52 protein-coding genes and 1 other annotated feature (2 of these 53 cut by a window edge) are annotated in these 57,671 nt (G+C 50.7%); of the genes, 7 read left to right on the top strand and 45 right to left on the bottom strand.

The annotated features are described in order from the left end of the window. From JG50_RS0106450 to JG50_RS0106400, 7 genes are all read right to left on the bottom strand, one after another. Positions 1 to 64, bottom strand: the 5' end (the start) of a protein-coding gene (locus JG50_RS0106450; RefSeq protein WP_033100318.1) for an amino acid permease. 1,334 nt of this gene lie to the left of the window's left edge; 64 of the gene's 1,398 nt are visible here — the first part of the coding sequence; the start codon lies at positions 62 to 64; the stop codon falls past the left edge of the window. Between the two features lie 746 nt (positions 65 to 810). Continuing rightward, positions 811 to 1,884, bottom strand: coding sequence for a M42 family metallopeptidase (locus tag JG50_RS0106435; RefSeq protein ID WP_033100279.1), 1,074 nt, complete (start codon positions 1,882 to 1,884; stop codon positions 811 to 813). A 232-nt stretch (positions 1,885 to 2,116) separates the two neighbouring features. After that, positions 2,117 to 3,337 carry an ROK family transcriptional regulator gene (locus JG50_RS0106425; protein WP_033100277.1) on the bottom strand — a complete coding sequence of 407 codons (1,221 nt, stop codon included), beginning with the start codon at positions 3,335 to 3,337 and terminating at the stop codon, positions 2,117 to 2,119. Positions 3,338 to 3,835: 498 nt separating this feature from the next. Beyond that, the gene (locus JG50_RS0106415) at positions 3,836 to 4,507 is read right to left on the bottom strand and encodes an ABC-2 transporter permease (protein ID WP_033100275.1); all 672 of its coding nucleotides are present in this window, start codon (positions 4,505 to 4,507) and stop codon (positions 3,836 to 3,838) included. Then, the gene (locus tag JG50_RS0106410; protein WP_033100274.1) at positions 4,500 to 5,369 is read right to left on the bottom strand and encodes an ABC transporter ATP-binding protein; all 870 of its coding nucleotides are present in this window, start codon (positions 5,367 to 5,369) and stop codon (positions 4,500 to 4,502) included. The genes JG50_RS0106415 and JG50_RS0106410 overlap by 8 nt, the downstream gene beginning before the upstream one ends. Beyond that, a complete protein-coding gene (locus tag JG50_RS0106405) occupies positions 5,366 to 5,746 on the bottom strand; it encodes a GntR family transcriptional regulator (RefSeq protein ID WP_033100273.1) in 381 nt (126 codons plus the stop codon). Before JG50_RS0106405 ends, JG50_RS0106410 begins: the two co-directional genes overlap by 4 nt. 372 nt (positions 5,747 to 6,118) lie before the next feature. Beyond that, the gene (locus JG50_RS0106400) at positions 6,119 to 7,471 is read right to left on the bottom strand and encodes a glucose-6-phosphate isomerase (RefSeq protein ID WP_033100272.1); all 1,353 of its coding nucleotides are present in this window, start codon (positions 7,469 to 7,471) and stop codon (positions 6,119 to 6,121) included. 399 nt (positions 7,472 to 7,870) lie between these two features. Here JG50_RS0106400 and JG50_RS18725 point away from each other — a divergent pair, with 399 nt between their 5' ends. After that, positions 7,871 to 8,713 carry a DUF3153 domain-containing protein gene (locus tag JG50_RS18725; RefSeq protein ID WP_052154069.1) on the top strand — a complete coding sequence of 281 codons (843 nt, stop codon included), beginning with the start codon at positions 7,871 to 7,873 and terminating at the stop codon, positions 8,711 to 8,713. A gap of 49 nt (positions 8,714 to 8,762) precedes the next feature. Here the strand turns inward: JG50_RS18725 and dapF are convergent, their stop codons facing one another. Together dapF and JG50_RS0106385 are read right to left on the bottom strand one after the other, a co-directional pair. Further along, positions 8,763 to 9,602 (bottom strand): diaminopimelate epimerase, encoded by an 840-nt coding sequence (gene dapF / locus JG50_RS0106390; protein WP_033100271.1) that lies wholly within the window; start codon positions 9,600 to 9,602, stop codon positions 8,763 to 8,765. Between the two features lie 18 nt (positions 9,603 to 9,620). Further along, the gene (locus JG50_RS0106385; protein WP_052154068.1) at positions 9,621 to 12,362 is read right to left on the bottom strand and encodes a calcium-translocating P-type ATPase, SERCA-type; all 2,742 of its coding nucleotides are present in this window, start codon (positions 12,360 to 12,362) and stop codon (positions 9,621 to 9,623) included. A gap of 149 nt (positions 12,363 to 12,511) precedes the next feature. Here JG50_RS0106385 and JG50_RS0106380 point away from each other — a divergent pair, with 149 nt between their 5' ends. The 3 genes from JG50_RS0106380 to JG50_RS0106370 all read left to right on the top strand — a co-directional run bounded on the left by JG50_RS0106380 (position 12,512) and on the right by JG50_RS0106370 (position 16,269). Then, entirely contained in the window at positions 12,512 to 13,684 is a 1,173-nt protein-coding gene (locus JG50_RS0106380) for a glycosyl hydrolase family 18 protein (RefSeq protein WP_033100269.1), read from the top strand. Between the two features lie 164 nt (positions 13,685 to 13,848). After that, a complete protein-coding gene (locus JG50_RS0106375) occupies positions 13,849 to 15,567 on the top strand; it encodes an Rqc2 family fibronectin-binding protein (RefSeq protein WP_033100268.1) in 1,719 nt (572 codons plus the stop codon). 201 nt (positions 15,568 to 15,768) lie between these two features. Continuing rightward, entirely contained in the window at positions 15,769 to 16,269 is a 501-nt protein-coding gene (locus tag JG50_RS0106370) for a DinB family protein (protein WP_033100267.1), read from the top strand. 78 nt (positions 16,270 to 16,347) lie between these two features. Here JG50_RS0106370 and JG50_RS0106365 read toward each other — a convergent pair whose 3' ends face one another. The 3 genes from JG50_RS0106365 to JG50_RS0106355 form a co-directional block, all read right to left on the bottom strand. Then, entirely contained in the window at positions 16,348 to 16,569 is a 222-nt protein-coding gene (locus JG50_RS0106365; protein ID WP_033100266.1) for a DUF2553 family protein, read from the bottom strand. A gap of 141 nt (positions 16,570 to 16,710) precedes the next feature. Continuing rightward, complete coding sequence (locus tag JG50_RS0106360; RefSeq protein ID WP_033100265.1) at positions 16,711 to 17,727, bottom strand: cytochrome d ubiquinol oxidase subunit II; 1,017 nt, start codon at positions 17,725 to 17,727, stop codon at positions 16,711 to 16,713. Beyond that, a complete protein-coding gene (locus JG50_RS0106355) occupies positions 17,711 to 19,075 on the bottom strand; it encodes a cytochrome ubiquinol oxidase subunit I (protein WP_033100264.1) in 1,365 nt (454 codons plus the stop codon). Before JG50_RS0106355 ends, JG50_RS0106360 begins: the two co-directional genes overlap by 17 nt. Positions 19,076 to 19,260: 185 nt before the next feature. Between JG50_RS0106355 and splB the strand changes: the two genes are divergently transcribed. After that, complete coding sequence (splB, locus tag JG50_RS0106350; RefSeq protein ID WP_033100263.1) at positions 19,261 to 20,280, top strand: spore photoproduct lyase; 1,020 nt, start codon at positions 19,261 to 19,263, stop codon at positions 20,278 to 20,280. Positions 20,281 to 20,316: 36 nt separating this feature from the next. Then, positions 20,317 to 20,763: a YugN family protein gene (locus JG50_RS0106345; protein ID WP_052154067.1), complete on the top strand. Its 447-nt coding sequence runs from the start codon at positions 20,317 to 20,319 to the stop codon at positions 20,761 to 20,763. A 49-nt stretch (positions 20,764 to 20,812) separates the two neighbouring features. Here the strand turns inward: JG50_RS0106345 and pyrE are convergent, their stop codons facing one another. From pyrE to JG50_RS0106290, 11 genes are all read right to left on the bottom strand, one after another. Next, positions 20,813 to 21,385: an orotate phosphoribosyltransferase gene (pyrE, locus tag JG50_RS0106340; RefSeq protein ID WP_152568500.1), complete on the bottom strand. Its 573-nt coding sequence runs from the start codon at positions 21,383 to 21,385 to the stop codon at positions 20,813 to 20,815. Positions 21,386 to 21,390: 5 nt separating this feature from the next. Beyond that, positions 21,391 to 22,110: an orotidine-5'-phosphate decarboxylase gene (gene pyrF, locus JG50_RS0106335; RefSeq protein ID WP_033100262.1), complete on the bottom strand. Its 720-nt coding sequence runs from the start codon at positions 22,108 to 22,110 to the stop codon at positions 21,391 to 21,393. Positions 22,111 to 22,191: 81 nt separating this feature from the next. Continuing rightward, positions 22,192 to 25,419, bottom strand: coding sequence for a carbamoyl-phosphate synthase large subunit (gene carB, locus JG50_RS0106330; RefSeq protein WP_033100261.1), 3,228 nt, complete (start codon positions 25,417 to 25,419; stop codon positions 22,192 to 22,194). Further along, entirely contained in the window at positions 25,412 to 26,503 is a 1,092-nt protein-coding gene (gene carA / locus JG50_RS0106325; protein WP_033100260.1) for a glutamine-hydrolyzing carbamoyl-phosphate synthase small subunit, read from the bottom strand. The genes carB and carA overlap by 8 nt, the downstream gene beginning before the upstream one ends. Beyond that, entirely contained in the window at positions 26,500 to 27,840 is a 1,341-nt protein-coding gene (locus tag JG50_RS0106320) for a dihydroorotase (protein ID WP_052154065.1), read from the bottom strand. Before JG50_RS0106320 ends, carA begins: the two co-directional genes overlap by 4 nt. Before the next feature lie 3 nt (positions 27,841 to 27,843). Beyond that, positions 27,844 to 28,767 carry an aspartate carbamoyltransferase catalytic subunit gene (locus JG50_RS0106315; RefSeq protein ID WP_232330926.1) on the bottom strand — a complete coding sequence of 308 codons (924 nt, stop codon included), beginning with the start codon at positions 28,765 to 28,767 and terminating at the stop codon, positions 27,844 to 27,846. Positions 28,768 to 28,783: 16 nt separating this feature from the next. Further along, a complete protein-coding gene (gene uraA, locus JG50_RS0106310) occupies positions 28,784 to 30,145 on the bottom strand; it encodes a uracil permease (RefSeq protein WP_033100259.1) in 1,362 nt (453 codons plus the stop codon). Positions 30,146 to 30,288: 143 nt separating this feature from the next. Further along, the gene (pyrR, locus tag JG50_RS0106305) at positions 30,289 to 30,825 is read right to left on the bottom strand and encodes a bifunctional pyr operon transcriptional regulator/uracil phosphoribosyltransferase PyrR (protein WP_033100312.1); all 537 of its coding nucleotides are present in this window, start codon (positions 30,823 to 30,825) and stop codon (positions 30,289 to 30,291) included. Between the two features lie 222 nt (positions 30,826 to 31,047). After that, positions 31,048 to 31,968: an RluA family pseudouridine synthase gene (locus tag JG50_RS0106300; RefSeq protein ID WP_033100311.1), complete on the bottom strand. Its 921-nt coding sequence runs from the start codon at positions 31,966 to 31,968 to the stop codon at positions 31,048 to 31,050. Positions 31,969 to 31,988: 20 nt separating this feature from the next. Then, the gene (lspA, locus tag JG50_RS0106295; protein WP_033100258.1) at positions 31,989 to 32,474 is read right to left on the bottom strand and encodes a signal peptidase II; all 486 of its coding nucleotides are present in this window, start codon (positions 32,472 to 32,474) and stop codon (positions 31,989 to 31,991) included. Between the two features lie 106 nt (positions 32,475 to 32,580). Next, complete coding sequence (locus tag JG50_RS0106290) at positions 32,581 to 33,285, bottom strand: TraR/DksA C4-type zinc finger protein (RefSeq protein WP_033100310.1); 705 nt, start codon at positions 33,283 to 33,285, stop codon at positions 32,581 to 32,583. A 227-nt stretch (positions 33,286 to 33,512) separates the two neighbouring features. Here JG50_RS0106290 and JG50_RS0106285 point away from each other — a divergent pair, with 227 nt between their 5' ends. After that, positions 33,513 to 34,853, top strand: a complete 1,341-nt coding sequence (locus JG50_RS0106285) for an amino acid permease (protein ID WP_033100257.1) — start codon at positions 33,513 to 33,515, stop codon at positions 34,851 to 34,853. 83 nt (positions 34,854 to 34,936) lie between these two features. Here the strand turns inward: JG50_RS0106285 and ileS are convergent, their stop codons facing one another. The 22 genes from ileS to JG50_RS0106175 form a co-directional block, all read right to left on the bottom strand. Continuing rightward, positions 34,937 to 37,711, bottom strand: a complete 2,775-nt coding sequence (ileS, locus tag JG50_RS0106280; protein ID WP_033100309.1) for an isoleucine--tRNA ligase — start codon at positions 37,709 to 37,711, stop codon at positions 34,937 to 34,939. Positions 37,712 to 37,761: 50 nt separating this feature from the next. Next, positions 37,762 to 37,990, bottom strand: a binding site (T-box leader). A 44-nt stretch (positions 37,991 to 38,034) separates the two neighbouring features. After that, positions 38,035 to 38,886 (bottom strand): DivIVA domain-containing protein, encoded by an 852-nt coding sequence (locus JG50_RS18140; RefSeq protein WP_052154063.1) that lies wholly within the window; start codon positions 38,884 to 38,886, stop codon positions 38,035 to 38,037. An 88-nt stretch (positions 38,887 to 38,974) separates the two neighbouring features. After that, on the bottom strand, positions 38,975 to 39,760 hold the full coding sequence (locus JG50_RS0106270; RefSeq protein ID WP_052154062.1) for a YlmH family RNA-binding protein: 786 nt from the start codon (positions 39,758 to 39,760) through the stop codon (positions 38,975 to 38,977). Next, a complete protein-coding gene (locus JG50_RS0106265) occupies positions 39,757 to 40,020 on the bottom strand; it encodes a YggT family protein (protein ID WP_033100255.1) in 264 nt (87 codons plus the stop codon). The genes JG50_RS0106270 and JG50_RS0106265 overlap by 4 nt, the downstream gene beginning before the upstream one ends. 10 nt (positions 40,021 to 40,030) lie before the next feature. Then, positions 40,031 to 40,450, bottom strand: coding sequence for a cell division protein SepF (locus tag JG50_RS0106260; protein ID WP_033100254.1), 420 nt, complete (start codon positions 40,448 to 40,450; stop codon positions 40,031 to 40,033). A 14-nt stretch (positions 40,451 to 40,464) separates the two neighbouring features. Next, entirely contained in the window at positions 40,465 to 41,202 is a 738-nt protein-coding gene (locus JG50_RS0106255; protein ID WP_235281625.1) for a YggS family pyridoxal phosphate-dependent enzyme, read from the bottom strand. After that, the gene (gene pgeF / locus JG50_RS0106250; protein WP_033100253.1) at positions 41,172 to 42,002 is read right to left on the bottom strand and encodes a peptidoglycan editing factor PgeF; all 831 of its coding nucleotides are present in this window, start codon (positions 42,000 to 42,002) and stop codon (positions 41,172 to 41,174) included. Before pgeF ends, JG50_RS0106255 begins: the two co-directional genes overlap by 31 nt. Positions 42,003 to 42,074: 72 nt before the next feature. Further along, positions 42,075 to 42,350, bottom strand: coding sequence for a YlmC/YmxH family sporulation protein (locus tag JG50_RS0106245; RefSeq protein WP_033100252.1), 276 nt, complete (start codon positions 42,348 to 42,350; stop codon positions 42,075 to 42,077). A 131-nt stretch (positions 42,351 to 42,481) separates the two neighbouring features. Beyond that, complete coding sequence (gene sigG, locus JG50_RS0106240; RefSeq protein ID WP_033100251.1) at positions 42,482 to 43,258, bottom strand: RNA polymerase sporulation sigma factor SigG; 777 nt, start codon at positions 43,256 to 43,258, stop codon at positions 42,482 to 42,484. Positions 43,259 to 43,329: 71 nt separating this feature from the next. Beyond that, a complete protein-coding gene (gene sigE / locus JG50_RS0106235; protein ID WP_033100250.1) occupies positions 43,330 to 44,052 on the bottom strand; it encodes an RNA polymerase sporulation sigma factor SigE in 723 nt (240 codons plus the stop codon). Between the two features lie 20 nt (positions 44,053 to 44,072). Continuing rightward, complete coding sequence (gene spoIIGA / locus JG50_RS0106230) at positions 44,073 to 44,984, bottom strand: sigma-E processing peptidase SpoIIGA (RefSeq protein ID WP_235281635.1); 912 nt, start codon at positions 44,982 to 44,984, stop codon at positions 44,073 to 44,075. Positions 44,985 to 45,348: 364 nt separating this feature from the next. After that, a complete protein-coding gene (gene ftsZ / locus JG50_RS0106225; RefSeq protein ID WP_033100248.1) occupies positions 45,349 to 46,506 on the bottom strand; it encodes a cell division protein FtsZ in 1,158 nt (385 codons plus the stop codon). Positions 46,507 to 46,556: 50 nt separating this feature from the next. Continuing rightward, complete coding sequence (ftsA, locus tag JG50_RS0106220) at positions 46,557 to 47,798, bottom strand: cell division protein FtsA (RefSeq protein WP_033100247.1); 1,242 nt, start codon at positions 47,796 to 47,798, stop codon at positions 46,557 to 46,559. Positions 47,799 to 47,983: 185 nt separating this feature from the next. Continuing rightward, positions 47,984 to 48,715 (bottom strand): cell division protein FtsQ/DivIB, encoded by a 732-nt coding sequence (locus JG50_RS0106215; protein WP_033100246.1) that lies wholly within the window; start codon positions 48,713 to 48,715, stop codon positions 47,984 to 47,986. A gap of 138 nt (positions 48,716 to 48,853) precedes the next feature. Further along, positions 48,854 to 50,131 carry a UDP-N-acetylglucosamine 1-carboxyvinyltransferase gene (murA, locus tag JG50_RS0106210; RefSeq protein ID WP_033100245.1) on the bottom strand — a complete coding sequence of 426 codons (1,278 nt, stop codon included), beginning with the start codon at positions 50,129 to 50,131 and terminating at the stop codon, positions 48,854 to 48,856. 13 nt (positions 50,132 to 50,144) lie between these two features. Beyond that, the gene (gene murB / locus JG50_RS0106205) at positions 50,145 to 51,053 is read right to left on the bottom strand and encodes a UDP-N-acetylmuramate dehydrogenase (RefSeq protein WP_033100244.1); all 909 of its coding nucleotides are present in this window, start codon (positions 51,051 to 51,053) and stop codon (positions 50,145 to 50,147) included. A 110-nt stretch (positions 51,054 to 51,163) separates the two neighbouring features. Then, positions 51,164 to 52,276: an undecaprenyldiphospho-muramoylpentapeptide beta-N-acetylglucosaminyltransferase gene (gene murG / locus JG50_RS0106200; protein ID WP_033100243.1), complete on the bottom strand. Its 1,113-nt coding sequence runs from the start codon at positions 52,274 to 52,276 to the stop codon at positions 51,164 to 51,166. 24 nt (positions 52,277 to 52,300) lie between these two features. After that, on the bottom strand, positions 52,301 to 53,401 hold the full coding sequence (spoVE, locus tag JG50_RS0106195) for a stage V sporulation protein E (RefSeq protein WP_033100242.1): 1,101 nt from the start codon (positions 53,399 to 53,401) through the stop codon (positions 52,301 to 52,303). 37 nt (positions 53,402 to 53,438) lie between these two features. Further along, the gene (gene murD, locus JG50_RS0106190; protein WP_374057981.1) at positions 53,439 to 54,800 is read right to left on the bottom strand and encodes a UDP-N-acetylmuramoyl-L-alanine--D-glutamate ligase; all 1,362 of its coding nucleotides are present in this window, start codon (positions 54,798 to 54,800) and stop codon (positions 53,439 to 53,441) included. Positions 54,801 to 54,805: 5 nt separating this feature from the next. Next, the gene (gene mraY, locus JG50_RS0106185) at positions 54,806 to 55,831 is read right to left on the bottom strand and encodes a phospho-N-acetylmuramoyl-pentapeptide-transferase (RefSeq protein WP_033100240.1); all 1,026 of its coding nucleotides are present in this window, start codon (positions 55,829 to 55,831) and stop codon (positions 54,806 to 54,808) included. Between the two features lie 10 nt (positions 55,832 to 55,841). Then, positions 55,842 to 57,233 (bottom strand): UDP-N-acetylmuramoyl-tripeptide--D-alanyl-D-alanine ligase, encoded by a 1,392-nt coding sequence (locus tag JG50_RS0106180; protein WP_033100239.1) that lies wholly within the window; start codon positions 57,231 to 57,233, stop codon positions 55,842 to 55,844. Then, positions 57,230 to 57,671, bottom strand: partial view of a UDP-N-acetylmuramoyl-L-alanyl-D-glutamate--2,6-diaminopimelate ligase gene (locus JG50_RS0106175; RefSeq protein ID WP_033100238.1) — the end only. 1,061 nt of this gene lie beyond the right edge of the window; the window shows 442 of its 1,503 coding nt (coding positions 1,062–1,503); its start codon lies beyond the right edge, outside the window; the stop codon is at positions 57,230 to 57,232. The genes JG50_RS0106180 and JG50_RS0106175 overlap by 4 nt, the downstream gene beginning before the upstream one ends.

The raw sequence follows: 57,671 nt of genomic DNA, 5'->3' as shown, positions 1-57,671 counted from the left end.
GCTTGCTCTTTCCCTGTGCCATGTCCAACATCGACTTGACATTTTTTTTACGAAATAAATTCATCTTCCTCAGCTTCCCCCAACCAAAATTATTTTTAGCAAAATAAGCCAATCTGAATCGGCATTTGCTAATCAATTGAAAAAATTCAGTCTGATACAAGGGACGACCCCTAGGAGCAGCATCGACAGACAGCCTCTCTGCTTTTGCTAAAAATCACCCAGTGTCGATTAGAAAGTTTAGAAAATTAAGCCACGCTATAGGAATTTATTAAAAAAATCTATATCAATATTAAAAAAAATAAACAGATTTTTCAACAATATATTTTTGGAAATGTTTCCCTGTGATTCCGGGCGATTAAATATGGAAAAATATGTCCAAGGCCGGCTCTGTATGCCTTCTTTTGATTCCCTCTTATTTTTTTCAACAGAGATGATTTCCATTCACTTCTCCCACAGAGTATTGTTTAACCAAATACTGGATCCGGCAAAGGATGATTAAAATCGGGCAGACTTTGTCTTTGCTGCAAAACAAAAATTCCAAACAGTGGAAAATCGCGGATCTGATTGAAGTTTGACCGCAAGAAGTCTCTCCCTTCCCGGAGATCGGGGGATGAAGCCTGTGGGTTTTCACCGGAGCCCGGCACTCAAAAACTTCCCCCTACACACCTGTCTTCTCCCCAGTATATGGAAAATAAAAAACACGCCCTCCGCAAGAGAGCGTGTTCTCTGAAACATTTTATGTCCCGGGGCACTGCCCTGAAGAAGGCTTGGGCAAATCGCAGGGAAAGCCCGCCTCGATGTAAAGCAAGACTAACCGCACAGCTTTTCCATTTGCTTGTGGTCCAGCTTTTTGACCACTGCCGTCACCAGCCGCACGGCCTGTTCAAAGTCTGTTCTCGACATCAGCGCATTATGGCTGTGAATATACCGCGTCGGAAATCCGAGAGCAACTGTCGGGCAGCCGCCCCCGTTTAGATGGAAACGGCCTCCATCGGTTCCTCCTCTGAGAAGCGCATCATATTGCAAGGGAATCTCCAGCTCTTCCGCAGTCTCAATGATCAAATTTCGCAATCCGCCGTGCCCGATCATGGTAAAATCCATCAAGTATATAAGGGGGCCTTTGCCGAGAGCCGCTTCACCCGGGTACGATTCAAAACCAGGTGTATCATAAGCAATGCCGACATCCAGGGCAAAAGCGATGTCCGGTTTGATCAGGTGGGCAAGCGTGGAAGCTCCCCTCATTCCCACTTCCTCCTGTACCGTCGCTCCTGCGAAGACAACATTGGGATGATCCTCATCCTGAAGGTTTTTCAGCACTTCGACAGCCATGGCACAGCCAGCCCGGTTGTCCAGTGCCTTTCCACCCCATAACTCACCGTTTTTCAAAGTAAAAAAGTCAGAAACGGGAACAACCGGATCTCCCGGGCGGATTCCCATTTCCTCCACTTCTTCCCGGCTGCCGGCTCCCACATCGATAAACATATCCTTTAAATCGAGCACTTTTCTTCTCTCTTCCGGTGTCAAAACATGCGGCGCCTTTGAACCGACCACGCCAATGTAGTCTCCGCGGCGCGATTGAACCGTAACACGGTGGGCCAACACGTTGTGCGGCCACCATCCACCCAGTGGCTGAAAACGCAGAAATCCGCGCTCAGTGATCCGGGTGACCATAAATCCAACCTCATCCAGATGCCCGGCCAATAAAACGCGGGGGCCTTTGGGATCCCCTGTTTTTTTTCCGACGACACCGCCGAGCCGATCCTTGAGAATTTCTTCTGAAAGCGGTTTCAAATATTGCTCCATCTTTTGCCGGACCGTTCCTTCAAATCCGGCCACTCCGTTGGCTTCCGTCAGTTCCTTCATCATCAGCGTTAAACGATCCATTTTGTTCCTCCTCGGTTTCGACTTGTTTGTTTTGCCAATTGGATCGCTTTCCGAAAATAAAAATCAAGATTATGTAAAAAAAAGAAAAAAAACTCGTTTAAACGCAATTTACCCAAAACTAAAAAGCGATCAGTCTCATTATTATGACATGAATCAATTATTTTATCAATCTTTCCTCTTTTGGGAATGGTCTGTCGGCGTGAAGGGGAGCCTCTTGCCATTGAGGCTCTTTTTAATCCGTTTCCGCTGCCCCGGCAGGAGCAAAAATCTTTTTGAGCACGAGAGTAAACGCTCCGATCAGCGTCGCCTTTTTGCCCAGCTCCGACACCACAATGGAAACTTGTTCTGCCGGCCGCTCCAGAGCACGCGACCTTACCGTTTCCAAAAGAGGATCGATGATAAATCTCCCGGCGCGCGTTACACCCCCGTGAAGGATGATTCGTGAAGGGTTGAAGGTGTTGATGAGATTGGCCAAACCCACCCCCAAAAATCTTCCCGTATCCGCCAGCACGTCAATCGCCAGCAAATCCCCGTCGAGAGCTGCTTCATAAATGGCTTCACCCGTCAGCCCGTCAGCATTTCCCTCAAGCTTTTCGCACAGTATGCTTTTTCGCCCCCGCTCGATCTCCCTTTTCGCCCGTTCCACCATCGCCGGTCCTGATGCCAATGCTTCAAGGCAGCCGTAATTCCCGCAACTGCACTTGGGACCATCGATGTCGATCGTGGTATGGCCGATCTCCCCGGCAGAATAGGAATCCCCCTGATAAAGTTCGTGATCCAGGATAATCCCCGCTCCGATTCCCGAACTGATATTCACCGTGATAAAATTGGCCAGGTCGCGCCCCTGTCCAAACCAGCTCTCCGCCAACGCCAAAGAGCGTACATCGTTTTCCATTTCCACCAGCACGTTCAACTCGGTTTCCAGATATTTTTTGACCGGGACGCGTTTCAGATGAAGATGGGGGGCATAAATCGACTCCCCTTGCAGCGGATCAACCAAGCCATGCATGCCGATACCGATTCCGAGCGCTTGCTGCCCCTCGCGCCGGACAAACGCCAATGCCTTTTCCGACAAACGTTTCAATTCCAGCAAAAAAGCCGTCTCATCCGGGTTGTCCGGCAAAAAACAGGAGCACTCATAGACGATCTTGCCATCCAGGTTGGCCACGGCCGCATCCAGTTTTTTCGCCCGAGCATAAATGCCGATGACGTAAAACCCGGATGAATTGATCTTTAGCATGATCGGTTTGCGCCCGCCGGTTGAAATGCCCAGATTGCTTTCCACAATCAACCGGTCCTGCAATAATTCACTGACGATATTGGTTACGGTCGGCGGGGTTAATCTGGTCATTTTCGCAATTTCGGCACGGGAAATCGGGCCGTGGAGACGAATAATGTTTAAAATGGTTGATTTATTCAGCGATTTCATCCAGCGAAAACTGCCTGTTTGCATCCCGTCCCCCCCTTTCCTTTCCGTCTGACCTGCTTCTTTTGCCTCTCCTATTATAATACAGGACGTTTTTTGGAAATCACATCAATACTGCTTTTATATTTAAATTAATTAATTTTGTTTTCCATTTCATCTTAACCGTTGGGCTGCCCTTTTGTAAATATTTAACTATGAAGAGTGAACTGACCCAATATCAAAAGATTGCAGCCAGTGGTTCTTCCATAATCGAGGGAATGAATGGGTTCAAAAAATAAAACCGGCTGCCCCTCAGCGTCAGGAATGCCGGCCGGTTTGTGAAAAAATATCTGATCGTACGTTTTACCCGAAATGATATGGTGGTCCCTTCCGGGATGAAAGAGAAAGTATCATGCATTTGCCGAGAATTGCCAAATTGTGCGATGATGGGTGCTATTTTTGCAGCGGCCTTTGTGACGGAAGCAGCCGGCAACAAAGAATGGCCCCCATCCCTAAATCGGCTGATCAAGCCAACTCCCTTTCTAGCTAAAATTCACGTTTGTTATAGATCACACAAGAAAGGAAACAGGAGAGACATCCCAAGAGCAGAACCAGCAACAATCCCTCCGTTTCCAGCATCCAGGCGGGTTGTCCCCTGAAAAAGTCAATCGCTTTTTTGAGAATGCTTTGCGGAATCACCCGTTCAAGGCTGCCGATAATCACCGGGATGAAGAAGACAGAGAAAAAGATGGCAACATTGAATACCCTCGATTTTTGATATCCCCATTTAAAATAGAGGGGAAGGTAGAGTATGCTGGTCAGCCAAAAACTGATTGCTCCCATCAGCATACTTTGCTGTGCTGACATCATTAACGGTTGGAAAAGGCCGGGATGTACTGCCTGACTGACCCCTCCGATGAGGAGGGAAAGAAAGGTGCCGATCAGGACAAACATGAACAGGCTGAGGTAGCGGGCCATCACAATCCGGCTTCTTTTTATGGGCAGACTGTTAAAAAGGATGTCGCTGTTATTTTTGTCATCATAGGAAATGGCTGAACTGAAAAGGGCATAGGAAATGACAAATATTTCCATCGCATAGAAAAACGTTGTTTGCGTTGAATTGGCAAAGACAAAAATAATCAGCAACGCTGTGCACAGGAGAAGAAAAAGCCAATTCCTTGTGGTTAAAATCAAGTCCTTTAACAGAAGATTACGCATACTGTTCACCTCTTGCCATATGCACCATGATTTGTTCCAAACTGGGCTTATCCATGATAACCTGGCCCTTAAACCGGTCGTTGACCGCTGCAACATCCGCCGTCAGCGCCTCAAAGCCAAACTGGTTGTTGATAACCCCCGTCAAGAGCCCCTCTTCCTGCAACGGCTCCAAAAGATCAGGTCCGCCTTTGACGATGCGGTAGGTATCCAGCAAGTCATCCTTGCTCTCACTGAAAATCAGATTTCCGTTATGGATGAACGTGATATAATCAGCGACCCGTTCCAGATCAGAAGTGATATGGGAAGAGAAGAAGATCGCTTTCTCCTCATCCTGAATGATCTCCAGCAACAAATCGAGCAATTCGCTGCGAAAAATCGGGTCAAGCCCTGAAGTCGGTTCATCCATGATGATCAGTCTGGCATGGTGGGACAAGGCCACGGCCAGGGAAAATTTCATTTTCATCCCCTTGGAAAACTCTTTGATCTTTTTTCGCACCGGCAGGTTAAACCGGTCGATATACTGCGAAAACAAGGAATTATCCCAATATTCGTAAAATCCGGCAATCACTTTCTTCATTTCCCCGATCGTAAACTCGTCATAAAAATGGTTCTGGTCATAAACAAATCCGATCTGCTGTTTGATTGCCTGCATTTCTTTAGCCTGATCTTTGCCAAAAATGCGGATGGAACCCCCGTTCGGCCGGATCAAGCCGAGAATCGCTTTGATGGTGGTGCTTTTGCCGGAACCGTTTGGGCCGATCAAACCCATGATATAGCCCGGTTCCAGCTGAAACGACAAAGGGCCCAGGGAAAATCCCTTATATTCTTTACGCAAATCCTTTACATCCAAGATGTAACTCATGGTGCTTCCTCCCGAAAGATAGTTTCGACCAGGGCCGTCACTTCCTGCAGGGATAACCCGATTTCCTTCGCTTCTCTGATGGCGGGGCCCAACTTTTCTTTCAGTTCTTCCACTCTCTTTTCATGCAGGAAAAACTGGTCATGGGCCGTGACAAAGGTTCCCTTTCCCGCAACGGTCCGAATAAGCGCTTCTTTTTCCAATTCTTCATACGCTCGTTTGGTTGTGATGACACTCACTTTCAGTTCTTTGGCCAATTTGCGGATCGAGGGCAGGGCATCGCCGCTCTGCAAAATCCCGTTGAAAATCTGATGTTTGATTTGCACCGCGATCTGGGCATAAATCGGTTGGTCTCCGGTTTGCGAAATGATGATTTTCATCTTCAACCCATCCAAGTGTATATATCGTATATGTACAGTATAAACAGATTGACCGGCCAATGCAAGCAACAATAAAAATATTCACGTTGAAGTTTTAAAATCGAGTGGAAACAGAGCACGACTGACCGACCATAAGAACGCAGATCTCCCGCTTTTTGGCGAGGCAATCCAATTGAATAAAAAAACCATGCCCGGTTGGACATGGCTCACTTGTTAAGTCTAAAAACCCATATAGAATCCCGTCAGGGATCCCGGTGCTTCTCTTGGCCCGGCCCGTCGTGGAACAAGCCGCCGCAGAAAAGCACCAATCCCCTTCTGCAAAAGGTTGTGGACATCACTTCATGCCCGGTTGGACATGAATTCTCATTCGCTTTACTTGTTCAGGCGTTTCAGCAGTTCATCCCGCTGCGCTTCAAATCCCGGTTTCCCGAGCAGGGCGAACATGTTTTTCTTATACGCCTCAACCCCCGGCTGATCAAAGGGATTTACCCCCAATAAATACCCGCTGATGCCGCAAGCCTTCTCAAAGAAATAGACGAGCGCCCCAAAGGTGTACGGACTGATTTCCTCCACTTTGACCGCCAGGTTGGGAACTCCGCCATCCGCATGGGCCAGCATGGTTCCTTCAAAGGCCTTGCTGTTCACGAAATCAAGATCTTTCCCGGCCAAATAGTTCAGGCCGTCCAAATCGCTCTCATCCTTTGTCAGGAGCAACGACTCGCGCGATTTTCCGACAAAGACGACGGTTTCAAAGATGTTGCGCAGCCCCTCCTGGATGTATTGACCCATGGAGTGCAGATCGGTCGTAAAGTTGACGGACGCCGGGAAAATCCCTTTCTGGTCCTTCCCTTCACTTTCACCAAACAGCTGTTTCCACCACTCACTGAAATACTGCAGCGCCGGGTCGTAGTTAACCAGGATCTCCGTCGTTTTTCCTTTGCGGTATAAAATGTTGCGCACAGCTGCATATTGATAGCTCGGGTTTGCTTCGAGATCCAGTGTTTGGTATGCTTCCACCCCTGCTTGCGCACCGGCCATCATTTCATCGATATCGATCCCGGCGACAGCAATCGGCAGAAGTCCGACCGCCGTCAAAACAGAGTACCGGCCGCCCACATCATCGGGAATCACAAACGTTTCGTATCCCTCTTCATCGGCCAACTTCTTCAAGGCTCCTTTGGCCTTGTCCGTTGTGGCATAAATACGGCGGCGCGCCTCTTCTTTTCCGTAGCGCTTCTCCATATATTCACGGATAATGCGGAAGGCGATGGCCGGTTCGGTCGTCGTTCCCGACTTGGAAATCACATTCACACTTACCTCTTTGCCTTCCAAATGTTCGAGAAGGTGAGCCAAATAAGTGGAAGAAATATGGTTTCCGGCAAAATAAATTTGCGGTGTGCGACGTTTATCTTTCGGCAATTCGTTATAGAAGGTATGAGAAAGCATTTCAATCGCGGCACGCGCACCCAGATAGGAACCGCCGATTCCGATTACGACCAGCGCGTCCGAATCAGACTGAATTTTGGCGGCTGCTTTTTTAATCCGGGCATATTCTTCCTTGTCGTATTGAAAAGGAAGATTTACCCAACCGAGAAAGTCCGATCCGGCGCCTGTCCCGTTATTTAGCAAATCGTGGGCCATCCGGATGGCTGGCTGCATTTGCTTCAGTTCATGCTCGTTCATAAAGGCAGTGGCACTGGAATAATCAAACTGAATTTTATTCATGTTAACCTCCGGATAATTTTTTTCTCAAAATCACTCCCATTTTAACTTAACCAAAATCCATTTTCAAAAAACAGCACAAGTCATAAAAACGCTTTCATTTCTAAAAAATGGACGATTCCCCTGCAAAATGGACAATCTCCCCGCTTGCCGGGGATATACCCATAGAATTGATTCTTCAGTCGTCCCTGTTCTGATCAAACCGACTTTTTCCCATACGCGAATGGATGAAAGATTCCATTTCCGGCTTTCACGCCCTCCCCGCTTTGACACCCATTTTCAACTTCATTACAATGATAGAAATTGCATTCCATTGCGCAATAAGCAATAAATTTTCCATTATTCCAACCCATTCTCGGCCGCCCCCCTGAGTAAACCGAAATCAAAAAGGAGAGGCAGCAAATGAAGAAAAAGTGGACAAAGATCATGGGATTTTTGCTCATCCTCACCGTCTTTCTCACCGGATGCATCGATGCCGATCTGCATGTCACGATCAACCGGGACGGGTCGGGCCAATATGAACTTAAAGTGTTAACCAACCCCCTGATCCTCCCGCAATTCAATGACTTGAAAAACCGCCTGGCGAATCACGGCTACCAGATCCGTCCCTTGGACGAAGGCGATAAACAGGGATGGGTTGCCGTCAAAGAGGTGGACAGCGTCATCGATGATCCGCCGGGAAAAGAGCTGAAAGAGCAGGCCAATTCCGCTTTTCACTTCTTCGGCAAGCAAAGCGCTTCGCTCCCGCAGGATCAACATCCGCTGACCGCCGGGACGTTCCCAACGGTAAGAGGGCCGGGAAAAGATTTTGAAATAAAAAACGGTTTGTTCACCACTACACTGGTGTACAACACCCATGTCGACCTGACCCATTTAAAACCGGATGGCGCCTACGGACTCGATCAATTGTTTTTTAATCAGATGAATCTGCGCTTTATCCTGACTCTCCCGGTTAAGGCGGACCAAAGCAACGCCACGCAGGTTAGTCCGGATGGGAAAACGCTCACTTGGAAAATCCATCCCGGAGAAGACAACCCGATCTATATGTCGGTTAAAATCCCCAACCCGATCACTTGGGGTATTCTGATTCTCCTGATCATGCTGCTCCTGATCATTGCCCTGGCCGTTTGGTTGCGACGCCGCAATCGAAACCGCCAAGGCCCGCCGGGAAACGGCCTTGCAACTGTCCCAACCTCTCCCCCGGAGGATGAAGCGGATTCACCCGATTCGTTCCGCTGGGGATGAAGAAAAAGCCAGAATCCATCATTTGCTTTGGATTCTGGCTTCATTCCTTTTAAGCCGGCAACCAAACTCCGTCATAGACGAAAGCAGCAGGCCCGCTCATATAAACCCGGTTATCCGCTTCGCTCCACTCGATCTCCAGATCGCCTCCAAGCAGATGAATCACCGCCCGGCGCGCCAATTTTCCGAGAAGAACACCGGCGACCAGCGTTGCACATGCTCCCGAACCGCAAGCCATTGTTTGTCCGACCCCGCGTTCCCAGACCCGCATGGTCACCTCGGACGGGGAATGAAAAGTGACGAATTCCACATTGGATTTATTGGGAAACAGCCGGTGCGTTTCCAGGATCGGACCCCATTTTTCCACAGGAAACCGGGAAGCATCGTCTACCTCGATGACAGCATGCGGGTTCCCCATCGACACGCCGGTAAAGTAAAACTGTGCACCTCCGGCCTCGACCGGTTGGTTGATCACCCGCCGGCCGGTTGCAACGACCGGGATTCGCGAAGGCTCCAAAACCGGCTCTCCCATATCGACACGAATCTTCTCCGCTTTTCCCAGGCTTCCGTCCACCCATACCGTCTGCAAACCCACCTTCGTTTCCAGCGTAAACTCGTCTTTTAATGCCGAAAGGCGTTCGTAGCAGTATTTGGCGACACAGCGCATGGCATTGCCGCATTGTTCCGTCAACGAGCCATCGGCATTGAAAATGCGCATCGCTGCATCGGCGTTCTCCGACGGGTACACCACCACCAGTCCGTCTGCTCCGATCCCGGTGTGGCGGTGGCACATTTGTACCGCCAGACGGGAAAATTCCTCCAGATTCGGCGTGTGGTTTTGATACACAATAATAAAATCATTTCCAAGACCGTGCATTTTTGTGAATTTCATGGTCTCTCTCCTTCTGTCTTAACTGTTGGCGATTCGCTTGAGATGCCAGTTGCGCGGTCTCATGACATCGAACAAACCGGCGACGATGACGGGAAGTGTGGATGTTACCGTCACCAGAATCCATTCCCTCAGCCCCAACGGTACTGTATGGAAGACCGGTCCCAGGGGCCGATAGTAGATAACTGCCAGCAGCAAGGCGACAGATGAAAGAACCGCCAGCACCAGCGCCGGATTGTCAAACGGATTTCGCTGAAAAATCGTGCCCTGTGAGCGGCAATCGAAAACATAGATCAGCTGGGACAGAACGAGCGTGGCAAAGGCGACGGTTTGCGCCTTGACCAGATCATCGGGGAACTCGGCATAAGTAACCCAGAATGCCGCCAGTGAGCAAAAGCCGATCAGCAACCCCCTGGTGACAATCTTCCATCCAACCCCCCGTGCAAACACACTCTCCCTGCTGTTTCGCGGTGCCCGTTCCATGGTATTGTCTTCCGCGGGGTCGACTCCCAGGGCCATTGCCGGCAGTCCGTCTGTCACGAGATTAACCCATAAAATCTGGATCGGAACCAGAGGCAACGGAAAACCGAACAACATCGCCAAGAACATAATCAAAATTTCCCCGACATTGCTGGCCAGCAAATAGCTGATGAATTTGCGAATATTATCGTAAATATTCCTTCCTTCTTCAACAGCCGAGACGATGGTGGCAAAATTGTCATCCGCAAGGATCAGGGAAGAGGCCTCTTTTGACACATCCGTTCCCGTCACGCCCATGGCAATCCCGATATCCGCCGCTTTGATGGCGGGCGCATCATTTACTCCATCGCCCGTCATCGCCACGACATGTCCGTGTTTTTGCAGCGCCTTGACGATGCGCAGCTTATGCTCGGGCGATACGCGCGCGTAAACATCCACCTCATTTGCCACACGCAAAAACTCTTCATCGCTCATATTGTAAAGATCTTGTCCGCTCAGTGTCAAACCTTCGGGCCGCTTGATGCCCAGTTCGCTGGCAATGGCCACCGCTGTCGTCTGATGGTCTCCGGTTATCATCACCGTTTTGATCCCCGCCCGACGGCAAACCTCAATCGCTTCTTTGACCTCTCCCCGCGGCGGGTCGATCATGCCAGCCAAACCGACGAAAACGAGATTCTGTTCTATCTGCCAATCTTTATTGAGATTGGTGGTCTGCGGAACTTCGCGGTATGCAAATGCCAGATTCCGCAAGGCCATCGCCGCCAATTGTTCATTCATTTTGAGAATGGTTTGCTTATGCTCCCGCGTAAGTGGCACCACTTTTCCCTTCGAATAAATATGAGTACATCGTCCGATCAAAATCTCGGGAGCGCCTTTGGCATAGAGACGCTGCTTCCCATTTTTGTTTCTCACCAAAACAGACATCATTTTCCGTTCAGAGTCAAAGGGGTACTCTTTGACCCGCACCCATTCTTTTTTCAGCGTTTCACCAGTAATGCCCGCTTTGCCCGCAGTTACGATGAGCGCTCCGTCAGTGGGATCACCGTCAATTTTCCAAACCGTCCGCTTTTTGATTACCCCTGCCCCCTTTTCCTTAATCAGGGAGGCGTTGTTGCAGAGGGCGGAAATCTCCAGTAACTGTTTTAAAGCAGGCTCTTTGGCCGCATCGATCTCTTGTTTTCCCAACTTGAATTTACCAACAGGTTCATAGCCGCTTCCGGTCACCTGAATCAATTTTTGATCGGTCCAAATATGGGTGACGAACATTTTATTTTGCGTCAGCGTACCGGTTTTATCCGAACAAATCACAGTCGCACACCCCAGCGTCTCGACAGACGGGAGTTTGCGCACAATGGCCCGGCGTTTGATCATGCGCTGCACCCCGAGAGCCAGGGCAATCGTGACAATCGCCGGCAATCCTTCGGGAATGGCGGCAACTGCCAGCGAAACTCCGGCCAGAAACATCCTATATGCATCTTGGCCGTGCAAAATCCCGGTAACCACGACAAGCGCCGTCAACAGCAGCGCCACGATGATCAAAATCTTCCCCAGTTGCTCCAGCCGCCGTTTTAACGGGGTGTCCATTGTCTCCGTCGTTTCGATCAGATGGGCAATCCGTCCCATTTCCGTCTCCATGCCCGTATGTACCACAATACCCGTTCCGTTTCCCCGGACAACCATCGTTCCCATATAGCCCATGTTTTTCCGGTCTCCCAGGGAAACATCGGCATGGGGGAGAGGGGCGCTGTTTTTCTCCACGGGAACCGATTCCCCGGTGAGCGCCGACTCTTCAATATAAAGGCTTTCCGCTTTGATCAGACGAAGATCAGCCGGAATCCGGTCCCCGCTTTCCAGCGCCACCACATCGCCCGGAACCAGCAGGGAAGCATCGATGCGGGTCCATTTTCCCTGCCTGAGCACCTTGGCTGTCGGCGCGGATAATTTTTTCAAGGCGGACAGTGATTTCTCCGCACGCACTTCCTGTATGAATCCGAGAAAAGCGTTTAACAGTACAATGGCGATGATCGCGATCGCATCCGTATATTCTCCGAGCAAACCGGAAATCAGTGTCGCCACCAGAAGGACCAGTACCATAAAGTCCTTGAACTGGTCGATGAACAGTCCGAACAGCGAGCTTTTCTCCCCTTCCGCCAACCGGTTGTAACCCGCCCGCTTGAGCCGTTCCTTCGCTTCATCCCCGTTCAGGCCAACAGAGGGATTCACCCCAAAATAAGCTGCAACCCGTTCTGGATCCCAATCAATCCATCGTGCTTGTTCCGCCAACTTTCTTCCTCCTTTGTCCCATCTGTCTATTTTCCAATCTATTCAGACGAGCTTTCAAACATGCCTTGCACAGCGATTCAGTCCCGGTGCATAAAAAAAAGCAGTTCAAGAAGACTAAAGGATAAAATTATGAAAAACAGGTGAGACAAATGAAACGTATTCTTTTATTATTTACTGTCCTAACCCTTATTTTCACAGGATGCTCGGCCCCGACTAAAAAGGAAAGCGGGGGAAAACGCCCCCAGGCGACCGCATATCGGACGAATCATACAGAACCGATGAACACCCGTGGCAGAACGGTCCCTGTCAAACCCCGGGAAAAAACAAAACCGCCGGCGGCCAAACCCCATATTGATACCATCGGTTTTTTGGAAGTCGACGATCCCAAAACAGCGGTGGCAGCAGTCAACCAAGCGGCACCCAATCTGACTTATATCAGCTTTTTCAGCTACCGCGTCCGGTCGGACGGAAGTCTGATTCCTCTCAATGATACGGCTCCGTTAATAACCACGCGCAAAAACGGAGCCGTTCCGATGCTGGTCATTACCAATTTTGCCAACGGCAATTTTCAGTCGGACATTGCCCACCGGATCTTCACAAACAAAGCAGCTTCACGAAAATTGATCGCCAATGTGATCCGCGTGATGAAACAAAAAGGATATCGGGCACTCAACGTCGATTTTGAACATCTTCACCCTCAGGACCGCCATTTGTACAACAGTTTTCTGACCACCCTGGTTCCATTGGCGAAACGGGAAGGATTTATCGTTTCCACTGCACTTGCCCCCAAGCAGAGCGACCATGATCGCGGACCCTGGCACGGGGCGCACGACTATGCTTTTCACGGAAAAATCGCCGATTTTGTCATTCTGATGACCTACGAATGGGGCTGGACCGGCGGGCCTCCGATGGCGGTATCCCCCGCACCGCAAATTCGCAAAGTGATTGAATATGCCAAAACCAAAATCCCCGCCCGAAAAATTATCATGGGCGCTCCGTTGTACGGGTACGATTGGACCCTTCCCTATAAAAAAGGCGGCCCTCCGGCCAAACGGATATCCCCGAAAGAAGCGGATACCCTCGCCCATCAAAAGGGAATCAAAGTCCGGTACAGCAAACGGGATGAAGCTCCTTGGTTCCGTTACACGGACAGAGCCGGCAAACGGCATGAAGTTTGGTTTGAAGATGCACAAAGCATACAAGCCAAGTTCAATCTGGTGAAGCAGTACAGACTGCACGGGATCAGTTACTGGGTATTGGGCGAAAGCTTTCCCGAAAACTGGACCATGCTGCGGGATAATTTCCATATCAACAAATTTTGATGCCAACGAATCGAACCCGAGTTTCTGCGAAACAAAACCCGGGTTCGTTTTTTTACACTTTGTAGTAAAATGAATAGAGCCATCTTCGTGTCATGCAGGGCAGCACCGCCTGGCTTGCAACACGTTTTCACAGAAGACTCTTTCAGAGAAAAGGATGAATCCTGATGTCGTTTGACGGAATTGTTACCCGCGCTGTTGTTCATGAGTTAAACCAGGTATTAAGCGGCGGGCGCATCACGAAAATTTACCAGCCGGCTGACCTGGAACTCATCTTGCATATACGTTCCCAAGGAAAAAATCATCAGTTGCTGCTATCGGCTCATCCTGCTTTTGCCCGTGTTCAGCTCACAAAGGCAAAAGCAGATAACCCTTCGGAACCTCCGATGTTTTGCATGCTCCTGCGCAAACACGCCGAGGGGGGAATTATTGAATCGATTCATCAGGTTGGAATGGAGCGCATCATTCAAATCGATTTTCGCACCCGCGACGAACTTGGAGATGTGGTAAAACGGCGCCTGGTGATGGAAATCATGGGGCGCCACAGCAACATTATTTTGCTCGACCCGGAGAAAAATGTCGTTTTTGACGGGATCCGCCGCGTCAGTCACGCCATCAGCAAGTATCGGCAGATCTATCCCGGTGTCCCTTATCTCGAGCCGCCGTCACAAGGAAAGCGAAATCCGCTGACGGCAGATAAAAATACATTTATCTCAGGCTTTGATTACAACGGCGGGCGGCTGGACAAACAGATCGTCGCGCGTTTCACCGGAATCAGCCCCCTTCTGGCAAAAGAAATCGTGGAGCAAACCGGCCCCGGCAGCCGGGATCAACTTTGGGAAACGTTCAGCTCCTATATGGAACGCGCCAGGGAGCACGATTTTCGCCCTGTCATCATAAAGGCAAAGCAAAAAAGTCATTTTTATGTGTGGCCGCTTTCTCACCTTGACGGAGAGATCCAATCCTTCCCCTCGATCAGCGAATGCCTGGAACACTTTTATTACGGAAAAGCCCAGCGAGACCGCATCCGCCAGCAAACCCATGATTTGATGCGCAAATTAAAAAATGAAATCGAGAAAAACACCAAGAAAATCGAGATTTTGCAAAATGAGATCAATCAGGCGGACAAAGCGGATCAATACCGGATGTTCGGCGAATTGGTCACCGCCTCGCTTTATCAGATTAAACGCGGCGATACCGAAGTCAAAACGATCAACTACTTCGATCCGGAAACACCCGAGGTGACGATTCCCCTCGATCCGACTTTATCTCCCCCGGAAAACGCGCAGCGCTACTTCAAGAAGTACAATAAATTAAAAGCGGCCAAAAAATGGAACACAGAGCAAATTGAAAAAGCAAAAGAAGAAAACCTCTATTTGGAATCGGTGCTTGTCCAGCTGGAAAACTGCAGTTTGCGTGAAGTGGAGCAGATCAGGGATGAACTGGCTGAGCAGGGCTGGTTGAAAAGGCAGTCAAACAAGCGGGAGCGAAAGCGCAAGGATGTCCCTGCCCCGTTGAAGGTAATAAGCGGGGATGGAACCGTGATTCTGGTCGGAAAAAACAACAAACAAAACGATTATCTGACCCACCAGCTCGCCTCCTCGACAGACACCTGGCTTCATACCAAAGAGATTCCCGGTTCTCATGTGGTGATCCGCTCCAAACAGGTAACCGATCAAACGCTTCTCGAAGCAGCGATGCTGGCCGCTTATTTCAGCAAAGGGCGGGAGTCGAGCCGGGTTCCTGTCGACTATACCCTGATCAAGCATGTGAAAAAACCATCCGGTGCCCGTCCGGGTTTTGTCACGTATGAGAATCAAAAAACGCTTTATGTCACGCCTGAAGAAGAACAGATTAAAAAAATCCTCGAACGCCAGCCAGAATAAAAATCCCCTTCCCTCTGCCCCCTGCTTCCAGCCCGAAGCGGGGGCTTTTTGCTGCCCGAAAAAAGATCATCACGACCGTTGTCTATTGTATTTAAAATGTTTTATATTAAAATCATTTTGTTTTCTTTTGCTAACAAGAGGTTAAGCAGGAATGAAGTTCCATGTCGCCGAATTATAAATGTCAAGAGAGGAGGAAACGTCATGTTGGGGTTGGACGAAGTACGAAACGAATTGTTGAACGAGATCGATTTGATCAGTGATGAGGATGCGAACCGCAAACCGTTTGAGGATGGATGGTCCATCGCGCAGGTAATCGAACACATCCATCTGGTGGAACGGGCGATCGCATCCCAGTTAAAGCACGGATTATTTGAAGAAAGCGAAACCCCTTTCCCCACAAAGCCGCTTGATCCGTTATTGGATCGGACCAAAAAAGTGAAGGTCTTCTTATCCCACCTGGAACCAAAAGAAGAATTTCAAACACTCGATTCCCTGAAAAAAAAACTGGGCAAATCGCGGGAGCAACTACGGGAGGCATACGAACAGCTGGACCCTCATGTGCTGACGCACAAAGCCGCCGTCTACCCCCCTTTGGGCCTTCTTCCCCTGTCCCAATGGATCGAGGTGGCGGCCGCTCATGAGAAAAGGCATATTGAACAGATAAGAGAAATTAAAAAAACCCTGTTTAAACGGGAAAATTAAAGCCTGATCTTATCTGTCCTCATGATGGTCCCGGTTTGAACCCGGGCTCTTCTTTTTCCAAAAAATAAGCGATGCGGCTCAGCACCATCCGGCATCGCAATTTTCCGTATAGTGATCCTTCAGTTTGGTATTTTTTTCACTGGCCAGAATGAGATTATTTTTCATATCATAACCATCATTCATTTGAATCTCTTTGGTTCCGAGATCCATTGATCCGATGGGCTCATGGTTGTGGTAAAAAACCAATCTGCCTCCTTCAAACTTCGCTGACACTTTCTCTGTAATATCCTTCATTCCCATCAAACAAAATCCCCCTCATTCATCAAAATCAGCCAGGGGCCAATGTATGGCCATCTGACACCCTTAGAATATGTTTTTTTCCATGGGAGCATACGGCTTTCACACAACCCCTGTTCACTGACGAAAGCGAAACGGCGGGATTCAACTTTTTTGCAAATACCGCTTATCCTTCAGAAAAAATCTCCAAAAAACAAGGAATCCGGGCAACAGGAGAGCGAGACCGACTGCAAAGACTTTCAACAGCGAATAAAACGTGTCAATATTGGTAAACGCTTCATTGACGGTCATGAACGGGTAAACGATATACGGAAGATGTGCGACGCCGTAAGCGAAGGTGGCCAATGCATATTGGATGGCCACAAACACCACTGCCACCCTTGGCCTGCCATCCTTCCACCACAAGGAAACATAAGCGATCAAAAAGGCGATGATCGAAAGGGCAAACCACTCTTTTTGCCTGCTTAAACCCAATAATAGCCACTGCGCTTCCGGCTTGGAAAAATAAAGAGTCAGCACTGCCACAAGGATGGTGACCGGACCGAAGATCAACGCGATTTTCCGGTAGAGGCGGTAAGCCTCATCGTCCGACGATTCCCGGGAATAATCGGCCAAAAACAGAGAGGACAAAAATAACTCCGATGTCAGACCGAACAACATGTATAAATAGACAGAAGGACTGGACAGCCATTTATCGAACAGCAGGATTTCCCTGTCCGCCAATCTCCTGACAAAACCTCCTTCAGTCACGGGAAGGGCGCTGATCAGAAGTGCCGGGACAAAAAGCCCCGTCAATCCGGAAATAATGCGCAGCGCTTTTTGATACCCCTCCACCGAATAGGCAAAAACCATAAACGCGCTGCGAATGGCGATGAGGAGCAAAATGATGCTGACCGGAACCAGCAACACCGTACCGAGAATATACGCCGCTTTGGGAAAAAAGCCGACGAAGGCGACAACCAGCAACACGAGAACGGTGTTGGTCACTTCCCAGGTGGGTGACAAAAAACGATTGGCAATCCGCCCGGCCCGTGTATTTTTATCCGCGTAAACCATCGCCCAAAAGCTGGCCCCAAAATCAACCGATCCGGCGATACTGTAAATATACAACAGCAACCATACCAGCAAGATTGCAATTGAGGGTTCAATGGGTTGAACCATGTGGTTTCACTCCTACATGTTTAAGTAGATCCAGATCTTTTCTGAGCGGATTGCGCTTAAAATAGGAAATCAACACCACTGCCACCATCACGCTTAACATGAGATAAACCAGGGAAAACAGGATGTACAAACCCCCCAGGTTTCCCGCCTTGGTCGCCGCTTCGGTCGTTCGTTGAAACCCGTAAATCGTCCACGGCTGCCGTCCGCTGCAACTGAAGATCCAGCCCACTTCAATTCCCAGCATGGAAACCGGACCGCTGTAAGCCAATCCCCACAATAACCAGCGCGGAAACGGCTTTCCGGCCCGAGCCTTTTTCCACCAGTAATAAAGGCTGTACGCTGTGACCACAAACAACAGAATCCCGATTCCAACCATCACGTTGAACAAAGTATGGACATAAGCAGGCGGCCATGTATCCCGTGGAAATTCGTTCAAGCCTTTCACTTCCGTATCAAAACGGTTTCCGGCGAGGAAGCTGAGAAAATACGGAATTTCAATCCCGTATTTAACCGTTTGTTCCTTTTGATCGACAAAACCGCCGATGACAATCGGGGCATACTTTGTCGTTTCAAACAGGCCCTCTGCCGCCGCCAGTTTTTCCGGTGTATACCGATGCAGGTTTTGGGCGGAGTCATGGCCGGTAAAAATGGTGAAGAACGAAGTGATAAACGCTGTTACCAATCCCAAAATGAGAGCTTTGCGATGGATGGCTTCTTCTTCGCGGCCGCTTTTCAACAGACGGTAAGCGGCGGCCGATACCACGGCAAAAGCCCCTGTCATCAAAGCGCTGATCACCACATGATAGGCTGTGTCCACAAAGCTGGGGTTAAAGAAAGCCTTCCACGGATTTACATGATAAATCGTTCCATCCGGTTTCATGTCAAAACCTGCCGGGGTATTCATCCACGTGTTGGCGGATGTGATGAGAACAGCTGATGCCGTCGCACCCACAGCCACCAAAAAGACGGCAATGACACGCATATAAGGAGAAAGGCGGTCAGCGGCATAAACATAGATGGATAAAGCTAATGCTTCGAGGAAAAAGGCAAAGATTTCAATCTCAAACGGAACCGATATGACTTGACCGACGATTTTCATAAAACCCGGCCATAACAAAGACAACTGTATGGCCACGATCGTTCCGCTGGGAATGGCCACTCCAAGCAAAATCCCCATCGACTTTGTCCAGCGTTTGGCCATCAGTGCATAATCCCTGTCTTTTCTCCAGTTGTGCAGAAGCTCACTCAAAAATACCATGAAAGAGAGCCCGATGCCCAAAGTCGCATAAATAATATGAAAAGCGAGCGATGTTCCGAAAAAAGCCCGTGCCAAGACAACTTGATCCAATCATTTGCACTCCTTCGCTTCTGATCCTAAAATCCAGTTTACCCATGAGATTGGAAAATCTATACAAGCAATTTTCTTTTCAACATAAAAATGCCCAAAACCACCCTTTCCTCCGTCACGGTCCCCTTTCCCTTCTGAACATAGGAAGCGCCTCGACTGGAAAAACTAAAGTCGAGGTGGATGACATGAAATTATTTCAGCCCGATTTGATTTATTTTGAACCCCAGGCGCTTGAGTATCCATTGGGACAAGAACTGTATAACCGTTTCAAAAACTCAAATATTCCGGTACGGATGACTACTTCGCACAACCGCATTACCAACTTGCCCGGAAAAAATGACCTGGAGAAGTATCGGATCGCGAAAAAAACGCTGGTTGTCGGGGTGCGCAAAACACTGAAGTTCGAACCATCCAAGCCATCTGCGGAATATGCCATCCCATTGGCTACCGGTTGTATGGGGCATTGTCACTACTGTTATCTGCAAACAACGCTGGGGAATCGTCCCTATATCCGGGTTTACGTTAATCTGGAAGAAATTTTCGAGGCGGCAGCCAAATATATACAGGAACGATCCCCTGAAATTACACGGTTTGAAGCAGCATGTACCTCTGACCCGGTCGGGATTGAACATCTAACCGGATCGCTGAAAAAAACGATTGAGTTTATGGGAAAACAGGAACTGGGAAGGCTCCGTTTTGTCACCAAATTCGCAAACGTGGACAGTTTGCTGGATGCAACCCACAACGGGCATACCCGGTTTCGGTTCAGCGTCAATGCCGATTATGTCATTCGCCAATTCGAGCCGGCCACCGCTTCCTTTGACGAACGGGTGGAAGCTGCCGGAAAAGTGGCACGGGCCGGTTATCCGCTCGGATTTATCATCGCCCCATTGATTCTTTATGACGGATGGAAAGAAGGATACACGCAATTGTTAAAAAGGCTGAGCCAGGAACTTCCCGAAACAAACGGGCTCACATTTGAACTGATTTCCCACCGGTTTACACAAACCGCAAAGAAAATAATCTTACAGCGGTATCCCAAATCCAAACTGGAGATGGAGGAAGAAAAAAGAAAAAAGAAATGGGGACGCTATGGCAGAGTGAAGTATGTTTACCAGGAAACGCAGATGAAAGAATTGGAAGAGCACATGAGGGAACAAATCGCACGGTATTTTCCAAATGCTTGCGTGGAATATTTCACCTGAGTAAATCCGTTTTTGTCTTGCAAAGGAGTCAACATTATGCTCACGATTGATTCAAGCAAAATTGAAGGATTTCAGACCAGCTTCGGGACGATGACCGATTTGCTTTATCCGGAAGGGTTCGTTCTGGGAGGCGGTTGGACCTACGAGCACGGTTATTTCGACCATCCTCTTGATTGGGAAAATGAACAGGGTTACCGCTACTATTTGCGCATTCCCGTATATGTTGTAAAAGGCGAAATGCAGGAAAAGGATGCCATCGTTCGGCTGGGCAAACCGTTCGTCATCAAGCATGAATTTCGTACCAAAAACGACCCGTCTGCTGATATTGGAGTTGTCAGTTCTCTCGTTAACCAGTTCAGCGAACCTTTGCCCACAGACGACGCGAAAATCGGGGAGGAATGGAGTTCCAGAGCCAGGCAGATTGTCGCCAAAATCGAGAACAAAATCGAAACGCACCTTTTGGAATCATCATCTCCCAAATAAAAACAGCCGGGACCGTATTTCGATCCTGGCTGTCCCCTGACTCCCTTCCTCATTTCGCAGTGCGGCTGCCCGGCTTGTGCACAGGCAACCCTTGCTGACAAAGAGGGCAGTTTTCCGGTTCATAGCTTTCAATGTGAATCTTCGTCAGCGCGCGGAACGGGTAAGCAAAGGGATTTTTCCCTCCGGTGCGATCAACGATGGCGCCCACTCCTGCGATCACGGCACCAAGGGGAAGCAGCAACTCAATCACTTCCTTGACCGAGCCGCCGGTGGTCACGACATCTTCCACCACCAACACCCTTTCACCCGGCTGAATGGCAAAACCGCGCCGCAGCTCCATTTTCCCGTCTTTCCGTTCGGCAAACAGACAGCGAACGTTCAAAGCCCTTGCCACTTCATGGGCGATGATCACGCCCCCGAGCGCCGGCCCGACCACGACATCGATCTTCTCTCCCTTGAACAGAGAGGCAATCGCTTCTCCGGCCTTCCCGGCATCCTGCGGATACTGAAGCAGGGCGGCGCATTGCATATATTTCCCGCTGTGGCGCCCGGATGACAACAGAAAGTGCCCTTCCTTTAAAACCCCTGTCCGTTCAATCGCTTCTTCCACCAGACATGCCATCTCTATCACTCCTCCAACACTTCTTTTATCTCTTTGACTATCGCTTCAAACGCGGCAATCGGATCAGTTGCCCGGGTAATCGGACGGCCGATGACGAGATAATCGGCTCCCGACTGAATCGCTTCACCCGGAGTCAACACTCTTTTTTGATCTTGAGCCTCAGCGTGAGCAGGCCTGATTCCGGGGGTTACTGCGAGAAAATCATTCGAAGTGGCCTGTTTGACCATTCCGCTTTCCCGCCCCGAACAGATGACACCGTCAACCCCTGCCCGGTAAGCCAATTGGGCATAGCGGATCACACTCGATTCAACGCTGCCCGGAATGCCCAGTTCCTCATTCAACATTTTCCGGTCGGTGCTGGTCAGTTGCGTCACCACCAACAACCGGGTTCCGGCCCCCGCTTTCTCACAAGCCTCCTTCGCCGCTTCCAGCATGGCGCGCCCGCCGCAAGCATGAATCGTCAATAAATCAACTCCGAAACGGCTGAGAGATTCGATCCCTTTCGCAACCGTATTCGGGATATCATGCAATTTCAAATCGAGAAAGACGGGAAATCCTTCCTGTTTTCGTTTCACAACCCATTCCGGCCCGACAGCGTAAAAAAGCTGATAACCCACTTTGATAAACGGTTTGTTTTGTGAAAAAGCCCAGGCTTGCAACAATTGTTCGGCTTCGTTCGCACCCGGATAATCCAGTGCGATGATCACCCGCTCTTCTGCCCGCACGCTGCTCCCTCCTTGAAAAATTCAGATGAAAAGCGGGTTCGCAGTCGTCCGCACAGGCGCAACCCTCTTTTCTCCATCGGTTTAAACCATCAGTGCCTCTGCCGCTTTTTTTCCGGGTACTTGCGGCGCACCGATCGGTTCTGCATTGAGATGGATTGACTCCAGCGTCGTGAGGAGCGCATCCACTGTATCCAAAGAAGTGAGACAGGCGATGCCGTGTTCGACCGCCTCACGGCGAATGCGGAACCCGTCGCGCTCCGGTGTTCGCCCGCGCGTCCAGGTGTTTACCACCAGGTCCGCTTTTCCGTTGCGAATCAGATCGAGAATGTTCGGAGAGCCTTCTTTCAATTTGTGCACGCGTTCGACCGGCAATCCCGCTTTTTCCAGCATGTCTGCCGTACCGCTGGTGGAGACGATTTTATACCCCAATTGATGGAAGCGGAGCATGAGCGGAATCGCTTCCTCCTTCTCTTTGTCCCCGATCGTGGCTACGACTGTGCCAAAGCGCGGCAAGGCGATTCCCGCTGCCAGGAGCCCCTTGTAGACCGCCCGGGCATAATCGCGGTCGCGCCCCATCACTTCTCCTGTGGACTTCATTTCCGGGCCCAGCGTGATATCGACGCGGCGCAATTTGGCGAAGGAGAAAACCGGCACTTTGACAGCCACCTCCGGACTCTCCTGCCACAGGCCACTGCTGTATCCCTGTTCTTTAAGCGATTGACCCAACGCGATTTTGGTGGCCACTTGTGCCATCGGGATGCAGGTCACTTTGCTCAAAAAAGGTACCGTCCGGGAAGCGCGCGGATTTACTTCCAGCACATAGATCTCCCCTTTGTACAGGACGAATTGGATATTGATCAGCCCTTTGATGTTTAATGCTTTGGCAATCTGAGCCGTGATGGTGACCAGCTGTTCCCTCTGTTCTTGCGTAATCGATTGCGGAGGGTATACGGCGATGGAATCCCCGGAATGGACACCGGCTCGCTCGATGTGCTCCATGATGCCTGGAATCAGGACATCGATGCCATCACTGATGGCGTCCACTTCCAGTTCCTTGCCGAGCAGATAGCGGTCGATCAGGACAGGATGCTCCGGATTTACCTTGACCGCCAGCTTCATGTAACTGCGCAGTTCCGATTCATTGTAGACAATTTCCATTGCCCGTCCGCCCAGTACGTACGAGGGACGCACCAGCACCGGATAGCCCAGGTGTGCGGCAGTCTCCACCGCAGCTTCGACCGAGGTGACGGCCGATCCCGGCGGTTGCGCGATATTGTTTTTGCTCAAAAGCTGTTCAAATTTCTTGCGGTCTTCGGCACGATCGATTTCTTCCAGGGAAGTGCCCAGGATGTTGATCCCCTCATCGCGCAGATCCCGCGCCAGATTGAGCGCTGTTTGTCCGCCGAACTGTACGACCACTCCATAGGGTTTCTCTTTTTCAATGATGTTGAGCACATCTTCTTTATAAAGCGGTTCAAAGTAAAGGCGGTCAGACGTATTGAAATCGGTGGACACTGTTTCCGGGTTATTATTGATAATAACCGCTTCATACCCGGCATTGCGGATCGCCCAGACGGCATGGACGGTGGCATAGTCAAATTCCACACCCTGTCCGATGCGGATCGGGCCGGAACCGAGGACGATGACGCTTTTCTTGCCGGCGGAAACCACTTCATCTTCCTGTTCATAACTGGAATAGTAGTAGGGCGTTTCCGCTTCAAACTCGGCCGCACAGGTATCCACCACTTTATAGACTGGCTGAATCCCCCATTGCTTGCGCAACTGACGCACTTCATTTTCCGGCATCCCGCGCAACTGACCGATCGTCCGGTCAGCGAAACCCGTTTTCTTGGCGGCAAGCAGCAGCTCCGGCGTCAGTTCCTCCGCTTGCTGCAAGGTTTCTTCCAACTCGATGATCCGCTTCACTTTATGGAGGAAAAAGCGGTCAATTTTGGAAAGCTCGTGAGCTTCCTCCAGGCTTCCTCCGCGCCGGAACCATTCGGCCACGAGGAAAAGCCATTCATCATCCGCGGTCACCAAACGCTCTCTCAGCTTTTCGTCAGGAATTTTCCCGCTGTCCGGCACCTGTATATGATGCAGACCTATTTCCAGCGAACGCACGGCTTTCAGAAGTGATTCTTCCAGAGTGCGCCCGATGGCCATCACTTCTCCGGTCGCTTTCATCTGCGTTCCCAGCTTGCGGTTGGCGGAAACAAATTTATCAAAGGGCCAGCGCGGAATTTTGCTGACAACATAATCGAGCGTCGGCTCAAAGCAAGCATACGTTTGGCCCGTTACCGGATTTTTCAGTTCATCCAGCGTATAACCGACGGCGATTTTGGCCGCGATCCGGGCGATCGGATACCCCGTCGCTTTGGAAGCGAGTGCGCTGGAACGGCTCACCCGTGGATTCACTTCAATCACATAGTATTGGAAACTGTGCGGGTCGAGGGCAAACTGGATGTTGCAACCGCCCTGAATGTTGAGCGCCCGTATGATTTTGAGCGCTGAGGTGCGAAGCATATGATACTCGCGATCGGACAAGGTTTGGCTCGGGGCAAACACTATGCTGTCACCGGTGTGAACGCCCACGGGGTCGAAGTTTTCCATGTTGCACACGACGATACAGTTATCGGCGGCATCGCGCATCACTTCATATTCAATCTCTTTATATCCGGCGATGCTCTTCTCGATCAGGCATTGGGTGATCGGACTGTAGCGCAGCCCGTTTTCAACAATCTCTTGCAATTCATTTTTGTCCCTGGCGATTCCGCCCCCCGTACCGCCCAGCGTGTAAGCAGGGCGCACGATGACCGGATAACCGGCTTCATCGGCAAACGCTGACGCCTCCTCGACCGTGTGAACAATTGCGCTCTCCGGCACCGGTTCATCCAGTTCCTTCATCAGTTTACGGAACAAATCCCGGTCCTCCGCACAGGTGATGGCATGGAGATCCGTTCCCAGCAGTCGTACTCCTTCCCGTTCAAGAACCCCTTGTTTCGCCAGTTCCACCGCCAGGTTTAAGCCCGTTTGCCCGCCAAGGGTGGGAAGCAGTCCGTCCGGGCGTTCCTTGCGAATCACCTGCGTAATAAATTCGGCGGTCAGCGGTTCAATATAGACGCGGTCTGCCATGTTGGTGTCGGTCATGATCGTGGCCGGGTTGCTGTTGACCAGAACCACTTCAAGTCCTTCCTCTTTCAGAGCCTGGCAGGCTTGTGTGCCCGCATAATCAAATTCGGCCGCCTGCCCGATTACAATCGGCCCGGAACCGATCACCAAAATTTTCTTCAATGTCGAATCTTTAGGCATTCATCGTCTCTCCCTTCCGTGCAAAAGACTCCATCATCTCAAGGAAGCGATCGAACAGGTAACCCGAATCGAGCGGGCCCGGGGCCGATTCCGGATGATACTGGACGGTGATGACCGGCAGCGTTTTGTGCCGGAGCCCTTCCACCGTGCCATCGTTCAAGGCAATATGCGTAATCTCCAGCTCAGTATTTTTAACGGAGTCTGCTGTCACGGCAAACCCGTGGTTTTGCGCGGTGATCACCGTACGGCCGGTTGAGAGTTCTTTCACCGGGTGGTTTCCGCCGCGATGCCCGAACTTCATTTTCTCCGTATCCGCTCCGGCGGCGAGGGCGACCAGCTGATGCCCCAGGCAAATTCCAAAAAGAGGAACTTTTCCCATCAGTTTTTGAATCGTGCGAATTCCCTCAGGCACATCCTTCGGATTTCCAGGGCCATTGGACAGCATCACCCCATCCGGACGGAAGCGCAGGATTTCCTCGGCTGTGATATTGTAAGGCACTGTGATCACTTCGCAATTTCGCTCCACCAATTCCCGCACAATATTGTGTTTGGCTCCAAAATCGATCAGCACCACCCGTTTGCCGACATTGGGAGCGATATGAATGCTTTTCGTACTGACGCGTGCCACCTGATCCCGCATCATCGGCGAAGACAGAGCCTCCTTCAGCTCTTCCGGCGATTCGTTCCCGGTGGTGATCACGCCTTTCATCGTTCCGCGGAGGCGAATTTTCCGGGTCAGCATCCGTGTGTCGATGCCGGCGATCCCGATCAATCCGTATTCTTTTAAAAATGTGCCCAGAGACAATTCGTTGCGCCAGTTGCTGGCATACTCAGCGTATTCGCGCACGAGCAAACCATGGGCGTACGGGCGCAGTGATTCATTATCGTCACGTGAAATCCCGTAATTCCCGATCAGGGGATAGGTCATCGTGATAATCTGCCCACAGTAAGAAGGATCAGTCAAAATCTCCTGATAACCGGTCATGCTGGTGTTAAACACAATTTCACCGACCCTCTTTCCCTCCGCACCAAATGAGGTTCCCGTGAAAAGCGTTCCATCTTCCAAGAGCAACCTTGCCTTCATCGCTGATCCTCCTTCTGTTCCGTCCATTTTCCCGGTCCGGTCAAGGATTCCGGTTTTGCATCTTCCCATGTGATCCGGCCGTCCATGATCGTCAAAACCGGCCATCCTTTCACATTCCACCCTCCAAATGGTGTGTTTTTCCCTTTGGAGAGAAAGGTTTCCGGCTCAATCGTCCGTTCCGTCTCCAGATCAATTACCGTCAGGTCGGCCGCTTTCCCTTCAGCGATCTCACCGTAAGGAAGACCGAACACTTTCGCTGGTTTGCGGGTCATTTTATCAATCAATTCCTCCAGGGTGAGAATGCCATCCTTCAGCACCAGGTGGGTGTAAAGCAGGGGAAAAGCTGTTTCCAGGCCGACGATGCCGAAAGGGGCTTTTTCCATGCCCAGCGCTTTTTCTTCGCTGGTGTGCGGGGCATGATCCGTGGCAATGATGTCGATGGTGCCGTCTTTCAATCCGGCAATCAGCGCTTCCCTGTCCCGTCGCGAGCGAAGCGGGGGATTCATTTTCCAGCGCCCGTCCGGTGCCGGAATATCCTCATCGCACAAGAGAAGATGGTGGGGAGTCACTTCCGCCGTCACACGCTGCCCCCGCGCTTTGGCTTCGCGCACCAGACGAACGGATTGTTCGGCACTGATGTGGCACACATGGTAATGAACGCCGATCTCCTCAGCCAGCAAAATGTCCCGCGCCACATGAACCGACTCCGCCTCGGAAGGAATCCCTTTTAATCCGAACCGTTTGGCTGCTTCACCGTCGTGCATCACCCCGCCTTTGGCCAGGCTGTCATCTTCGCAGTGGGCAACGACCGGCAGTCCCAGTTCATGGGCAAGCAGCATCGCCTCTTTCATCATCCCGGCCGACTGGATCCCGACACCGTCATCGGTTACCCCGATCACTCCCGCTTGCTTCAGGCTTTTCATATCGGTCAGCTGTTGCCCGCATTCTCTCACTGTAATCGCACCGTAAGGCAAAACGCGTACCAGACCGACTTCGCGGGCGCGGTTGATCACTTTCTGCACGATTTCGGACGAATCGGTCACCGGCCGGGTGTTCGGCATCGGAGCAATCGTCGTAAAGCCGCCTTTCGCCGCAGCCTTCGCTCCCGTTTCGATCGTCTCTTTTTGTTCAAATCCCGGTTCCCGCAAGTGGACATGCATATCGATGAGGCCCGGAACCACCCGTTTGCCGCCGACATCAATCACCCGCGCCCCCTCTTCTTCGGGTGCGTTGTCAACCATTTGCACAATCCAGTTTCCTTCGATCACGATATCCTGTTTGCTCCATCCCTCGGAAACGGACCGGAACACCAGGCCATTTTTCAATATCGTTTTCATTCCCTACCATTCCCCCAATGCTCGTTCCAAGATCGCCATCCGAATCCAAACGCCGTTTTTCATCTGTTCAAATATTTTCGAGCGGGGATGCTCCACCAGCTCATCGGCAATTTCCACACCCCGGTTAACCGGAGCCGGATGCATGATGATCGCTTCCGGTTTCATGATCTTGAGCCGCTCGGCGGAAAGCCCGTAACGGCGGTGATACTCTTCCCGCGAGGAAAAAAGCTTCCCTTGATGCCTCTCCAGCTGAACCCGGAGCAACATCACGACATCCGCCGTTCTCAATGCTTCTTCAAACGAAACATACGGGGCGATCCGCTCCACCTCGGGATCGCGCATTTCCTCCGGCCCGCTCACAATCATCTCCGCACCGAATTGCTTCAGGGTCCAGAGATTGGAACGCACCACACGGCTGTGGGCAATATCGCCGATCACTGCCACTCTTTTGCCGGTAAGATCCCCGAAATGCTTGACCAGAGTGTAAAGATCGAGCAAGGACTGGCTGGGATGTGCAAAACTGCCTGCCCCTGCATTGATAATCGCACAGCCGGGGTTCTGTTTGATCAGAAAGAGCAATTCCTGCTCGTCCGTCAGGCGAATCACGGCTACTTCCACTCCGATCGAAACCAGGGTTTTCACCGTGTCAAACAGGGACTCTCCTTTGGTGCTGCTTGAAACATCCGGGGTGAAGTTGACTACTTGCATCCCCAATCTCTTTTCCGCTACTTCAAAGGAAAAGCGGGTGCGGGTACTCGGTTCAAAGAACAGGTTGGCAGCAAATCTGCCCGTGAAAGGAGCCAATCCGCTGGCCTGATGTTCCTCCCAAAAATGGGCCCGCTCCAGAATCCGTCTGATCTCCTCTTTTGTCAGTTCGCTCGTATCCATCAAATGACGAAACGGTGAACGGGTCATCGGTGCTCTCATTGTTTATCCTCCATTGTCAGGCGGCTTCCGCCACAGTCTTCTCTTCCTTTGCCCGCTTGGGCAAAACCAGATTCAACAGGATGCCGATCACGGTGGACAAAGCCATTCCTTCCAATTCCAGATGGATGCCGCTGAAGCGGAGCAAGGCTCCACCCACGCCGATCACCATGATGACAGCGGCGATCACCAGATTGCGCCGGTCGCTGAAATCAATTTTGTGTTCGATCAGCATGCGCAAACCGGCCGAAGCGATAATCCCGAACAGAAGGATGGAGACACCGCCCATGACCGGAGTCGGAATCGTTTGGATCAGGGCCGCAAATTTGCCGATGAATCCGAAGCTGATCGCCAGCACCGCTGCCCCTCCGATCACCCACACGCTGAAAATGCGCGTGATGGCCATGACCCCGATATTTTCCCCGTACGTGGTCGCCGGCGGTCCGCCGATCAGGGATGCGATGCAGGTCGCCAGGCCATCTCCCAGAAGGGAACGATACAACCCGGGGTTTTTTGTCAAATCCCTTCCCATCAACTCTCCCTGCACCAGCAGATGTCCGATGTGCTCTGCCAGGACAACCAGTGTGACCGGCAGCATAACCAGGGCCGCATGCCAGGAGAACGAGGGGGAGACGACATGGGGAAGCTGAAACCATTTGGCCTCATGAACCGGTGAAAAATCGACCATGCCCGCTGCCAGCGCCACCAGGTACCCCCCGCAAATTCCGATCAGAATGGGGATGATGCTGAAAAATCCGCGGAAAAACAGGCTGGCGATTATGGCGATGGCCAGTGTGGCCAAGGCGACAGAAAAGTTTTTCAGCGAGTACACATGCACCGTTACCGTACCTTTTGCCGAATCGATGCTTTTAATCGTTCCGTCCAAGTGTTGCCACCCGGCTGCTGTATGCGGCAGGGCTTCGACCACATCTTTTTTGCCGGCCATATCGACGGCTGTTCCGGCCAACGCCAGCCCGATCACGATTACGACTGACCCGATCACGACCGGCGGCAAAAGCGAATCCAGCCATTTCACCCCGAACCGGTAAACAATCAGCGCCACCACACCGTACATCAACCCGACAACAAAACACCCGAACAGGGCATTGCCCAGATATTTTCCTCCTTGTGACACAGAGATAATGGGAACAATAAAGGCGAAGGAGGATCCGAGATATGCCGGAATTCTGCCTTTGGTGACGATCAGATAAGCCAAGGTCCCGATTCCGCTGGACATCAGGGCCACGGACGGGCTTAATCCGGTCAGGATCGGAACCAGCACCGTGGAGCCGAACATGGCAAACAAGTGTTGGAAACTGAGGAACAGCCAGCGATGCCATTTCGGCCTTTCATGCACATCCATTTCAATCAAACGATTCATTCACATTCACCCCTTTTTTTGATATAAAAAAAGTCTCTTTACCCGTATGGCAAAGAGACGCAGGATAGATACACCGTTCATGCGCAGCACGATTCCGCGTTCCCTTTGCCGGCCTCACGGGACCGCCTTAAAAGGGAAAACTCTTATTTTGTTTGCAGGCTGACGCGATCTTCTCCTTCATCGACCTCAGTAAGAAAAACCGATACCATTTCGCTTTTGGAAGTGGGGACGTTTTTTCCCACATAATCCGGACGAATCGGCAGCTCGCGATGCCCTCTGTCGATCAGAACAGCCAACTGAATCATCTGCGGCCGTCCCAGGTCGACCAGAGCATCCATTGCCGCCCGTACCGTTCGGCCTGTATAGAGAACATCATCAACCAAAATCACTTTTTTTCCTTTAATATCCGGAACATCGGTTTTCTTCACTTCCGGATGTTCATACTTCTCCGTCAGGTCATCCCGGTAAAGGGTAATATCCAGATCCCCGATCGGAACTTTTTTTCCTTCGATGCTGTAAATGCGTTCCCTCAGCCGCTTGGCCAGAAAGACGCCTCTGGTTTTGATCCCGACCAGGAGGCAATCATCGACGCCTTTGTTTCGCTCCAAAATTTCGTGAGCGATCCGGGTCAACGCCCGGCGAATCGCTGCCTCATCCAAAATGATTTTCTCTTTGCTCATCGGATGCCCTGCTCCTCCCTTTTCCCATCTTTTTACGGCCATAAAAAAACTTCTTGTCCAAGGGCAGACAAGAAGCGTAACCAACCCGCGGGCATACTCCTCCCGCGGACATGCAAATCCTATATCACTTCCGTGCCCTTGCCAGCCTCTCTGGACTGGATTTAAAGGTCCAATATGCTCAAGGAGTATTATGCATCAGCAGATGGAAATTGTCAATGCTTATTACGATTTTGCGGCCAGGCGCTCGAGCAGTTTTTGCATATCCTCGGGCAACTCCGCTTCCAAACGAATGCGTTCGCCGGTGCGAGGGTGGGTAAAACCGATGATTTGCGCGTGCAAAGCCTGCCCGCTGATGGCATAGGAATTTTTCTTCAGGCCGTAGACCGGATCGCCGATCAGCGGATAGCCGATATACTTCATATGAACCCGAATCTGATGGGTTCTTCCCGTTTCCAGACGGCATTCGACCACACTGGCATCGCGAAATCGCCGGCGTACGGTAAAATGGGTAACCGCATGTTTGCTGTTTTGGTGGACAACCGCCATCCGTTGCCGGTTCGCCGGATCTCTGCCGATCGGGGCATCAATCGTTCCGTGATCATGCGGGATCACCCCGTGAACAATCGCCGTATAAGCCCGTTCCACCGAATGCTCCTTCAACTGGGCTACCAATGACTGATGCGCAAGATCGGTTTTGGCGACCATAATCAGACCGGAAGTATCTTTATCAATGCGGTGCACTATTCCCGGTCTCGCCACGCCTCCGATGCCGGACAACTCTCCCTTACAATGGTAAAGCAGGGCATTGACCAGTGTGCCTGCAGTATTTCCCGCACCGGGATGCACCACCATTCCCCGTGGCTTATTAACGACGATCACGTCCTGATCTTCGTAGCGAATATCGAGCGGGATCGCTTCCGGTGCGACTTCCAGTTCTGCCACCGGCGGGACATCCAATTCCACTCTGTCCCCCGCCTTAAGCCGGTAATTTCCCTTGCGGGTTCGATTATTGACCCGTACCCGTCCTTCCTCAATCCATCCCTGTACCCTGGTTCGTGTCCATTCTTCATTCAAAGATGAAATCCATTTATCCAGACGCTCACCTGCTTCTTCATCCGGAAGGTTCCATTCATAATGTTCCATTTGCCCGCTTTGTTCCGTCATCATGAGTCCCCCGCCTTGGTCAACTCATTGTTGTTCTGGGCCGCGGGACTGATCAAGGTGATAATCACTAGTACAATCACACCCACCACAATAGCCGAATCGGCACAGTTAAAAATGGGAAACTGATAAGACCCGAACTGGAAATGCAAAAAATCGACGACTTCCCCGTTTTCCACCCGATCGATCAGGTTGCCAAACGCTCCGCCCAAGATGAGGGAAAAGGCATAGGACATCATCGGACGGTCATGTTTCAGCTGCCAGAGATAGTAGAGAACAAACGCAATCACGACGACCGTAATCAGAATAAACAACCACTGCTTGTTCTGAAGAATCCCAAATGCCGCGCCGCGATTGCGATGGGAAGTAATATAGAAGAAATTGTTAATCACCGGGATCGATTCATATAAAGACATGTTGTGAACGACCAACCATTTCGTCCACTGATCCAATAACAAAATGGAAAATGCCGTTATCAAATATCTCAAATGCCTTCCTCCTGTCTCCCACCGTAGAGCATCTCCACATTATTTCTCTCCGATTGTAGCACAGTCAAGCCTGGTCAAACAAGGCAACGCGAAGCCTCGCATCCGGTCATCCGGTAAAGTCTGCATCTCTTTCCTCCAAGGATTCTTCCTTGTCCTTCTGCTCATAAGACTGATTGTGGGTAATCTCGGTGATGCCGCTGTCATTGCCGGACTGATCCGTAATTGAAAAGCCTTCCAACAGATCGATATATCCCCTCTGTTCATCGTGATCCACTGTCAATTCGTTGTAATTTCGGCCGCTGGCAAAAAAATCCGGGGGATTGGACGTTCCGTATTGCTCCACTTCCTGCCAAGCATCTTCCCCATCATAAAAGTTGGATTCGCTGTGATCGTTGTTCATCTGAATCCGGTTAAGAACTTTCTCTTCAACCGGCCTGCGCATCGAGGAATGTTGCTGCGGATTGTGCTCCACACAATATTCCGTGACCGGAACCGCCTCCAGGCGCTCAAACGGAATCTCCCTGCCGCATTTCTTGCAAATGCCGTATTGGCCCGTTTCCATCCGTTCCAGCGCAGCCTCAATATCCTGCAAATGGCGTTCATCCGCTTCATTCAGCGCAAGGTCCTTTCCGCGCTCAAACATTTCTGTCCCCAGGTCGGCCGGATGGTTATCATAGCCCGACAATTCCCCGACGGAATTGTTCATCGACACTTCCATGCCATAATTGTCATTCCGGCTCAACCGCCGGACAATTTCTTCCTTCTCTTTGATCAACTGGCTTTTAAGCTGTTGCAGCTGGCTTTCATTCATGCCCGTTTCCTCCAAACTTCCTCTGGATTTCAACAAAACCTCTTTATTTTCCTAGGCTGTCCTCTTTCCCGCATTTCATGTGCAAAAGCAGGTAAAAGTAAATGGGAACAGGCATTAAAATCGTTAATTATATTATTGCGAATTCATTTGCTTTTTTTGTTCATCTTCCAAAAATACTTCAGCGCTGTTATGCTTTTGGGTAATAAAGAAAAAAGTGGGGGGAAAAAATGAGCGACCATTTACAAAAACAGCTGCTCCCGCGCCACGTACAAATGATGGCCTTGGGAGGCGCGATCGGAGCAGGAATCTTTCAGGGAAGTGCAGAAACCATTTCTGCCGCCGGGCCCGGGGTGATCTTTTCTTATGCGCTCGCCGGTATCCTGCTCTATATCGTCATGAGCGCCATGGCCGAAATGGCATTGGGATTTGCCGGAACAGATTTGCGCGGTCTTGTTCATAAAGCGTTTGGCACTCGTGTTTCCTTTATTTTGGGCTGGCTTTATTTTATTCAATGGGTGTTGGTGATGGCCGTCGAGATCGTTACGGCCGGAACCTTTTTGCAATATTGGTTTTCCGTCCCGGTCTGGCTGCTCAGTCTGATCGTGACGCTGGTGATCATCGCGATCAACCTTTTCAGCGTCCGCTTGTTTGGCGAAATCGAATACTGGCTGACCAGCGTGAAAATCGTTACCTTAATCGTATTTGTCATCCTCGGGGCGCTTTTGCTGTTTGGCATCATCCCGTCGGCCCAGGCGCCCGGACTGACCAACTACCGTGTGCATGGCGGCTTTTTCCCATTGGGTTGGCAAGGAGTGCTTTCCTCATTGCTGATCGTCATTTTCTCCTATGGCGGAACGGAAATGATCGGCTTGACCATCACCGAAATGAAGGACGCAAAAAAAACGCTCCCCCGCGTGATTAAAGGAGTGATTTTGCGCATCTGTCTCTTTTACGTGCTTCCCCTTCTGATCATTACGGGCCTCATCCCCTGGGATCAGGTAAAGAGCAGCGGAAGCCCGTTTGTCGAAGTATTGTCCGCCGTCGGCTTAAAAGGAGTAGCCAACATCATGAACTTCATTTTGCTGACCGCGGTCATATCCGCTGCCAATTCCGGGATGTATGCGACGACCCGCATGTTGTATTCACTGGCCGGCGAAAAAGAAGCACCCGCCTTTTTTACCCGTTTGGGAAAAAGAGGTGTTCCCATCTACGCCCTGGCGGCAAGCTCGGTCTGTCTCTTTTTGGGATCGCTGGTGGCCTTCATCGCTCCCGAAAGCGTCTTTCAGTATCTGATGGGGATTCCCGGATACACTGTGATACTCACTTGGATTCTCATCTGTCTTTCCCATTTGAAACTGCGGGGAAAATATGAACGAACGCCGGATTTTCGGCTCTCTTTCTTCCCTTTTACCACCGGCATCACCCTAATCGTCCTGGCAGCCATTATGATTTTTGTCCTGCTGTCTCCCAAAAATCTGATCAACACCATTGTTTACCTGGCCATTATTCTCGTTCTTACCATCGCCTCGCAATGGCTGAAACCAAATCAACGCATTTTGACCGAATAGAAACATCGCCGCGGAAATACGGTTGGGCGGCGATCCCATAAAAAAAGCCTGGCGTTTTTGATTCGCCAGGCCTTTTGTTTTGTTTAATTGATCTCGACATCAAAATGGGCTTCTCGCAGAATTGAGGCGCAGCGGTTACACAAGGTCGGATGGTCTTCGTTCTTGCCGACGCTCGGGGAAACCACCCAACAGCGTTCGCATTTTTCCCCTTCCGCCACACGGACAATCACGTGCACTTTCTGCTCTTCCGTCACCTCATGCGACGGAGGATTCAATTTTACGTCGGAAACGATGAACACCTGTTCCAGCTCATCGACACTGGAAAGAAATTGATACGTTTTTTCCGACGGAGTCAGTTCCACCGACGCCCCGAGGGAGTTGCCGATCAATTTGGCTGCACGCGCTTCTTCGAGCGATTTGAGGACGACATCGCGAACATGCAGCAATTGATCCCACTTTTGTTCCAGTTCATCATCGAAAACAGAAACTTCCACTTCAGGGAAATCCGTTAACTGAACGCTGATTTCCTCAACGCCCGGAGTATGTCGCCAAACTTCCTCGGAAGTGTGGGGAATGATCGGATTCAGCATTTTGTTCAAGGTAACCAGCATTTCATACAGGACGGTTTGCGCCGACCGACGAACAGGAGAATCAGGCAGCAGAACATATAGCCGGTCTTTTAGGACATCCAGATAGAATTGGCTTAAAAAGACGTTGCAGAAATGATGGATGTCATAATAAACCTGGTGAAAATCGTAATCGTCGTACGCTTGATTGATACGGCCGACCAAACGGTTCAATTTGATCAGGGCAAACCGATCCAATTCAGTCAACTCCGCCAGCGGCACACGATCTTTTGCCGGATCAAACCCATTCAGGTTTCCGAGCAGGAAGCGGAAGGTATTCCGCAGTTTGCGATAAACCTCGGCGATTTGCTTTAAAATCCCATCAGACAAACGCTGATCCGCCTGATAATCGGAGGAAGCAACCCAAAGGCGCAGGATATCCGCCCCGTATTGATTAATCACCTTGGCCGGTTCGATCACATTACCAAGGGATTTGGACATTTTGCGCCCTTCGCCGTCCATCGTAAACCCGTGGCTCAAAACGCCTTTATACGGAGCCTGCCCTTTCGTGGCAACCGAGGTGGAGAGGGATGAGTTAAACCAGCCGCGGTATTGGTCAGACCCTTCAAGATACAGATCAGCCGGCCAGGCCAGTTCCTCCCTTTGCTCCAGTACGGCGATATGGCTGCTGCCGGAGTCAAACCAAACATCCATCGTATCTGTCTCTTTGCGGAAACGGTTGCTCCCGCATTCGGAACAGCTTTGGTTTGCCGGCATCAACTCGTGCACTTCTTTGGCATACCATGCGGACGAGCCTTCCTTGGCAAAAAGGTCGGCAATAAAATCGATCGTCTCGCCGTTGATGTGCGGATGCCCGCATTCTTCGCAATAAAAGATCGGCAGCGGCACTCCCCAGATGCGCTGACGCGAAATACACCAGTCTCCCCGGTCGGCAATCATGTTGTGAATCCGTATTTCACCCCATGACGGCGTCCATTTTACGTTTTTGATTTCTTCCAGCATCTCATCGCGGAAGCCGTCAATCGAAGCGAACCATTGCTCTGTGGCCCGGAAAATGACCGGTTTTTTCGTGCGCCAGTCATGCGGATATTGGTGCGTGATAAAGGTGAGCTTGAGCAGACACCCGACTTCTTCCAGTTTTTTCGTCACTTCCTTGTTGGCATCTTCGTAAAACAGTCCTTCAAACCCGGGAGCTCCGGCAGTCATTTTACCCTTGCCGTCGACCGGGCAGAGGACACACAACTGATACTTTTGCCCGAGATAGAAGTCCTCTTCCCCATGGCCTGGTGCCGTATGCACACATCCTGTCCCGGCATCGAGGGTGACATGGTCACCGAAGATGATCGGGCTTTTCCGGTCATAGAACGGATGGCGGCAAATCACTCCGTTCAGGTCCTTTCCTTTGTAGGTGGCAATCGTTTCATAACTGTCGATCTCCGCCGTCTTCATAACCGAATCGACCAGCTCTTTGGCCATGAGCAGCTTGCGCTCACCAGCCTGGACAAGGCTGTAATCGAAATCTTCATTGAGCGCGATTGCCAGATTGGCCGGAATCGTCCAAGGTGTTGTGGTCCAGATCACCACATAGGTATCTTGTTCCGGTAAAACTCCATTGCCGTTTTCCACCGGGAAAGTGACATAAATCGATGCAGAGCACTTGTCGTAATATTCGATTTCCGCCTCTGCCAGAGCAGTTTCCGACGAAGGGGACCAATAAACGGATTTCATCCCACGGTAAATATGCCCCTTCTCCACCATTTTTCCAAATACGCGAATCTGCGCTGCTTCATACTCGGGAAGCAGGGTGATATATGGATGATCCCAATCCCCGCGCACACCGAGCCGCTTGAATTGCGCTTTTTGCTTTTCTATAAACGAAAGCGCATAATCTTTACACATCTCGCGGAATTGCACCGGGTCTACATTTTTCCGGTCCACTTTCTTTTTCGACACAATGGCGTGCTCAATCGGCAGACCGTGGGTATCCCATCCTGGAACATAAGGGGCGAAATAACCCTTCAGCGATTTGTAGCGAACGATGAAATCTTTCAATGTTTTATTCAGCGCGTGTCCGATGTGAATGTCGCCATTGGCGTAAGGAGGGCCATCATGCAGGATAAATTTTGGATTTCCCTTTCTCTTGGCCAGAACCTGGCCGTAGATGTCGATTTCTTCCCACCATTTTTGCACTTCCGGCTCTCTTTTCGGCAAATTTCCCCGCATGGGAAAATCTGTTTTGGGAAGGTTTAATGTTTTGCTGTAATCAGCCATCTTCAACTTCACTCCTTTATTGGGAAAAATAAAAAAACCTTCTGCATCCACTTAGGGACGAGAAGGTTTCCCGCGGTACCACCCTACTGGTTTATGCCGCCGCAAAAAGGACAGCAAAACCTCTTAACCATCCGTAACGTAGATGACGCGGTCGACCTTACTCCAATTTCAGGTGACAGTTCCAGGGTGATTTTCGATAGAACTCGGATTAGGCTTACACCATCCCTAATTCGCTGTACTCGAGTTTCCCTATCTACTCTTCCCTTTCCTTACCATTACCAGACTCAATTTTGAAACTATGTTTCAGAACGATCGGGGGCCCGTCAGAACATCGCTTTTTTCTTAAATTTACGGGAAGTTCTGCGCAATTCGCGACGCGGTTCCTCTTCATCCTCATAATAGGAAGAAGTCGCAGCAACCTCGTCCATCATGGCCGTGTCATCCATCGCGTTATTGAGCGCATCGCTGAAATCTTGATATTCCTGAGTCGACTGATCCATCAGCAAGTCGTTGGGCTGGGTATGTTCAGCATATTGCTCCAATTGCTTTCCTTGCTCTTCCAAGCCGTTCTCCAATTCTTCCAAGGACTCCCAATCGGAGTTTTCCAGTATGTCCAGATGAGATTGCACCAAGGTGCGGAAACGTGCCCGATAAACGGTCGCTTTTTGCTTGAGATCAAGCAGCTCGCTGTGGATCGCACGCGCTTTCTGCAATGCTTCGTTGATGATGCGATCGGCATTCTTCTCGGCTTCCTGCACGATGAGCTCGGCTTCTTTTTTCGCGTTCAAGCGCACTTCTTCGGCCACTTCCTGCGCAACGCGAATCGACTTGTGAATGCTCTGCTCCATCGATGTGAGAGCAGCCGTGGACGGTTGCAACTGCGGCATCGGTTCCGGATATCGTTGCACCGGTTGCGGTTGCGGTGGGGCCGGAGGTGGTGTCTGCTGTTGTTGCGCTTGCTGCGGTCCGGTTTGGAACATCGATTCGCCTTCCATCAACCGTTCGATCTCCGCCTGCAACTCCTCTACCTGTTGCTCCAGTTCCAATTTTTCGCGGGTCAAGAGTTCAAAGTCTTTAATAATTTGATCAAGAAAATCATTTACTTCATCTACATCATAACCGCGGAAAGATCTTTTAAACTCTTTATTGTGTATATCGTAAGGTGTAAGCGGCATCGTCCGCACCTCCTAGATAAATTGCATTCTTTCCTATTCGACAATATTACCAGATATCCTGCCAGATTGCCATAAGCTTGGATATCGTTCAAATAAAAGATACGATTTTAATCCAAAATCTTCCTTTTTTGCTTGTTCCGTCAATACTTTCTACACGTATGCGTCCAATTCCTCTTACTGACAGGAGATCGCCTGCTTCCACAGGATAATCAGGTTGATCCACCAACTTCCAATTTACCTTACATTTTCCATTCTTCACCAATAGCGATGCCTTCGTTCTGGAGATCCGGCAACTTTCCGCAACGACCGCGTCGACTCGCAAAGAAGCGACCGAAATGGAACGAACCGCGTACGCTTGTTCGGGCGGAGTCAATTCTTCGCGAGAAATCTTTATTATGTTAACACGTTCCCGCCCTACCTGTCCAACATGCATCCGGACATACTCCTCCATTTCTTCCGCCACCACAATATCCGCTCCATCCGCGTGCGGATAAATATCTCCCGTTTTTTCCCGTTTGATTCCCAGACCGAGAAGGGCTCCCAAAACATCCGGGTGCTCCAGGCGTTTGCCGCTGGCAGATTCCAGCCGAAAAAACGCCAGGCCACTCATATGCTCATCCGGGGCATAATAATCCGGAGCGATCACCGCGCGACGTCGCTCGCTGTCTGCTGCCCCTCCATCCGCAAAGAAAACCAGATCGGGGTGGCGCCGCACGATCGTCTCAAGAATCGTCTGCTCACGCGGATCCAAAAACGGCGTCAACACCATCTGGTTTCTGTTTGAAGCCCGCTCGGCCCAATCGAGGCAGCGCAGGACAAACGGGCGCTCATCCGGGCGGAAATGCATCAGGATGTTCTCATGTGCCTGTTTCAAATGAGACCCACCCATCCCAAAATCGCATAAATCCCCATTTGGACAAAATGCAAAGCAAATAAGGCCACGATCGGTGAAATATCAATCATGCCGATCGGCGGAATAAACCGGCGAAATACCGACAGATAGGGCTCCACAATCCGCTGGAGCAAGATCCCTACCGGTGACCCTTGCAGGTTTGGCACCCAAGACAGGAACACGTAGATAATAATCAGGATGTAATAGATCTCAAATGCCCAATTTAAAATTGAAAGTATCATGTGTACACGGTCACCTCAAATCTTTTGCCTCGTCTTCTCTTAAGAAATCCGTGATCGTTCCTTGAATGTCAACATTGGCCGGGGTGCATATAAAAATATTATTGCCCAATTTTTGGATATTCCCCCCCAGCGCATAAACAGTTCCGCTCAGAAAATCGATAATGCGGATCCCTTGATCCCGCCGTACCAGCTGGAGATTGACAACGACCGGGCGATGGCTTTTCAGGTGATCGGCGATTTCCGGAGACTCTTCGTATGTCTTCGGTTCAAACAGAACCAGGCGAATATTCTTTTGTGTATGCAAGGAAACGATGTTGCTCCGTCCCTTTTGCACGGAAGGAGCTGATTCGTCTTGCTCCTTCGTCTCCTCTTCATACAGATCCTCGTCGGTCACACCAAAAAAACCCATAATCCGATCCATGAAAGTCATGGGAGATCGCCTCCTTAAGGCTTCCATCCCCGTTTGCCTCTTCCAACTAACACGGATCCCAACCGAATCCATGTCGCCCCTTCTTCAATGGCAATATCAAAATCTTGAGACATGCCCATAGACAAATGTGGAATCTGTAAACGGGGCTGGTTCAACCGTTGTATTTTTTCTTGCAAACGTTTCAGCTCGCGAAAAACAGGACGCACTTCTTCCGGATGTTCCGCGATCGGCGCCATCGTCATCAGCCCGACCACATCGATAGTAGAATAATTCGCCACGTGGAGCGCAAATTCTTCTAATTCCTGTGGTGAAATTCCCGATTTTGATGTTTCGCCGGAAACATTCACTTGAATGAAGCAACGGAGCGGTTCGCACTGGCGCGAACGGATGCGGCGGTCAAGCTCTTCGGCCAGTGAAGGCCGGTCAAGGGAATGCAAATAACGAAACCGTCCGATCACGTCTTTGACCTTGTTGCGTTGCAGGCGGCCGATGAAATGCCAAACGCCCCTGTCTCCGATGGCCTCCATTTTCGGCAACGAATCCTGAACCTTGTTCTCTCCGATGTGCGATAATCCCAAATCAAGGGCACGCTTTGTTGTCTCAAGATCCACATATTTGGTCACTGCCACGACGTTTATTTCCTTCGGGTTCCGGCCGACTCGGTGGCAAGCCTGCTGTATCCTTTTCTGCACATTTTCCCAACGATTAGCAAATTCGTCCATCAGGATCTCCTTTCCTTCTTTCCAATCCATGCCACCATTCTTCCCGTTTTTCCACGGTCGCGTCGGTGAGAGTAAAAATAATCTCTGTCACAGCTTGTACACCATTTGGTCACAGAAATATGCTCCGGTTTCACTCCGGCTTGTTTCAGCAACTCCGCATTGGCTTTGCGCAAATCAAGCTGCCACTTGCCGGGGATGTGGCTCACGGCAACCCGTTTCAGGGCGAGGGGATCGGCGATCGCCCGCTCGAGTGGCTCATAAACACGGTCATCCACTTCATAGCAGCAAGGACCGATCGAAGGACCGATAGCCACGCGAATGTTGCCGCGGTCCGCCCCCGCTTGGGCAAGCAGATCGATCACTTTTGTCCCGATCTTCCCGACCGTTCCCTTCCATCCCGCGTGGGCAACCCCCACCATGTCCAATTCCGGGCTGTAGAAATAAAGAGGAACGCAATCGGCAAAAAAAGCGGTAAGCAGCACGTCTGTTTCCTTCGTCAGCATTCCGTCTGTATTTTCAAAAGCAGATTCGCGCGTGGTGTTGCCTTTGCCGCGATCTTCTCCCGTCACATGAACCACTTCCACCCCGTGCACCTGCTCCGCGCAAGTCCACGCGGCAAAGGGCATTCCCAGCATTTCGGCCAATTGGCGACGATTTTGCACCGTCAGCTCCGGACGCTCCCCGACATGGAGTGCATAATTGCGACAGTCCGGATCTTCCCCTTTTCTCCTGGCACTGAATCCAACCACGAGATGCGGAAACTCTTTTTCCCACTCTTCCAGTGTAAAACAAGGGATCGCGGCAAAATCCTGGTATTTGAATGGTTCCATACACTCCCTCCTTCGTATCATATTATCATATCTTTGCATATGGACAAATACTTCCTCTTCAGTCCCGCTCCTTCAGCTTTCCTGCGGCAGTTGGGCGTAATAGGGATCGCGTTCCCGGCCATCCAGCCGCACCAATATCACATCGGAGCCGATCTTGACGATCTGTCTCCAAGGTATCACCCATTCCTGTCCGCTGCTGACAAAGCCAAACCATTTGCTTTCACCCGGTACAACCAGCGCACGAATGGTTCCCTGCCGCAAATCCAGTTCCAAATCATAAATTTGCCCCAGTTTTCTTCCGTCTGCGATATTCACCACATCTTTCGCCTGCAACTCCGAGATTTTCATATAGCCGCCCCCGTTTACTCAGATTGTTTATCTTATGTATATGACGAAGTCCGACAAAATGTACAGCCCGAAAAAAGCCAAAAAATAAAACCCAATCGCCGTCGGATTGGGCCTCATATCATTTGTTCACATTAATTGATAAATTTGTTCATCTGATGGATTGCCGCTTTTTCCAGACGGGAGACCTGGGCTTGGGAGATCCCGATCTCCTCGGCCACCTCCATCTGTGTCTTTCCTTCGAAAAAGCGCATGGACAAAATCATTTTTTCCCGGTTATTCAGTTTTGCCATCGCTTCTTTCAGCGCAATCTCTTCGAGCCATTGGACGTCTTTGGTTTTATCGTCACTTAATTGATCCATCACAAAAATCGGATCGCCTCCATCCTGATAAACAGGTTCAAACAGCGAGACAGGGTCCTGAATGGCATCCAGGGCAAACACGACATCTTCTTTTTGCACGTTGAGAGCTTCGGAGATCTCCAGGATCGTAGGTTCCCGGGAATAGCGGTTTGTCAATTGGTCCCTGACTTGCAGTGCTTTATAAGCGATGTCCCGCAGTGAACGGGATACGCGAATGGGGTTGTTATCCCTCAGATACCGCCGTATTTCCCCTATAATCATCGGCACGGCATAAGTAGAAAATTTCACGTTTTGACTGAGGTCAAAGTTGTCAATCGCTTTCATCAATCCGATGCAGCCCACTTGAAAAAGATCATCCACGCATTCTCCGCGATTATTAAAACGCTGGATCACACTGAGAACCAGTCGCAAATTTCCATTCACGAGTTTTTCACGAGCGGTCAAATCCCCCGCCTGAAGCTCCCCAAACAGCACTCGCATCTCCTGGTTTTTGAGAACAGGGAGTTTCGAAGTGTCTACGCCGCATATTTCCACTTTGTTTCGTGCCATGACTTCCCCTCCTCAGGATGGAACTAAAAGACAGTATGTCCTGAGGAGGGAAATTTATAATGACATGGAAATTAAACCATTTTATTGAATTCTTTACGCAATCTCTTAATAATTCTTTTCTCAAGGCGGGAAATATAGGATTGAGAAATTCCCAAAAGGTCTGCCACATCCTTTTGCGTTTTCTCTTCGCCCCCATCCAAACCAAACCGCAGCACCATAATTTTGCGTTCCCTGTCTGATAGATTGGAAAGGGCCGTTCGCAAAATTTTCCGGTCCACTTCGTCTTCAATGTCCCGGTAGATGGTGTCATCGTCCGTCCCCAAAACATCGGACAACAGCAGTTCATTGCCATCCCAATCCATATTGAGCGGCTCGTCAAAAGAAACCTCCGACCGCACTTTGTTGTTGCGGCGCAAAAACATGAGGATTTCATTTTCGATGCATCTGGAGGCGTAGGTCGCCAGTTTGATTTTTTTCGTCGGGTCAAATGTGTTTACCGCTTTGATCAAGCCGATCGTTCCAATGGAAACGAGATCCTCAATGTGAATCCCCGTATTTTCAAACTTTCTGGCAATATAAACGACCAGCCGCAAGTTTCGCTCGATCAGGATGGCACGTACGGCTGCATCGCCTCCGGGCAGTTTTGCCAGCAGATGTTCTTCTTCTTCACGCGTCAGCGGTGGCGGAAGTGCTTCACTGCCACCGATATAATAGATTTCCTCCCCTTTTGACCCGATATACAGCAAAAGCCGATACCAAAGCAGCTGTAAAATAATTTTCCACTTGACCAGCATGTATCTGCCCCCTCATTCATTTAGGAATGAACAGCCCGAATACAAGACGGATGAATAATCGCCTGGTATGTTCCATCGGACGACAGACGCCCGACATCTAAACCTATGAGAATTTTCTCCATTTTATTCCACCCGTTTTCCTGCCGCACTTGGACATGATCCGGCTTGATCGCCACCATCATGCCATTTTCCTTGCCTGCTGCCCGAAACGGGATTACCCGGATGCGTGTCGCCCACTCCGGAGGGAGTTCACTCCATGCCAAAGCAAAATCGTCCTGTTTCATCAACCGCTTGAATTCCGGAGGAAGCCGCTCTTCCAGCTGAGCGAACTCAATTAACATGACAGGCACGCGTGTAATCGGGTCCCGCAGCTGATTTCCCGTATCAATCAGTCCCGTGCAGGCGATTTCGTGTTCTCCCAACCGGATTTTGACCTCGGTCAAATAGCGATGCAAGGCTTGCCTCTCTTCCAGCGAACCGAGAGAGACCTTGGTGTAAATCCAGACAAGCGGAAACCCGAACAGGATCAGCCCCCACGAAACCGGGGAACCCCAACCGTACTCCGACTCGGTGAAAAAAATGCCACCAGCCACTTTGCTGTCCCCTGTTACGATGTAATGAAGCGCGATGAGCGCTCCCCCGGCGATAAAACAGGCCAAATAAAAGACACCAAGTGTACGCAGATAGGCAAGCGGATGGCGAAAGCCAAAGGCAATCCAAATCATCAGCAACGAGACGATGATTTTGACCGGAAAAAAATAGGCAAGCGAGAAAGCCGACCACAAATAAAGGGTTGAATACAGCCCGCCCAGCAGCGCGGCAACAATCAACCGCCAGTACGGTGTACGTTGTTTGCGAATTCCCGACGTCAGCCACAGGAGGAGAAAATCCATACAGCTGTTAAGGAGGAAAACAACATCAGCATAAACCACCAAATCCGTTTCCCTCCTCCCCAAGTTTGAGTGAAACTAGTATATCTCAATCTATATTTCAAAGTCTGTCTAAACTTGCCAGGAAGAATTGGCTTTTTTCGTCGAACAAACAAAAAAAGGGAGCGGTGGCCCCCTTCCCTCCCCGCCATTCAGATGGCCGAGTCAGTCAGGGGTGCCCCGCTCCTAAAACTGCGGTGCACGTCATGCAAAAAAAGAGAGAGCAGTTTGTTGACAAAGTCTCAAACCAAAAGCCTGTCGGGTCCGGGTGCTTTTCTTTGCAGAAAAACAACCCTCTCCTCCTGTCGAAGCTTCTCAACAGCTTTAGATGTCTGTTGCGGAAACATCAGTTTTTGTTCGCTTGGGTTTATTTATTATTTTTAGTCCGGTTGCGCAAGAAGGTGGGTACCTCCAAATGCCCGTATGGATCGATAAAGTTTCCGTCCGTCGGTTTGGATTCTTTTTCCACGCGGCTGAACGGCGGAAAAACGGGTTCCTCTTTATGCCCAAAGTACGGTTTCCCATGCGTTTTGCCCCGTTCTTGCGGCTGTGATGATTGCTTCGTTTGCTGCTCGCCATCAAATCCGGTTGCAATCACGGTAACCAAGATTTCATCTTTCAAATCTTCATTGATCACCGCACCGAAGATCATGTTCACCTCTGCATGGGAAGCCTGGGTTACAATATCGGCTGCTTCATAAACTTCGTACAGACTGAGATTGGTTCCGCCCGTAATATTCATCAGCACCCCGCGGGCACCATCGATCGAAGTTTCCAGAAGAGGGCTGCAGATCGCCTTTTTGGCCGCTTCGGCGGCGCGGTTCTCCCCGGTCGCCGTCCCGATGCCCATCAGCGCAGATCCCCGTTCTGTCATAATCGTCCGCACATCCGCAAAATCGAGGTTGATCAGTCCGGGTACGGCAATTAAATCAGAAATCCCCTGCACACCCTGGCGCAGAACATTGTCCGCTTCGCGGAAAGCTTCGAGCATCGGTGTGTTTTTATCGACGATTTCCAGCAAACGGTCATTGGGAATGACGATCAGGGTATCGACATTTTCCTTGAGAGCGGCCACACCTTGTTCCGCCTGGCTCGCCCGGCGCTTTCCTTCAAAAGTGAACGGCCGGGTTACCACGCCCACCGTCAGCGCTCCCAATTCCCGGGCGATCAAAGCGATTTCCGGAGCCGCCCCTGTACCGGTTCCGCCACCCATCCCTGCGGTGACGAAAACCATATCGGCTCCCTTCAAAACACTTTCAATTTGTTCCCGGCTCTCCTCAGCCGCTTTTTTGCCGATCTCCGGTTTGGCTCCCGCTCCCAGTCCCCGCGTCAGTTTTTCCCCGATTTGCAAACGAATCGGTGCTTTTGAACGATTGAGCGCCTGAGCATCGGTATTGACCGCGATAAATTCCACTCCTTGCACTCCGGCTTCAATCATACGGTTAACCGCATTGCTACCGCCACCACCGACACCAATGACCTTTATCTGGGCAATCTGTTCCATTTCCAGATCAAAATCCAACATATTCTTGTCCCTCCAATAATCAAACTTCTGTTGTATCCGATAGATCGGAACTAGATAAATTCACTTAACCAGCTTTTCATTTTTTCGAATGCGGAAGGTCCGCGCTGTTTTTTCTGCCGGGGAGGGTGGTGAGCCGATCGGGGTTTGTTCAGCTGCAAAATCCCGCGTTTTTGCAAATAATGAACCATGCCAACGCCTCCGGTATAGGCCGGGTCCTTCACACCGATATTTCCCGGAACGGCAATTCGCACGGCGGAACCCAGCTGTTTCTGTGCCACATGCAGAATATGCTCGGTTGCCATTACGCCTCCGGTCAAAACGTATCCTCCTGCCGGTTCATCGGAATACCCCATCGCTTTCACTTGCTGGCGGATGAGTTGAAACATCTCTTCCAAACGCGGTTCGATAATTTGAGCCAGTTCGATCTGGGTTACAATCCTCTCCCGGGTCGTGCCAATGGTTTGTACCTGGAATGTTTCCTTTATCTCAGCAAAATCCTTGCTGGCAACCCCGTATTTGCACTTCACTTCTTCCGCAGTTGTCGTCTGGGTGCGCAAACCGATGGCGATATCATTGGTAATATACTCGCCGCCGATGGGGATCACAGACGTGCCGGCCAGATGCCCTTGCCGGAAGACGGTGATCGTCGTCGTTCCCCCACCGATATCAGCCACAACCACGCCCTGGTTTTTCTCATCGGCGGACAAACACAACTCGCTGACGGCAAGCGGCAAAAACACCATGCCGGCGATATTTAGATTCGCTTTTTCCACGCACCGGAGCAAGTTATGAATGATCGTTTTCGCTCCCGTGACGATGATGGCATCCACCTCCAACCGGACTCCGATCATCCCGTTGGGGTCATGAATGTCATCCAAACCGTCGACAATGAACTGTTTTGGTACCACTTCGATGATGGCGCGTTCCGGCGGAAGGGCGATGACCCGTGCCGCCTGCAGGACGCGATCGATATCGTGAAAGCTGATTTCCCTGTCTTCGCTTGAGACGGCGACAACCCCATGGCTCGGTTGCAAAGAAACATGATGTCCAGACACACCGACAAATACCTCTGAGATCTCTATTCCAACCATGCGCTCTGCATGGTCAACCGCTTCGCGAATGGATTGTACCGCTTGATCGATATTGATGATGGCTCCCTTTTTCATCCCTTTGGATTCGGCAGTTCCGACGCCGACGATTTGCGTGGTACCATCCTGGTTAACTTCGGCCACGATCACGCGAACTTGGAAAGATCCAATATCCAATGTAATAACGAATTCTTCATTGCTCAATCTTGGGCACCTCCTTGCCCGAGAATCAAACTGTGCTAAAGTCCAATATGCGCAATGCTAAGGGAAAGGGAGGAATCACTTACAAACCATATTCAACAGCCAAGGAAGATTTACCTTTTAAGCCGCTAATTTTTCTTCTTGTTATACTTGCATATTTTTCCAATTAAAGAAAAAGAATGACACCGCTAAGCTCCTTCCTTAGCCTTATGATCCGGTATGAACCAGACGCTTTCCAATAAAAAAAGCGTTCCGCTGGGGTGCTTGTAAAAGGAAGGGTAATAGAGCATCATTTCGGAAAGATTGCGGACCCTGACAAAAATCCGATGCTTCCGTTTGCTGTCAATCTCAACCTGGTCTGCCTGCCCGGAGACAGGACGAACCGTCTCACATTCTCTGCGAATGCTACCCGGCAGTTTGGCCAGTTGGAGAACAGCTTGTCTCAACGTCGAATTTGAAGGCTTCCATCCCTCAAAGACAGGTACAGACGCTTCCACCGAAGCCGTGCGGTTCAGGAGAATCGTTCCGTCGGAAAGGATGGGAAAAAGTTCCTGATAGCTTGACCGGAACATGGCTACGGGCGTTTTTTCCTGAACCTGTATGTAGATCTGATTGGGAAATGTGGTGGTCACCGTGGCGTTTTTAATCTCCGGCATGGTTTCCAAACTTTTCTCTATGTGTTCTCTGTTTACTCCAAAATAGGAAATTCCTTTGAAAATCTTTGCCTTATGAAGAATTTCCCCTGAAGAAACCAGATGATTCCCAACAATGTCAATTCGCTCAATTTTACTCAGCGGTGACCGCAAGAATAGGACAATGAACATTCCCGTAAAAAAGAGAAAAATGAAAGCGAACATCCAAGGAGCAGGGGAACGTTTCTTTCCTACCCGTGAGCGAAAAGGGGGCACACGCTCAACCATGGTAGAGATCTCCTTTCCCGTACTTCACCTTCACACTCTTAAGTAAGCCCTAAGTAGTAAAAAAAATTAATCTTCCCTATATATTACCACAAAAAAAGTGCGTTAAAAGATTTTTTACACAAAAAACAGCGGAACAAATCATGTGCTACTGCATGATGAAAAGCCAGTTTTTCTTTCCATGATCCCGCCCAGTTTGTTGATGACGGTTTCGAAGCGTTCATAGCCCCTGTCAATATGTTCCGCTCCGGTGATATGCGTGGTCCCTTGCGCGACCAGTCCGGCAATGACCAGCGCCGCTCCGGCTCTCAGGTCGGTTGCGCTGACAGAGGTTCCGTTGAGACTTTTCCCGCCGCGAACCCAAACCGTGTTGTTGTCCAGCGTGACATCCGCTCCCATTTTTCTTAATTCATCCACATGTTTGAGCCGTGATTCAAAAATCGTTTCGGTCAGCATGCTGATCCCTTCCGCCTGGGTCAGCAGAACAAGCATTTGCGGCTGCATATCCGTGGGAAAACCGGGATAAGGTGCGGTTGCGATGGCAGGAATCGGTCTTAGCCTTTTCGGCCCTCTGACGCGAAGGGAGTTTTCCCCCTGTTCGATTTCGATCCCGAGGCGTTGCAAATGCAAAATGATGCTGGTCAAGTGGGAAGGAATGACATTTTCCAGGAGAACTTCCCCACCCGTTGCACCGGCGGCCGCGGCTAGAGTGCCAGCCACGATCCGGTCGGGGATGATCGTGTGGCTGACCGGCCTCAAAGAACGCACTCCGCGAATGCGTATTTCCGGGCTGCCCGCTCCCGTTATCTGCGCCCCCATCTTATTTAAGAAATCCTGCAAATCGCTGATTTCCGGTTCACGGGCAGCATTTTTCAGCACAGTGGTTCCCTCTCCCAAAACGGCGGCCATCATGATGTTTTCCGTTGCCCCGACGCTTGGAAAATCCAACACGATCTCATCGCCGATCAATTTCGAGGCATAACAGTGGATCACGCCCTCTTTTTCGGTCATTTGCACACCTAAACGCTTCAAACCGTTCAAGTGGATATCAATCGGCCGTTTGCCAATCGCGCAACCGCCGGGATGGGATATGCAGACTTGCTTCAATCTCGCCAAAAGAGGCCCCATTAGAAAAATCGAAGAACGAATTTTGCTCATCAAATGATCTGGAATCACATAGTTATTGATCAGGCGGGTATTTACACGGATGCTCGTTTGGTGGCGTATTACTTGCGCTCCCAACGCCTCGAGAATTTGGCACATCGCCTCAATATCCGAAAGGCGTGGTACATCGTGGATCTCAAATATGCCTTCCGCCAGCACGCACGCGGCCAAAATCGGCAATGCCGCGTTTTTGGCGCCCTGAACGCGGATCGATCCAGACAGAGGTTTACCACCTTCGATCACAAACCCTTCCAAAGTGTCACCTCCGTTACCCTTCACCCACCACCTGCACTTCCGGTTCCAAACGAACGTTAAATTTTTCCTGCACTGTATCCATGATATAGTTGATCAAATTTAAAACATCCTGGGCCGTCGCATTGCCGCGATTGATGATGAAATTTGCATGCTGTGTGGAAACTTCCGCTCCGCCGATCCTGTAACCTTTCAGGCCCGATTCCTGAATGAGCCTGCCGGCATAATCCCCCGGCGGATTGCGGAATACACTTCCGGCACATGGAAATTGCAGTGGTTGAGTTTGTCTTCGACGATCCTTATATTGAGCCAGTCGCGAAGCAATTTCTTCCTTGTCACCATATGCCAGCTCGAAAGTGGCTTCTGTCACAACACCCTTGATCCCGGTCTGCAAAATGGACGTGCGGTAACTGAACGCCATTTGCTCATTGGTCAGAGTCAACCATTCTCCATCTTCTTTTAACACTGTGGCCGACTGAAGAACACGGGAAATTTCGGACCCGTGCGCCCCCGCGTTCATATAGACGGCGCCGCCGACGTTCCCCGGAATCCCTCCGGCAAATTCCAACCCTTCCAGTCCCTGCTTGGCGGTCATGGAGGCCAGCAGGATGGTGGAATAGCCACCCCCGGCCGTCACTTTTGTTCCCTCGATCTGCAGGTAGTTAAATCCTTCATCGAGCTTGAAAACGGCGCCGCGAATCCCGCCGTCACGCACCAGCAGGTTGGAACCGCGTCCGATCGCGCGCCAGGGGATCTGATGCTCATATACAATTTTCATCGCCAGTTCCAGCTCTTCTTTGCTCCGCGGATAAATCAAAAGATCGGCTGGACCACCAACTTTCCAGGTGGTATGGCGGGACAATGGCTCATTGACTCGCACATCTTTTACACCGCTGTTTTTCAGCTCCTCGACAATTTGTTTCATCAGTCTGTCCCTCCTATCCAGCTGAATCATACAATCCACCCGAAACTGGTTTAACATAGTTTATGCCGCCGTGTTTTTTGTGTGACGGGAGCCCAATGCAGCCCCCGTCCTTATCGGTTAATGCCGGCAAATGCAATTTTTTCCAATTCATCCACCAACACCTCGGCTGCCTGCGGACGCCCCAGACGGCGAGCCGCTTCACTCATCTCATGATGCTCATCCGTATTTTCAACCAACCGCTTGATTTCGGTCCACAAATTTTCCCCCGTGCATTCGCTCTCGAGCAACATCTTGGAAGCCCCTTGCTCTTCCAGCCAGCGGGCGTTGGCTTCCTGATGGTTATTGGTTACATAAGGGGACGGAATCAGAATAGAAGGTAATCCGAGCGCTGTCAACTCGGCAATCGTCGACGCCCCGGCCCGTCCAACCACCAAATAGGTCGAAGCCAGCACATCGGGCATGTTATAAATAAAAGGCTTCACATCCAGATTTTCCATCTCGGGAATTTGCGCCCGGATCTGCTCGTAATGAACTTCACCGGTCACATATACAAAATGGGCTTGCGGCATCTCCTGCACATGCGGAACCATTTGCAGGACGGCCTCGTTGATCGCTTTGGCGCCCCGGCTCCCGCCGAAAATAAGGATAATCGGACGATGCGGGTCGGTGATTCCCAGCGATTTGCGGCCGGCAGCGGCATTGGCCTGCACCACTTCCGTCGCACGAGGATTGCCCGTAAACACAATCCTGTGAGCCCGTCCCAGATATTTTTGCGATTCTTCCAAGCTGATCGCCACGACATCGACAAAACGGGACAAAAATTTGGTCGTCAGCCCGAGCACCACGTTTTGTTCATGAATCAAGGTGGGAATTCCCAGCTGATGAGCCGCGTAAACTGCCGGTCCGCTCACATAACCGCCTGTTCCCACCACCACATCCGGTTTAAATTCTTCTATGTATTGTTTTGAATTCCGTACGGCCCGCAAGAATTTGCGAATCGTATTGACGTTTTCCCAAGAGATGCTCCGTTTAAACCCCTGGATTTCCACAGTATAAAAACGAATGTTCCCTTCTTTGGGAACAATGCGCGACTCTAATCCTTTTTCCGTACCGATATAGGCGATTTCCACCTCGGGATAGCGTTTTTTTACCGCTCTGGCAATGGCCAGTGCCGGATAAATATGTCCTCCCGTACCACCGCCGGATAACAAAATGCGTTTCATCACTTTTCCCCCTTCAAGTTGATTTTATCGTTCAGTAAACCGGGAAAAATTGAGCAAAACCCCCACTGCCGCCAGCGTTAGTGTTAAAGATGATCCTCCGTAACTCAAGAACGGCAGAGTAATCCCTGTCACCGGGAACGCCCCGGAGACCACACCGATATTGATCACCGCCTGAATCATGACCATCGCCGTTATGCCGGCAGCCACCAGACTGGAGAACAGATCCGGCGAGCTGATGGCCACGCGGATTCCACGCCAAACGATCACCGCAAACAAGATCACAACGGTTGCGGCACCCAAAAAACCAAGCTCTTCCGCCAAAATGGAGAAGATGAAGTCTGTATGCGGTTCAGGAAGATATAAGTGTTTTTGTTTGCTCATCCCGAGGCCGAGCCCCATCAAGCCACCCGGGCCGATCGCGTAAAGGGACTGAATCAGGTGATATCCCGCTCCCAAAGGATCCTGCCAGGGATTGAGAAAGGCGACAATCCGCTGAATTCGATAGGGGGCAGCCAGAATCAGTCCGGCAAATCCGGCAACGCCGAGCATGATGAAAGCGAAGATGTGTTTCATTCGTGCCCCGGCTGCGAAAATCATCGTCAGCCCCGTTCCCATCAGAACCGTGCCGGTACCGAGATCCGGCTGCATCATGATTAAGCCAAAGGCTCCCCCCAGCAATAACAATCCCGGCAAAAAACCCTTCCAGAAATCGGAGATTTTATAGCCGGGATCGGCAAACATCTTTGCGAGAAAGGTGATCATCGCCAGCTTCATAAACTCGGACGGCTGAATGCTGAAAGCTCCAATGCCCAGCCAACTCCTCGCTCCGTTACGCAAAATCCCCACGCCGGGGATCAAGACGATGATCAGCAGAATAACACAGAGGATAAGGCCCGGTTTAGCCCACTCTTTAAACCGTCTGGGATCGATTTGTGAAATCCAAAACATCAGGAAAACGCCCAAAGCCGCAAATAAGAACTGCCGTTTGGCAAAGTAAAACGCATCTCCGTATTTGTGATAGGCAAAAGCGGCACTTGCGCTGTATACCATCAGCACTCCGATTGACAAAAGCAGCAAGATCGCAGCAACAATCACAAAGTCAGGAGTCAGGTTCCTTTTGTTCATGGGCGTTTTCACCTCTTACCGATTTGGGAAAAGCGATTTATATTTGAAGACTATGCACAGCTTGTTTAAATATGCTTCCCCGTTCTTCAAAAGAGGTGTATTGATCCCAGCTGGCACACGCCGGTGAGAGGATAACGACGTCCCCTGCCGATGCCAGACGGTTTGCCAGGACAACTGCTTCATCCAGTGTGCTCACAGTATAAACTTCTTTAATATCTGCTTCTTTCCCTCGTTCTAATAAAATATCTTTGGTCTGCCCGTAAGCAACCATTGCTTTCACTTTTTCTTTCAACACAGGAACCAACTCTTTAAAATCGACGCCGCGGTCCAGACCGCCCCCGATCCAGACGACCGGTTCGGCAAAGGATTCCAACGCTTTCGCTGCCGCCTGTGCATTGGTCGCTTTTGAATCATTGTAAAAGCTGACACCATTTACCGTCGCAACATATTCCAGACGGTGCTCTACTCCCCGAAAAGTGCGGAGCACATCGGCAATTGCCGAAACCGGGCAACCGGCCGCCAGGCTGATCGCGGTTGCCGCCAGCGCATTTTCCAGATTAAACGTCCCTTTCAGAGCCACTTCGCTGACCGGCAATACGGGAAATTCCCGTTCATCCATTCTGGCCGTGATCATGCCGGACGATACAAATACGCCCCGCTCCACCTCCCGGGACCGGCTGAACCAATAAACACGGCCGGGACAATCGGCTGCAACCTGACGGCAGATTTCGTTCTCCAGATTAAAAATGGCCACATCCTCTTTCGTCTGGTTCAAGAACAATTTTTGTTTGGATGAAATATAATCCTCCAGCGTTTGATGATAATCCAGATGGGCCGGAAACACATTCAAAAGGGCTGCTATTTTCGGAGCGAAACGTTCGGTTCCTTTCAGCTGGAAACTGCTCAGTTCCGCGACGAGCCACTCATCCGGTTCAATGGTTTGCACCACATCCGACAACGCTTGTCCAATATTGCCGGCCACGGTATTTTTCACCCGGCCCTTCGTCAGCATTTGGCCGACCAGGGTGGTGGTCGTCGTTTTTCCGTTGGATCCGGTGATGCCGATGATCGGCCCTTTTGAGAGCAACCCGGCGATCTCTACTTCGGTAATGACGGGAATTCCTTTGCCGAGCGCCTGTTGCACCGGTTTGGCCCGATAGGGAATACCCGGATTTTTGACCACCAGATCGACTTCATCCGAAATCAGGTCATCGGGATGCCCGCCGCAAATCACTTGGATTCCGAGCGATTCCAACTCGTTTGCGGATTCGCATTCCGAACGCGGTTTCAACTCATTCACCAACACCTTTGCACCAAGGCGGTGAAGCAGCTTGGCGACCGCAGCGCCGCTTCTGGCAAGGCCGAGCACAATGACAAAACGGCCTGCCCAGCTTTGCACATCATTCATGATCTCATTAACACCTCGAGTACCACGCCGATTGCAGCGAGAATGAAGCTGATAAACCAAAAGGTGGTGACCACGCGCCACTCCGACCAGCCGCACAATTCAAAATGGTGATGGAGGGGACTCATGCGGAAAACGCGTTTTCCCCGCAATTTGAAGGAAGTGACCTGAATCATCACCGACAGGGCTTCAACCACAAACACACCGCCGATAATTGGCAGGAGCAGCTCCGTCTTGGTAATGACGGCCAGTGCGGCAATTCCTCCTCCCAAGGCAAGCGATCCGGTATCCCCCATAAATACTTTGGCCGGATGCGCGTTAAATACCAGAAATCCGAGCAAGGCGCCGACAACGGCAATGGAGAAAATAGCCACGGTCTGGTTGCTCTGCAACATTCCGATAATCGCATAGGCTCCGTAGGAACAAGCCGCTGAACCGGCGAGCAATCCATCCAGCCCGTCCGTTAGGTTTACGGCGTTGGAAGCGCCGATCATCATCAAAAGCAGAAGCGGCAAATAGAGCCAGTTGAGCTGAATCGTATAATCCGTTCCCGGAATGGTCACATCGAAAATATAGATATGCGCATGGTTGGTCCGTACCTGCAACAAAACCCAGAACAGCACCAAACCGATGAACAATTGGCCCAGAAGTTTCTGGTTGGCCGTCAAACCAAGGCTTCTTTTCATTACCACTTTAATATAGTCATCCAAAAAGCCAAGCACTCCATATCCCATGGTGGCGAATAACAGAAAAAATAAGTCAGCGTTCACAACAGGCTTATCACTGTTTAAAAGGGTAATACTACTTAGCGGAATTGCCGTCAGAACAATGGAGGTGAGAATCAAAACACCGCCCATCGTCGGGGTTCCCGCTTTTTTCAAATGCGCTTGCGGACCTTCCTGTCGAATGCTTTGTCCAAACTTCAACCGTCTTAAAATCGGAATAATCATCGGCCCCAGTATAACTGCTACCCCAAACGCTACCGCGAGCGGGACCAAAATGATGCGAATATTGATATCCCCCATATTCCTTCCCCTACTCTCCTTCTGTTAATTTTTTTATGACACGGTCCAATTCTACCGCTCTCGACGCTTTGACCAAGAGCAGAATATCGCCGTTTCCTTCTCTATTTAAACGATCAGACGCTTCTTCAATCGTATCGAAATGATCTATCACTATCGGGCGGACCGGCACGGCGGATTTGGCTCCTTCCCCGATCCATTTCCCCCGCTCCCCAAGCGTGTACAGCCGGTCGATTCCTTTTTTCACCGCATAGACGCCGAGGTCGGTATGGTACATTTTCTCTTCCGGCCCGATTTCGCGCATATCCCCCAACAGAGCCCATTTCTTCAGCCCCGGCTCCAATTCGCTGAGGAGATCCAGCGCCGCTCGCATCGATGTCGGGCTGGCATTGTACGAATCATCGATGATTTTCATACCGTTGGCAGCCTGCTTCAGTTCCAGCCGCATCCCGGTCAGCTTCACAGCGGCGAGGCCCTCTTGGATCTCTGATTCGGCCATTCCGAGATAACGGCCCACCTCAACCGCCAGCAGGGAGTTTTTCACGTTATGCCGGCCCATCAGAGGCAGGTAATATTCGGTTTGATATTTCCTGGAGCGGAATCTCATTCCCCGTACGCCTTCGATTTGAACGTCCACCGGGGATTCGTCCGACTCTTCCCCCCAGCCGACGCGAATCTGCGGGTGGTGATCCTCTTTCAAGAACTGCCGCAGCAAAGGCTCATCCCCGTCAAAAATCAGGGGGCCATTCTCTTTAAGTCCTTCTTTTATTTCCAATTTTGCCTTGGCAATTCCTTCCCGGCTTCCGAGATGCTCCAGATGGGATTCGCCGATATTGGTAATCACCGCCACATCAGGGCGAGCGATCCGCGAGAGAACTTCGATTTCTCCGGCGTGATTCATCCCCATTTCAACAACCGCTGTTTCCGTTTGTTCCGGCATGGACAGCAGTGTGAGGGGGACTCCTATATGATTATTTAAGTTTCCTTTGGTTTTATGCACGTGATATTTAACGGACAAGACCGTTGCAATCAGATCTTTCGTCGTGGTTTTGCCGTTGCTCCCGGTTACGGCAACCACCTTGACCCCGCTCTCTTCACGATACCTCGCCGCCAGCTGCTGCATGGCCAGCAACGGTTCCGGGACGAGAATAAACGGAATTTCCCGGTTCTCCGGAACAGGCCGATCCTGACTCCACAGGGCAGCGGCAGCCCCTCGCTCAATCGCGTCGTCGATAAACCGGTGGCCGTCAAAACGCTCACCGCACAGCGGAACATAAAGCTGATTTGGCTCAAGCTGACGGGTATCTGTCGACACCCCGCGAATCATCCGATGTCGGTCGGCTGCATTGCCCGCCCATGTTCCACCGGTTACCTCGATAATCCAGTCACATGTACGTTCAATCATGCTTCTCCCCCACTTTGTCTTTCACGCGCTGTAATCGCTTCGCGCGCAACTTTCCGATCATCAAACTCGTGGCGGACTCCGTTAATCTCCTGATAGGTCTCATGTCCTTTTCCGGCAATCAGCACGATATCCCGTACTTCCGCCCGGTCAATGGCAAAGCGGATCGCCTGCCGACGGTCGGTGATCTTCACATAACGATCCTGAGCATCTGCAGGAACCCCTTTGATCATATCAGACAAAATCGCATCCGGGTCTTCTGAACGCGGATTATCCGATGTAAAAATAGCGAGATCGCTGTATTTTGCCGCGATGGCAGCCATGATCGGACGTTTGCCGCGATCCCGGTCCCCGCCGCAGCCAACAACGCAATAAACCTTGCCGGTGGCAAATTCGCGGATCGTGGTCAACGCATTTTCCAGGCTATCCGGCGTGTGGGCG

The organism is Thermoactinomyces daqus (assembly GCF_000763315.1).
GTDB classification, from domain to species: domain Bacteria; phylum Bacillota; class Bacilli; order Thermoactinomycetales; family Thermoactinomycetaceae; genus Thermoactinomyces_A; species Thermoactinomyces_A daqus.
Note: the sequence above shows the minus strand (reverse complement) of the source record. Positions and strands in the feature narration are given on the sequence as shown.

What these genes read in the sequence shown, in the direction of transcription:
- JG50_RS0106435 (WP_033100279.1), bottom strand. Translation starts at nt 1,884, where the DNA reads ATGGATCGTTTAACGCTGATGATGAAGGAACTGACGGAAGCCAACGGA.
- JG50_RS0106425 (WP_033100277.1), bottom strand. Translation starts at nt 3,337, where the DNA reads ATGCAAACAGGCAGTTTTCGCTGGATGAAATCGCTGAATAAATCAACC.
- JG50_RS0106415 (WP_033100275.1), bottom strand. Translation starts at nt 4,507, where the DNA reads ATGCGTAATCTTCTGTTAAAGGACTTGATTTTAACCACAAGGAATTGG.
- JG50_RS0106410 (WP_033100274.1), bottom strand. Translation starts at nt 5,369, where the DNA reads ATGAGTTACATCTTGGATGTAAAGGATTTGCGTAAAGAATATAAGGGA.
- JG50_RS0106405 (WP_033100273.1), bottom strand. Translation starts at nt 5,746, where the DNA reads ATGAAAATCATCATTTCGCAAACCGGAGACCAACCGATTTATGCCCAG.
- JG50_RS0106400 (WP_033100272.1), bottom strand. Translation starts at nt 7,471, where the DNA reads ATGAATAAAATTCAGTTTGATTATTCCAGTGCCACTGCCTTTATGAAC.
- JG50_RS18725 (WP_052154069.1), top strand. Translation starts at nt 7,871, where the DNA reads ATGAAGAAAAAGTGGACAAAGATCATGGGATTTTTGCTCATCCTCACC.
- dapF (WP_033100271.1), bottom strand. Translation starts at nt 9,602, where the DNA reads ATGAAATTCACAAAAATGCACGGTCTTGGAAATGATTTTATTATTGTG.
- JG50_RS0106380 (WP_033100269.1), top strand. Translation starts at nt 12,512, where the DNA reads ATGAAACGTATTCTTTTATTATTTACTGTCCTAACCCTTATTTTCACA.
- JG50_RS0106375 (WP_033100268.1), top strand. Translation starts at nt 13,849, where the DNA reads ATGTCGTTTGACGGAATTGTTACCCGCGCTGTTGTTCATGAGTTAAAC.
- JG50_RS0106370 (WP_033100267.1), top strand. Translation starts at nt 15,769, where the DNA reads ATGTTGGGGTTGGACGAAGTACGAAACGAATTGTTGAACGAGATCGAT.
- JG50_RS0106365 (WP_033100266.1), bottom strand. Translation starts at nt 16,569, where the DNA reads ATGGGAATGAAGGATATTACAGAGAAAGTGTCAGCGAAGTTTGAAGGA.
- JG50_RS0106360 (WP_033100265.1), bottom strand. Translation starts at nt 17,727, where the DNA reads ATGGTTCAACCCATTGAACCCTCAATTGCAATCTTGCTGGTATGGTTG.
- splB (WP_033100263.1), top strand. Translation starts at nt 19,261, where the DNA reads ATGAAATTATTTCAGCCCGATTTGATTTATTTTGAACCCCAGGCGCTT.
- JG50_RS0106345 (WP_052154067.1), top strand. Translation starts at nt 20,317, where the DNA reads ATGCTCACGATTGATTCAAGCAAAATTGAAGGATTTCAGACCAGCTTC.
- pyrE (WP_152568500.1), bottom strand. Translation starts at nt 21,385, where the DNA reads ATGGCATGTCTGGTGGAAGAAGCGATTGAACGGACAGGGGTTTTAAAG.
- carB (WP_033100261.1), bottom strand. Translation starts at nt 25,419, where the DNA reads ATGCCTAAAGATTCGACATTGAAGAAAATTTTGGTGATCGGTTCCGGG.
- carA (WP_033100260.1), bottom strand. Translation starts at nt 26,503, where the DNA reads ATGAAGGCAAGGTTGCTCTTGGAAGATGGAACGCTTTTCACGGGAACC.
- JG50_RS0106320 (WP_052154065.1), bottom strand. Translation starts at nt 27,840, where the DNA reads ATGAAAACGATATTGAAAAATGGCCTGGTGTTCCGGTCCGTTTCCGAG.
- JG50_RS0106315 (WP_232330926.1), bottom strand. Translation starts at nt 28,767, where the DNA reads ATGAGAGCACCGATGACCCGTTCACCGTTTCGTCATTTGATGGATACG.
- uraA (WP_033100259.1), bottom strand. Translation starts at nt 30,145, where the DNA reads ATGAATCGTTTGATTGAAATGGATGTGCATGAAAGGCCGAAATGGCAT.
- pyrR (WP_033100312.1), bottom strand. Translation starts at nt 30,825, where the DNA reads ATGAGCAAAGAGAAAATCATTTTGGATGAGGCAGCGATTCGCCGGGCG.
- JG50_RS0106300 (WP_033100311.1), bottom strand. Translation starts at nt 31,968, where the DNA reads ATGGAACATTATGAATGGAACCTTCCGGATGAAGAAGCAGGTGAGCGT.
- JG50_RS0106290 (WP_033100310.1), bottom strand. Translation starts at nt 33,285, where the DNA reads ATGAATGAAAGCCAGCTGCAACAGCTTAAAAGCCAGTTGATCAAAGAG.
- JG50_RS0106285 (WP_033100257.1), top strand. Translation starts at nt 33,513, where the DNA reads ATGAGCGACCATTTACAAAAACAGCTGCTCCCGCGCCACGTACAAATG.
- ileS (WP_033100309.1), bottom strand. Translation starts at nt 37,711, where the DNA reads ATGGCTGATTACAGCAAAACATTAAACCTTCCCAAAACAGATTTTCCC.
- JG50_RS18140 (WP_052154063.1), bottom strand. Translation starts at nt 38,886, where the DNA reads ATGCCGCTTACACCTTACGATATACACAATAAAGAGTTTAAAAGATCT.
- JG50_RS0106265 (WP_033100255.1), bottom strand. Translation starts at nt 40,020, where the DNA reads ATGATACTTTCAATTTTAAATTGGGCATTTGAGATCTATTACATCCTG.
- JG50_RS0106260 (WP_033100254.1), bottom strand. Translation starts at nt 40,450, where the DNA reads ATGACTTTCATGGATCGGATTATGGGTTTTTTTGGTGTGACCGACGAG.
- JG50_RS0106255 (WP_235281625.1), bottom strand. Translation starts at nt 41,202, where the DNA reads ATGGATTGGAAAGAAGGAAAGGAGATCCTGATGGACGAATTTGCTAAT.
- pgeF (WP_033100253.1), bottom strand. Translation starts at nt 42,002, where the DNA reads ATGGAACCATTCAAATACCAGGATTTTGCCGCGATCCCTTGTTTTACA.
- JG50_RS0106245 (WP_033100252.1), bottom strand. Translation starts at nt 42,350, where the DNA reads ATGAAAATCTCGGAGTTGCAGGCGAAAGATGTGGTGAATATCGCAGAC.
- sigG (WP_033100251.1), bottom strand. Translation starts at nt 43,258, where the DNA reads ATGGCACGAAACAAAGTGGAAATATGCGGCGTAGACACTTCGAAACTC.
- sigE (WP_033100250.1), bottom strand. Translation starts at nt 44,052, where the DNA reads ATGCTGGTCAAGTGGAAAATTATTTTACAGCTGCTTTGGTATCGGCTT.
- ftsZ (WP_033100248.1), bottom strand. Translation starts at nt 46,506, where the DNA reads ATGTTGGATTTTGATCTGGAAATGGAACAGATTGCCCAGATAAAGGTC.
- JG50_RS0106215 (WP_033100246.1), bottom strand. Translation starts at nt 48,715, where the DNA reads ATGGTTGAGCGTGTGCCCCCTTTTCGCTCACGGGTAGGAAAGAAACGT.
- murB (WP_033100244.1), bottom strand. Translation starts at nt 51,053, where the DNA reads ATGAAACAAATTGTCGAGGAGCTGAAAAACAGCGGTGTAAAAGATGTG.
- murG (WP_033100243.1), bottom strand. Translation starts at nt 52,276, where the DNA reads ATGAAACGCATTTTGTTATCCGGCGGTGGTACGGGAGGACATATTTAT.
- spoVE (WP_033100242.1), bottom strand. Translation starts at nt 53,401, where the DNA reads ATGAACAAAAGGAACCTGACTCCTGACTTTGTGATTGTTGCTGCGATC.
- mraY (WP_033100240.1), bottom strand. Translation starts at nt 55,831, where the DNA reads ATGGGGGATATCAATATTCGCATCATTTTGGTCCCGCTCGCGGTAGCG.
- JG50_RS0106180 (WP_033100239.1), bottom strand. Translation starts at nt 57,233, where the DNA reads ATGATTGAACGTACATGTGACTGGATTATCGAGGTAACCGGTGGAACA.